49 protein-coding genes (2 of these 49 cut by a window edge) are annotated in these 57,671 nt (G+C 50.2%); 35 read left to right on the plus strand and 14 right to left on the minus strand.

Annotated features, from left to right (window positions below; all coding sequences use genetic code 11):
- The 3 genes in view from thrA to thrC are tightly spaced (at most 3 nt apart) and all read left to right on the plus strand, a layout consistent with a single transcriptional unit that may run on beyond the window.
- Nucleotides 1-2,185, plus strand: partial view of a bifunctional aspartate kinase/homoserine dehydrogenase I gene (gene thrA / locus ACLJPE_RS13905; protein WP_039514732.1) — the 3' portion only. 278 nt of this gene lie to the left of the window's left edge; the window shows 2,185 of its 2,463 coding nt (coding positions 279-2,463); its start codon lies off the left edge, out of view; it ends in the stop codon at nt 2,183-2,185.
- Nucleotide 2,186: 1 nt separating this feature from the next.
- Nucleotides 2,187-3,116, plus strand: a complete 930-nt coding sequence (thrB, locus tag ACLJPE_RS13910) for a homoserine kinase (protein ID WP_000241685.1) — start codon at nt 2,187-2,189, stop codon at nt 3,114-3,116.
- A 3-nt stretch (nt 3,117-3,119) separates the two neighbouring features.
- Nucleotides 3,120-4,406, plus strand: coding sequence for a threonine synthase (gene thrC, locus ACLJPE_RS13915; protein WP_039514730.1), 1,287 nt, complete (start codon nt 3,120-3,122; stop codon nt 4,404-4,406).
- Nucleotides 4,407-4,499: 93 nt separating this feature from the next.
- Here the strand turns inward: thrC and yaaA are convergent, their stop codons facing one another.
- Nucleotides 4,500-5,273 carry a peroxide stress protein YaaA gene (gene yaaA, locus ACLJPE_RS13920; RefSeq protein WP_000906174.1) on the minus strand — a complete coding sequence of 258 codons (774 nt, stop codon included), beginning with the start codon at nt 5,271-5,273 and terminating at the stop codon, nt 4,500-4,502.
- Nucleotides 5,274-5,351: 78 nt separating this feature from the next.
- Nucleotides 5,352-6,782, minus strand: coding sequence for an alanine/glycine:cation symporter family protein (locus ACLJPE_RS13925; protein WP_001642372.1), 1,431 nt, complete (start codon nt 6,780-6,782; stop codon nt 5,352-5,354).
- Nucleotides 6,783-7,050: 268 nt separating this feature from the next.
- On the opposite strand from ACLJPE_RS13925, the gene tal reads away from it, so the two are divergent.
- Both tal and mog read left to right on the plus strand, forming a co-directional pair.
- The gene (tal, locus tag ACLJPE_RS13930; protein WP_000130179.1) at nt 7,051-8,004 is read left to right on the plus strand and encodes a transaldolase; all 954 of its coding nucleotides are present in this window, start codon (nt 7,051-7,053) and stop codon (nt 8,002-8,004) included.
- Nucleotides 8,005-8,114: 110 nt separating this feature from the next.
- Entirely contained in the window at nt 8,115-8,705 is a 591-nt protein-coding gene (gene mog / locus ACLJPE_RS13935; RefSeq protein WP_000380373.1) for a molybdopterin adenylyltransferase, read from the plus strand.
- A 55-nt stretch (nt 8,706-8,760) separates the two neighbouring features.
- On the opposite strand, the gene satP is transcribed toward mog, so the two are convergent.
- From satP to ACLJPE_RS13950, 3 genes are all read right to left on the minus strand, one after another.
- Complete coding sequence (gene satP / locus ACLJPE_RS13940; protein WP_000528525.1) at nt 8,761-9,327, minus strand: acetate uptake transporter; 567 nt, start codon at nt 9,325-9,327, stop codon at nt 8,761-8,763.
- 149 nt (nt 9,328-9,476) lie between these two features.
- Nucleotides 9,477-10,190 (minus strand): acidic protein MsyB, encoded by a 714-nt coding sequence (gene msyB / locus ACLJPE_RS13945; RefSeq protein ID WP_023137528.1) that lies wholly within the window; start codon nt 10,188-10,190, stop codon nt 9,477-9,479.
- Nucleotides 10,191-10,225: 35 nt separating this feature from the next.
- Nucleotides 10,226-10,630: a DUF2541 family protein gene (locus ACLJPE_RS13950; RefSeq protein WP_001258082.1), complete on the minus strand. Its 405-nt coding sequence runs from the start codon at nt 10,628-10,630 to the stop codon at nt 10,226-10,228.
- Nucleotides 10,631-10,978: 348 nt separating this feature from the next.
- On the opposite strand from ACLJPE_RS13950, the gene dnaK reads away from it, so the two are divergent.
- The 4 genes from dnaK to ACLJPE_RS13970 all read left to right on the plus strand — a co-directional run bounded on the left by dnaK (nt 10,979) and on the right by ACLJPE_RS13970 (nt 15,819).
- The gene (gene dnaK / locus ACLJPE_RS13955; RefSeq protein ID WP_000516126.1) at nt 10,979-12,895 is read left to right on the plus strand and encodes a molecular chaperone DnaK; all 1,917 of its coding nucleotides are present in this window, start codon (nt 10,979-10,981) and stop codon (nt 12,893-12,895) included.
- 85 nt (nt 12,896-12,980) lie between these two features.
- Nucleotides 12,981-14,120, plus strand: coding sequence for a molecular chaperone DnaJ (dnaJ, locus tag ACLJPE_RS13960; RefSeq protein ID WP_001119009.1), 1,140 nt, complete (start codon nt 12,981-12,983; stop codon nt 14,118-14,120).
- Nucleotides 14,121-14,400: 280 nt separating this feature from the next.
- Nucleotides 14,401-15,348 (plus strand): LysR family transcriptional regulator, encoded by a 948-nt coding sequence (locus ACLJPE_RS13965; RefSeq protein ID WP_039514726.1) that lies wholly within the window; start codon nt 14,401-14,403, stop codon nt 15,346-15,348.
- 126 nt (nt 15,349-15,474) lie between these two features.
- A complete protein-coding gene (locus tag ACLJPE_RS13970) occupies nt 15,475-15,819 on the plus strand; it encodes a phage holin family protein (RefSeq protein ID WP_000026889.1) in 345 nt (114 codons plus the stop codon).
- Nucleotides 15,820-15,879: 60 nt separating this feature from the next.
- Here ACLJPE_RS13970 and ACLJPE_RS13975 read toward each other — a convergent pair whose 3' ends face one another.
- On the minus strand, nt 15,880-16,413 hold the full coding sequence (locus ACLJPE_RS13975) for a glycoside hydrolase family 108 protein (protein WP_001068135.1): 534 nt from the start codon (nt 16,411-16,413) through the stop codon (nt 15,880-15,882).
- A 16-nt stretch (nt 16,414-16,429) separates the two neighbouring features.
- Nucleotides 16,430-16,873 carry a transcriptional regulator gene (locus ACLJPE_RS13980; protein WP_000860681.1) on the minus strand — a complete coding sequence of 148 codons (444 nt, stop codon included), beginning with the start codon at nt 16,871-16,873 and terminating at the stop codon, nt 16,430-16,432.
- A gap of 380 nt (nt 16,874-17,253) precedes the next feature.
- On the opposite strand from ACLJPE_RS13980, the gene ACLJPE_RS13985 reads away from it, so the two are divergent.
- The 12 genes from ACLJPE_RS13985 to ACLJPE_RS14040 all read left to right on the plus strand — a co-directional run bounded on the left by ACLJPE_RS13985 (nt 17,254) and on the right by ACLJPE_RS14040 (nt 31,831).
- Nucleotides 17,254-19,353 carry a glycosyl hydrolase family 18 protein gene (locus ACLJPE_RS13985; protein WP_000235807.1) on the plus strand — a complete coding sequence of 700 codons (2,100 nt, stop codon included), beginning with the start codon at nt 17,254-17,256 and terminating at the stop codon, nt 19,351-19,353.
- A 92-nt stretch (nt 19,354-19,445) separates the two neighbouring features.
- Entirely contained in the window at nt 19,446-22,442 is a 2,997-nt protein-coding gene (locus ACLJPE_RS13990) for a hypothetical protein (RefSeq protein WP_039514722.1), read from the plus strand.
- Between the two features lie 288 nt (nt 22,443-22,730).
- Nucleotides 22,731-23,426: a winged helix-turn-helix transcriptional regulator gene (locus ACLJPE_RS13995; protein WP_000980522.1), complete on the plus strand. Its 696-nt coding sequence runs from the start codon at nt 22,731-22,733 to the stop codon at nt 23,424-23,426.
- 428 nt (nt 23,427-23,854) lie between these two features.
- The gene (locus ACLJPE_RS14000) at nt 23,855-24,397 is read left to right on the plus strand and encodes a fimbrial protein BcfA (protein WP_000743356.1); all 543 of its coding nucleotides are present in this window, start codon (nt 23,855-23,857) and stop codon (nt 24,395-24,397) included.
- A gap of 100 nt (nt 24,398-24,497) precedes the next feature.
- The gene (gene bcfB / locus ACLJPE_RS14005) at nt 24,498-25,184 is read left to right on the plus strand and encodes a fimbrial biogenesis chaperone BcfB (protein ID WP_039514719.1); all 687 of its coding nucleotides are present in this window, start codon (nt 24,498-24,500) and stop codon (nt 25,182-25,184) included.
- Between the two features lie 4 nt (nt 25,185-25,188).
- The gene (gene bcfC, locus ACLJPE_RS14010) at nt 25,189-27,810 is read left to right on the plus strand and encodes a fimbrial usher BcfC (RefSeq protein WP_039514743.1); all 2,622 of its coding nucleotides are present in this window, start codon (nt 25,189-25,191) and stop codon (nt 27,808-27,810) included.
- Nucleotides 27,811-28,818 carry a fimbrial protein BcfD gene (locus ACLJPE_RS14015; protein WP_000701256.1) on the plus strand — a complete coding sequence of 336 codons (1,008 nt, stop codon included), beginning with the start codon at nt 27,811-27,813 and terminating at the stop codon, nt 28,816-28,818.
- A complete protein-coding gene (locus tag ACLJPE_RS14020) occupies nt 28,819-29,364 on the plus strand; it encodes a fimbrial protein BcfE (protein WP_001082038.1) in 546 nt (181 codons plus the stop codon).
- Nucleotides 29,365-29,379: 15 nt separating this feature from the next.
- Entirely contained in the window at nt 29,380-29,898 is a 519-nt protein-coding gene (locus tag ACLJPE_RS14025; protein ID WP_001243228.1) for a fimbrial protein BcfF, read from the plus strand.
- Nucleotides 29,864-30,595 carry a fimbrial chaperone BcfG gene (gene bcfG, locus ACLJPE_RS14030; RefSeq protein ID WP_001135025.1) on the plus strand — a complete coding sequence of 244 codons (732 nt, stop codon included), beginning with the start codon at nt 29,864-29,866 and terminating at the stop codon, nt 30,593-30,595. Before ACLJPE_RS14025 ends, bcfG begins: the two co-directional genes overlap by 35 nt.
- A gap of 64 nt (nt 30,596-30,659) precedes the next feature.
- Nucleotides 30,660-31,505, plus strand: a complete 846-nt coding sequence (locus ACLJPE_RS14035; RefSeq protein WP_000291393.1) for a DsbA family protein — start codon at nt 30,660-30,662, stop codon at nt 31,503-31,505.
- 38 nt (nt 31,506-31,543) lie between these two features.
- On the plus strand, nt 31,544-31,831 hold the full coding sequence (locus tag ACLJPE_RS14040; RefSeq protein WP_000839834.1) for a hypothetical protein: 288 nt from the start codon (nt 31,544-31,546) through the stop codon (nt 31,829-31,831).
- 99 nt (nt 31,832-31,930) lie between these two features.
- Here ACLJPE_RS14040 and ACLJPE_RS14045 read toward each other — a convergent pair whose 3' ends face one another.
- Nucleotides 31,931-32,380, minus strand: coding sequence for a transcriptional regulator (locus tag ACLJPE_RS14045; protein ID WP_001601508.1), 450 nt, complete (start codon nt 32,378-32,380; stop codon nt 31,931-31,933).
- A 369-nt stretch (nt 32,381-32,749) separates the two neighbouring features.
- On the opposite strand from ACLJPE_RS14045, the gene ACLJPE_RS14050 reads away from it, so the two are divergent.
- Nucleotides 32,750-33,754, plus strand: coding sequence for a LysR family transcriptional regulator (locus ACLJPE_RS14050; protein WP_039514715.1), 1,005 nt, complete (start codon nt 32,750-32,752; stop codon nt 33,752-33,754).
- A 7-nt stretch (nt 33,755-33,761) separates the two neighbouring features.
- On the opposite strand, the gene ACLJPE_RS14055 is transcribed toward ACLJPE_RS14050, so the two are convergent.
- Complete coding sequence (locus tag ACLJPE_RS14055; RefSeq protein WP_000158343.1) at nt 33,762-34,199, minus strand: transcriptional regulator; 438 nt, start codon at nt 34,197-34,199, stop codon at nt 33,762-33,764.
- 522 nt (nt 34,200-34,721) lie between these two features.
- On the opposite strand from ACLJPE_RS14055, the gene ACLJPE_RS14060 reads away from it, so the two are divergent.
- Complete coding sequence (locus ACLJPE_RS14060) at nt 34,722-36,440, plus strand: aryl-sulfate sulfotransferase (protein ID WP_001036504.1); 1,719 nt, start codon at nt 34,722-34,724, stop codon at nt 36,438-36,440.
- 45 nt (nt 36,441-36,485) lie between these two features.
- On the opposite strand, the gene ACLJPE_RS14065 is transcribed toward ACLJPE_RS14060, so the two are convergent.
- Complete coding sequence (locus ACLJPE_RS14065) at nt 36,486-38,057, minus strand: bifunctional metallophosphatase/5'-nucleotidase (protein ID WP_000262866.1); 1,572 nt, start codon at nt 38,055-38,057, stop codon at nt 36,486-36,488.
- A gap of 98 nt (nt 38,058-38,155) precedes the next feature.
- Entirely contained in the window at nt 38,156-38,917 is a 762-nt protein-coding gene (locus ACLJPE_RS14070; protein ID WP_000791534.1) for an outer membrane protein OmpK, read from the minus strand.
- A 594-nt stretch (nt 38,918-39,511) separates the two neighbouring features.
- Here ACLJPE_RS14070 and ACLJPE_RS14075 point away from each other — a divergent pair.
- From ACLJPE_RS14075 to nhaR, 6 genes are all read left to right on the plus strand, one after another.
- A complete protein-coding gene (locus ACLJPE_RS14075; protein ID WP_000831886.1) occupies nt 39,512-41,005 on the plus strand; it encodes a sulfatase in 1,494 nt (497 codons plus the stop codon).
- 98 nt (nt 41,006-41,103) lie between these two features.
- Nucleotides 41,104-42,294: an anaerobic sulfatase maturase gene (locus tag ACLJPE_RS14080; RefSeq protein ID WP_001601528.1), complete on the plus strand. Its 1,191-nt coding sequence runs from the start codon at nt 41,104-41,106 to the stop codon at nt 42,292-42,294.
- 18 nt (nt 42,295-42,312) lie between these two features.
- Nucleotides 42,313-43,566 carry a hypothetical protein gene (locus ACLJPE_RS14085; protein WP_001601530.1) on the plus strand — a complete coding sequence of 418 codons (1,254 nt, stop codon included), beginning with the start codon at nt 42,313-42,315 and terminating at the stop codon, nt 43,564-43,566.
- A gap of 126 nt (nt 43,567-43,692) precedes the next feature.
- Nucleotides 43,693-45,408, plus strand: coding sequence for an aryl-sulfate sulfotransferase (locus tag ACLJPE_RS14090; RefSeq protein ID WP_023233078.1), 1,716 nt, complete (start codon nt 43,693-43,695; stop codon nt 45,406-45,408).
- A gap of 162 nt (nt 45,409-45,570) precedes the next feature.
- Complete coding sequence (nhaA, locus tag ACLJPE_RS14095; RefSeq protein WP_023233077.1) at nt 45,571-46,737, plus strand: Na+/H+ antiporter NhaA; 1,167 nt, start codon at nt 45,571-45,573, stop codon at nt 46,735-46,737.
- A 61-nt stretch (nt 46,738-46,798) separates the two neighbouring features.
- Nucleotides 46,799-47,698 (plus strand): transcriptional activator NhaR, encoded by a 900-nt coding sequence (nhaR, locus tag ACLJPE_RS14100; RefSeq protein WP_000062872.1) that lies wholly within the window; start codon nt 46,799-46,801, stop codon nt 47,696-47,698.
- Between the two features lie 54 nt (nt 47,699-47,752).
- Here the strand turns inward: nhaR and ACLJPE_RS14105 are convergent, their stop codons facing one another.
- The 3 genes from ACLJPE_RS14105 to rpsT form a co-directional block, all read right to left on the minus strand.
- The gene (locus ACLJPE_RS14105) at nt 47,753-49,792 is read right to left on the minus strand and encodes a TIM-barrel domain-containing protein (RefSeq protein ID WP_001116450.1); all 2,040 of its coding nucleotides are present in this window, start codon (nt 49,790-49,792) and stop codon (nt 47,753-47,755) included.
- A 39-nt stretch (nt 49,793-49,831) separates the two neighbouring features.
- Nucleotides 49,832-51,205: an MFS transporter gene (locus ACLJPE_RS14110; RefSeq protein WP_023197710.1), complete on the minus strand. Its 1,374-nt coding sequence runs from the start codon at nt 51,203-51,205 to the stop codon at nt 49,832-49,834.
- Between the two features lie 460 nt (nt 51,206-51,665).
- Nucleotides 51,666-51,929 carry a 30S ribosomal protein S20 gene (rpsT, locus tag ACLJPE_RS14115; protein ID WP_001518655.1) on the minus strand — a complete coding sequence of 88 codons (264 nt, stop codon included), beginning with the start codon at nt 51,927-51,929 and terminating at the stop codon, nt 51,666-51,668.
- Nucleotides 51,930-52,034: 105 nt separating this feature from the next.
- Here rpsT and ACLJPE_RS14120 point away from each other — a divergent pair, with 105 nt between their 5' ends.
- The 6 genes from ACLJPE_RS14120 to ispH all read left to right on the plus strand — a co-directional run.
- The gene (locus ACLJPE_RS14120; RefSeq protein WP_001538903.1) at nt 52,035-52,250 is read left to right on the plus strand and encodes a DUF2575 family protein; all 216 of its coding nucleotides are present in this window, start codon (nt 52,035-52,037) and stop codon (nt 52,248-52,250) included.
- A 7-nt stretch (nt 52,251-52,257) separates the two neighbouring features.
- A complete protein-coding gene (gene ribF / locus ACLJPE_RS14125; RefSeq protein WP_000767311.1) occupies nt 52,258-53,196 on the plus strand; it encodes a bifunctional riboflavin kinase/FAD synthetase in 939 nt (312 codons plus the stop codon).
- A 44-nt stretch (nt 53,197-53,240) separates the two neighbouring features.
- Nucleotides 53,241-56,075 (plus strand): isoleucine--tRNA ligase, encoded by a 2,835-nt coding sequence (ileS, locus tag ACLJPE_RS14130; protein WP_001563101.1) that lies wholly within the window; start codon nt 53,241-53,243, stop codon nt 56,073-56,075.
- Nucleotides 56,075-56,575, plus strand: a complete 501-nt coding sequence (lspA, locus tag ACLJPE_RS14135) for a signal peptidase II (RefSeq protein ID WP_000042736.1) — start codon at nt 56,075-56,077, stop codon at nt 56,573-56,575. Before ileS ends, lspA begins: the two co-directional genes overlap by 1 nt.
- Before the next feature lie 154 nt (nt 56,576-56,729).
- Nucleotides 56,730-57,179, plus strand: a complete 450-nt coding sequence (gene fkpB / locus ACLJPE_RS14140; protein ID WP_000047269.1) for an FKBP-type peptidyl-prolyl cis-trans isomerase — start codon at nt 56,730-56,732, stop codon at nt 57,177-57,179.
- A gap of 2 nt (nt 57,180-57,181) precedes the next feature.
- A protein-coding gene (ispH, locus tag ACLJPE_RS14145) for a 4-hydroxy-3-methylbut-2-enyl diphosphate reductase (protein ID WP_001166422.1) crosses the window boundary here: on the plus strand, nt 57,182-57,671 show its 5' portion. The gene runs 461 nt beyond the window's last position; the window shows 490 of its 951 coding nt (coding positions 1-490); the start codon lies at nt 57,182-57,184; its stop codon lies beyond the right edge, outside the window.

Raw genomic sequence — 57,671 nt, forward strand, 5'->3', positions numbered from 1 at the left:
TGTCGAACAAGAATTCGCTCAGATCAAACATGTTTTGCATGGTATCAGCCTGCTGGGTCAGTGCCCGGATAGCATCAACGCCGCGCTGATTTGCCGTGGCGAAAAAATGTCGATCGCGATTATGGCGGGACTCCTGGAGGCGCGTGGACATCGCGTCACGGTGATTGATCCGGTAGAAAAATTGCTGGCGGTGGGCCATTACCTTGAATCTACCGTCGATATCGCGGAATCGACTCGCCGTATCGCCGCCAGCCAGATCCCAGCCGATCACATGATCCTGATGGCGGGCTTTACCGCCGGTAATGAAAAGGGTGAACTGGTGGTGCTGGGCCGTAATGGTTCCGACTATTCCGCCGCCGTGCTGGCCGCCTGTTTACGCGCTGACTGCTGTGAAATCTGGACTGACGTCGATGGCGTGTATACCTGTGACCCACGTCAGGTGCCGGACGCCAGGCTGCTGAAATCGATGTCCTACCAGGAAGCGATGGAACTCTCTTACTTCGGCGCCAAAGTCCTTCACCCTCGCACCATTACGCCTATCGCCCAGTTCCAGATCCCCTGTCTGATTAAAAATACCGGCAATCCGCAGGCGCCAGGAACGCTGATCGGCGCATCCAGCGACGATGATAATCTGCCGGTTAAAGGGATCTCTAACCTTAACAACATGGCGATGTTTAGCGTCTCCGGCCCGGGAATGAAAGGGATGATTGGGATGGCGGCGCGTGTTTTCGCCGCCATGTCTCGCGCCGGGATCTCGGTGGTGCTCATTACCCAGTCCTCCTCTGAGTACAGCATCAGCTTCTGTGTGCCGCAGAGTGACTGCGCGCGTGCCCGACGTGCGATGCAGGATGAGTTCTATCTGGAGCTGAAAGAGGGGCTGCTGGAGCCGCTGGCGGTTACTGAGCGGTTGGCGATTATCTCTGTTGTCGGCGACGGTATGCGCACGCTACGCGGCATTTCAGCGAAATTCTTCGCCGCGCTGGCGCGGGCTAATATCAATATCGTGGCGATCGCTCAGGGATCTTCTGAGCGTTCCATTTCTGTGGTGGTGAATAACGACGATGCCACCACCGGCGTGCGGGTAACGCACCAGATGCTGTTCAATACCGATCAGGTGATTGAAGTGTTTGTCATTGGCGTCGGCGGCGTCGGCGGCGCGCTACTGGAACAGCTTAAACGTCAGCAAACCTGGCTGAAGAACAAGCACATCGATCTACGCGTGTGCGGCGTGGCGAACTCAAAGGCGTTGCTAACCAATGTGCATGGCCTGAATCTGGACAACTGGCAGGCGGAACTGGCGCAAGCGAACGCGCCGTTCAATCTGGGACGCTTAATTCGCCTGGTGAAAGAATATCATCTACTCAATCCGGTGATTGTTGATTGTACCTCCAGTCAGGCGGTGGCCGACCAGTATGCCGACTTCCTGCGTGAAGGATTCCATGTGGTGACGCCAAACAAGAAAGCGAACACCTCGTCGATGGACTACTACCATCAGCTACGTTTCGCCGCCGCGCAATCACGGCGCAAATTCTTGTATGACACCAACGTCGGTGCCGGTTTGCCGGTGATCGAAAACCTGCAAAACCTGCTGAATGCGGGTGATGAACTGCAAAAATTTTCCGGCATTCTTTCCGGGTCGCTCTCTTTTATTTTCGGTAAACTGGAAGAGGGGATGAGTCTCTCACAGGCGACCGCTCTGGCGCGCGAGATGGGCTATACCGAACCCGATCCGCGCGACGATCTTTCCGGTATGGATGTGGCGCGTAAACTGTTGATCCTCGCCCGCGAGACGGGCCGCGAGCTGGAGCTTTCCGATATCGTGATTGAACCGGTGTTGCCGGACGATTTTGACGCCTCCGGCGATGTGACCGCTTTTATGGCGCATCTGCCGCAGCTTGACGATGCGTTTGCCGCCCGTGTGGCAAAAGCTCGTGATGAAGGTAAGGTATTGCGCTATGTGGGCAATATCGAAGAGGATGGCGTGTGCCGCGTGAAGATTGCCGAAGTTGATGGTAACGATCCGCTCTTCAAAGTGAAAAACGGTGAAAACGCACTGGCGTTCTACAGCCACTATTATCAGCCCTTGCCGTTGGTGCTGCGCGGCTACGGCGCAGGCAATGATGTGACGGCGGCGGGCGTGTTTGCCGATCTGTTACGGACCCTCTCATGGAAGTTAGGAGTTTAACATGGTGAAAGTGTATGCCCCGGCTTCCAGCGCGAACATGAGCGTCGGTTTCGACGTGTTGGGCGCGGCCGTCACACCCGTTGACGGCACGTTGCTGGGCGATGTGGTATCCGTTGAAGCAGCGGACCATTTCCGTCTGCATAACCTGGGGCGATTTGCCGATAAACTGCCGCCGGAGCCGCGTGAAAATATTGTTTATCAGTGCTGGGAACGTTTTTGCCAGGCATTGGGGAAAACCATCCCGGTGGCGATGACGCTGGAAAAAAATATGCCGATTGGTTCCGGGTTAGGGTCCAGCGCCTGTTCCGTCGTTGCTGCGCTGGTCGCGATGAATGAGCACTGCGGCAAACCGTTAAACGACACGCGTCTGTTGGCGCTGATGGGCGAGCTGGAAGGCCGTATCTCCGGCAGCATCCATTACGATAACGTCGCGCCGTGCTTTCTTGGCGGTATGCAGCTGATGATTGAAGAAAACGGCATTATTAGTCAGCAGGTGCCGGGCTTTGATGAGTGGCTATGGGTACTGGCTTATCCGGGCATTAAAGTTTCTACCGCAGAAGCACGGGCCATTTTGCCTGCGCAGTATCGCCGTCAGGATTGCATTGCGCATGGACGGCATCTGGCCGGTTTTATTCACGCCTGTTACTCGCGGCAGCCGCAGCTTGCCGCCGCGCTGATGAAAGATGTTATTGCCGAACCATACCGCGCGCGTTTACTGCCGGGCTTTAGCCAGGCGCGGCAGGCGGTATCGGAGATCGGCGCGCTGGCGAGCGGGATTTCAGGATCGGGGCCGACGCTGTTTGCGCTATGCGATAAACCGGAGACGGCGCAGCGCGTCGCGGACTGGCTGAGCAAACATTATCTGCAAAATCAGGAAGGCTTCGTTCATATTTGCCGGCTGGATACGGCGGGCGCACGAGTAGTGGGATAATCAATGAAACTCTATAATCTGAAAGACCATAATGAGCAGGTCAGCTTTGCGCAGGCCGTCACGCAAGGACTGGGCAAACAGCAGGGACTTTTTTTTCCGCACGATCTGCCGGAGTTTAGCCTGACGGAAATTGATGAGATGCTCAACCAGGACTTTGTCAGCCGTAGCGCAAAGATCCTCTCGGCATTTATTGGCGATGAAATACCGCAGCAAATTCTGGAAGAGCGCGTCCGCGCGGCGTTTGCGTTCCCGGCGCCGGTAGCGCAGGTAGAAAGCGATGTCGGTTGCCTGGAGCTATTCCATGGTCCGACGCTGGCCTTTAAAGACTTCGGCGGGCGTTTTATGGCGCAAATGCTGACGCATATCAGCGGCGACAAACCGGTGACGATTCTGACCGCAACGTCAGGTGATACCGGCGCGGCGGTGGCTCACGCGTTCTATGGCCTGGAAAATGTGCGGGTCGTCATTCTCTACCCGCGCGGTAAAATCAGTACGTTGCAGGAAAAACTGTTCTGTACGCTGGGCGGCAACATTGAAACCGTGGCGATCGACGGCGATTTCGACGCTTGCCAGGCGCTGGTGAAACAGGCATTTGATGACGAAGAACTGAAAACGGCGCTGGGGCTGAATTCGGCTAATTCAATTAATATCAGCCGCCTGTTGGCGCAAATTTGCTACTACTTTGAAGCCGTGGCGCAACTGCCGCAGGGGGCGCGTAACCAACTGGTGATCTCCGTCCCCAGCGGCAACTTTGGCGATTTGACGGCAGGGCTGCTGGCGAAGTCGTTAGGCCTACCGGTGAAACGTTTTATCGCCGCCACCAACGTCAACGACACGGTGCCGCGTTTTCTGCATGACGGAAAGTGGGCACCGAAAGCGACGCAGGCGACCCTGTCGAATGCGATGGATGTCAGCCAGCCGAATAACTGGCCGCGCGTGGAGGAGCTATTCCGCCGTAAAATCTGGCGCCTGACTGAGCTGGGCTATGCGGCGGTGGATGACACTACGACACAGCAGACGATGCGCGAGCTGAAAGCGAAAGGTTATATCTCGGAACCTCATGCGGCGGTAGCGTATCGGGCATTACGCGACCAGTTAAACCCTGGCGAGTATGGCTTGTTTCTCGGAACGGCGCATCCGGCGAAGTTTAAAGAAAGCGTGGAGTCCATTCTGGGAGAAACGCTGGCCTTGCCTGAAGCGCTCGCCGAACGCGCCGATCTGCCGCTGCTTTCACATCATCTGCCTGCGGATTTTGCCGCCCTGCGTAAGCTGATGATGACCCGCCAGTAACCATTGCGCCCGGTGGCGCTGTCGCTTACCGGGCCTATGGGGTGGTGTCGATTTGTAGGCCGGATAAGGCGTAACCGCCATCCGGCGATGTCGTTACTGCTCGTAGCGTTTAAAGACCAGCTCGTCTTTTGTGGAGGTTTCTTCATCAAAGAAATACCCTTCACGGTCAAACGCGGTAAGCTGTTCCGGCTTCGTTAAGCGGTTTTCAATAATAAAACGGCTCATCAGTCCGCGCGCTTTTTTGGCGTAGAAGCTTACCACCTTAAACTTGCCGTTTTTCTCATCAAGGAACACGGGCTTAATCAGTTCGGCATTCAGTTTCTTCGGCTTCACCGATTTAAAATATTCCTCGGAGGCCAGATTCACCACCACCCGATCGCCCTGCGCCTCAAGCGCTTCGTTGAGCTTATCGGTAATGATATCGCCCCAGAATTGATAAAGATCTTTGCCGCGCGGATTCTCCAGGCGAATCCCCATCTCCAGACGATAAGGCTGCATTAAATCCAGCGGGCGCAATACGCCATACAAGCCAGAGAGCATACGCAGATGTTGTTGAGCAAAATCAAAATCCGCGTCGTTGAACGTTTCCGCCTGTAGGCCGGTATAAACATCGCCTTTGAACGCCAGAATCGCCTGGCGTGCATTATCCGGCGTAAAATGAGGCTGCCAGTCATGAAAACGCGTGGCGTTGAGATCCGCCAGTTTGTCGCTAATTCCCATCAGCCTGGAAATTTGCGGCGCCGAAAGCTGGCGGGCCTGTTGAATAAGCTGCTGGCTGTGATCCAACAGCTCCGGCTGGGTATAGCGGGTCGTGGCCAGCGGGCTTTGATAATCAAGCGTTTTTGCAGGTGAAATCAGAATCAGCATATCCAGTCCTTGCAGGGAATTTTCTGCGACTTTAGCAAAAAAACGCCGCAGAGTTGACCGATGGTTGCGATTGTCGGCTTAATCGCGCGATGCCGCATCCCAGGTATCTGGCGCCAGTTGTGGTTCGATATCCGGGAAGCGCCGCGGATCGAACTGCGGTCTTACGCCCAGTTTCCGTTGTCGCAGATAATCGCTGGCGAGGGTATACACCACCGGTGAGAGCAACAAAATCGCCGTCAGATTGGTAATGGCCATACAGGCCATGATCATGTCAGCGAGCTGCCATATCAGCGGAAAACTGATAAGCGTACCGGCGATAACCATGCCAAGCGTCGCAAGGCGTAATAGCCAGATGGCCTTTGCGTTATGTAACCGCAGAAAAAACAGATTGTTTTCAGCGTAAATATAGTTGGCGACGATAGAACTGAACGCGAACAGAATGACGATAAGCGCGACAAAACTGGCGCCCCATTCACCGGTCAACGAAACCATTGCATGTTGGAGAAGCTGAATGCCTTCTGTTGACGAGTGGGACGCGTGATTCCCCGCCAGCAGGATAATCATCGCGCTGGCGGTACAGATGATAATGGTGTCACTGAATACGCCAATCATTTGCACAATCCCCTGCGCGACTGGGTGAGGGGGATACGACGTTGCCGCCGCGGCCGCATTAGGCGTTGACCCCATACCCGCTTCATTAGAGAACATCCCACGCTGAAAACCGCTGGTAATAGCCTGAGTGAGCGTATATCCGGCTGCACCTGCCGCGGCTTCCTGCCAGCCAAATGCGCTTTTGACTATCGAGGCGATAACGCCAGGCATTTGCTCAATATGCCAGAGGCAAATGAACACGCTGCCGGCGACCCACAATAACGCGATGAGGGGAATCAGCCATTGCATCAGGCGGGCGACGCCTTTTATGCCGCGAATGATAATTAACAGGGCACAGAACGCCAGAGCAATGCCGGAGATAAGTGGCGGAATGTTGAAGGCGAAATGGAACGCGCGTGAGACGGCATTCGCCTGCACGCTATTAAAAATCAACCCGTAGGCGACGAGCAGAAAGAGGGCGAAAACCACGCCCATCCAGCGCATTCCCAGCCCGCGCGCCATATACCACGCCGGGCCGCCGCGGAACTGGCCTGTCGGGTCACGTTCTTTATAAAGCTGGGCAAGCGAACACTCGGCGAAGGAGGTCGCCATGCCAATGATGGCCGAGACCCACATCCAGAATACCGCGCCGGGACCGCCTGCGGCGATAGCCAGCGCCACGCCGGCCAGATTACCGCTGCCAATCCGCGCCGCGAGGCTGGTACACAGCGCCTGAAACGACGTCAGGCCGCCTGGCTGCGGGCTAAGGCTGCCTTTCAGACTGCGGCCAAATTGGCGAATATAACGAAACTGAATGAATCCGGTACGCCAGGTAAACCAACATCCTGCGCCGAGCAGCAGGTAAATCATTACCGAGCCCCAGAGTATTTCGTTAATAAAACTGAAAAACTCAGGCATTAACGTCCCTCTTGTTGATGCCGGCACGCTTTGATAATCCTGTATAAGCGTGACCCATGATGTAGATGACCTTGTCAGACTAATATTAACGGCAGTTTACCATAAATACGGCGGTATCCTTTAATTGCGCATCAACCGTCGGCAGATACGCAAACAGTGCACAAGGGCAGCCAGGTGCATGTAGGCGGTTGCGCTGTGAGTGCGTCGTGTTATCATCAGGGTAGACCGGTTACATCCCCTAACAAGCTGTTTAAAGAGAAACTCTATCATGACGGACAAATTGACCTCCCTTCGTCAGTTCACCACCGTAGTGGCTGATACCGGAGATATCGCGGCAATGAAGCTGTATCAGCCGCAGGATGCTACAACTAACCCTTCTCTCATTCTTAACGCAGCGCAAATCCCGGAATATCGTAAGCTGATTGACGATGCTGTCGCCTGGGCGAAACAGCAGAGCAGCAACCGCGCGCAGCAGGTTGTTGACGCGACCGATAAGCTGGCGGTGAATATTGGCCTGGAAATTCTGAAGCTGGTGCCGGGGCGTATTTCTACCGAAGTTGACGCGCGTCTGTCTTATGACACTGAAGCGTCTATCGCCAAAGCAAAACGTATCATTAAACTCTACAATGATGCGGGTATCAGCAACGATCGTATCCTGATCAAGCTGGCGTCCACCTGGCAGGGCATTCGCGCAGCCGAACAGCTGGAAAAAGAAGGCATCAACTGTAACCTGACGCTGCTGTTCTCCTTCGCGCAGGCGCGTGCGTGCGCCGAAGCGGGCGTCTACCTGATCTCGCCGTTCGTAGGTCGTATTCTTGACTGGTATAAAGCCAATACCGACAAGAAAGACTATGCGCCAGCTGAAGATCCGGGCGTGGTTTCCGTAACGGAAATCTACGAGTACTACAAACAGCATGGTTACGAAACCGTCGTTATGGGCGCAAGCTTCCGTAACGTAGGCGAAATTCTGGAGCTGGCGGGCTGCGACCGTCTGACTATCGCGCCGGCATTGCTGAAAGAACTGGCGGAAAGCGAAGGGGCGATTGAGCGTAAGCTCTCTTTCTCCGGCGAAGTCAAAGCGCGTCCGGAACGCATTACCGAAGCCGAGTTCCTGTGGCAGCATCACCAGGATCCGATGGCGGTTGACAAACTGGCGGATGGTATCCGTAAGTTTGCGGTAGACCAGGAAAAACTGGAAAAAATGATCGGCGATCTGCTGTAATCATTAACGCGTGGCCCTGATATGGGTCACGCTACCTCTTCTGAAACCTGTCTGTCCTTCCCTTCGCAGTGTATCATTCTGTTTAACGAGACTGTTTTAACGGAATAATTATGGATACCTTACGTATTGGCTTAGTTTCTATCTCCGACCGCGCTTCAAGCGGCGTTTACCAGGATAAAGGCATTCCTGCGCTTGAGGAGTGGCTCGCTTCTGCACTGACCACGCCTTTCGAGGTCCAACGGCGCTTAATTCCTGATGAACAGGAAATTATCGAGCAAACGTTGTGTGAACTGGTCGATGAGATGAGCTGTCATCTGGTGCTGACCACTGGCGGTACCGGTCCGGCACGTCGCGACGTCACGCCGGACGCGACCCTTGCCATCGCTGACCGTGAAATGCCAGGTTTTGGCGAGCAGATGCGCCAGATCAGCCTGCGCTTTGTGCCGACCGCCATTCTTTCCCGCCAGGTGGGCGTTATCCGTAAACAGGCGTTAATTCTTAATCTGCCTGGACAGCCAAAATCGATCAAAGAAACGCTGGAAGGCGTAAAAGCGGACGATGGCAGCGTTAGCGTGCCGGGCATTTTTGCGAGCGTGCCGTATTGCATACAGCTGCTTGACGGGCCGTATGTCGAAACCGCGCCGGAAGTGGTTGCCGCTTTCCGTCCGAAGAGCGCCAGACGTGAGAATATGTCATCCTGACCGGAAGATACTGATAGTAGGGTTATTCCTCCCGGTGCGGGAGGAATAAAGAGATTTAGTGCGCTTCGCCGATTGGCAGAATAGTGCGGCCAAATTGCTCGTTTAGCACTTCACCCATCGCCAGATAAATAGCGCTGGCACCGCAAACCAGACCAACCCAGCCTGCGATATGGATAATGGCTTCGTTACCGGTGATATTGCCGACCGCCAGCAGAGCGAACAGTACGGTCAGGCTCAGGAAAACAAATTGCAGCGCGCGGGCGGCTTTCAGCGTACCAAAGAACATAAACAGCGTGAACACGCCCCACAGACCTAAATAAGCGCCGAGTAGCTGAGCGTCAGGCGCATCCGTCAGGCCCATTTTCGGCATCAGCAGGATAGCGACCAGCGTCAGCCAGAACGAACCGTAAGAGGTAAAGGCCGTTAAACCAAAGGTATTGCCTTTTTTGTACTCCAGCAGACCGGCAAAAATTTGCGCGATACCGCCGTAGAAAATCCCCATCGCCAGAATAATACCGTCCAGGGCGAAAAAACCGGCATTGTGCAGGTTAAGCAGAATGGTGGTCATGCCGAAGCCCATCAGGCCCAGCGGTGCCGGATTAGCCAACTTAGTGTTGCCCATAATTCCTCAAAATCATCATAATTGAATGGTGAAATAGTTTCCCAGAATAACGAGTTCCGTATTCGGGGCGCGGCATAATAATCAGGGGGAAGAGGACTGTCTATGATCTAATAAGGGGGAAAAGAAAATATTTCCCCCTGTGAGGGCATTCACGCCTGAACGGCTGCCATCATTCGTCGCAGGCAGGCTATTTGCAACACCGCCGGAATAGTCACGCGATACGCGCTGCCGCTCATCGCTTTGACGCCGTTTAACGCCGCGCCGACCGGGCCGCCAAGACCTGCGCCGCGCAGCAATCCGTGGCCCAGGATGCTCATTGCGGCATGGGTACGCAAAATGCGGGTAAGCTGGGTGGAAAGCAGGTGGGAGACCCCTTTTGCCAGACTGCGATCTTTCATGAGCAGCGGCAGCAGTTCTTCCAGTTCAGAAACTTTGGCGTCTACGGCTTGCAGAAATTCCTGCTTATGCGCCGCGTCCATCTTCTGCCAGGTATGACGTAAAAAATGCTCCAGCAGTTGCTGTTCTATTTCAAACGTCGATATGCTTTTATCTGCTTTGAGTTTTAGCCGCTTTGCGACATCCAGCAGAATCGCGCGGTACTGTTTTCCGTGTCCGCGCAATTTGTTGGCGATACTGTCGCCGCCGTAATGCTGAAACTCGCCGGCAATGAGCTGCCAGTTACGGCGGTGTTGCTCCGGGTGACCTTCCATCGCTTTGAACAGCTCGTTATGACTAAGGACGCTCGACAAGCGAGCTTTGCCCTTTTCGTTATGCGTCAGCAAACGGGCGAAATCGGCGAGTTGTTCTTCGCTACAATGCTGAAGAAAGTCTAAATCCTCGTCGTGTAAATAAGTGACGTTCATTTTCAGTCTGGCTTTTGGAATAGAAATAACAGCGATTAATCGTCGCCAATGACTTTAAGTCTCGCCATATCGGAAGAATTTACCGTATGGCCTGAGAAGGTAATCTTTGATACGCAGCGTTTGTTGTCGTTATCGCTATTAATATTGATCCAGCCTGTCGTCTGGCCCTCTTTGATTGAGGAAGGGACGTTCAGGTTTTGGCTGGCGCTACGCGCAGTTTTAAAATAGACGGATGCGCCGCTAAGTTCGATGTCGCCGTGATCCGCCGTGAGTTGAATGCGCTTCACGATGCGGCAGACGGGAATTTTCAGCGCGAGATCGTTCGTTTCATTTCTGGGCATGGCAATAACACCCAGTATTTTATGGTCGTTCGCGTGCGCGACGCTACTTAACGCCAGGCCGAAAAGCAGGCCGGCGGAAATCGTTAACACAGATCGCATGGAATTTCTCTTTGACGGGTTCAATAAGCAATTACCGTCTATCATACTCTGCTCATGGCAACGATTCAGTTTTGTAATCTTTTCTTTTTATTACAATTTTTCCGTGAATGGTATTCGTTGTTTAATTTATTTCATGAATATTTATCTGTCTGGTTTTCCATCGCGCCCTCTCGTCACTAAAAAATTTTTTCATCTCCCCCTTGATGACGTGGGTTACGACCCCATCTTGTAGTCAACCGCAGTGGTGAGTCTGAAAAAAAACGATTCAGGGTAGTTGAAACCGCACGTTTCGCCCTTATTACAGATTCACAACCACATGATGACCGAATTTTTAGTGGAGACGTTTAGATGGGTAAAATTATTGGTATCGACCTGGGTACTACCAACTCTTGTGTAGCGATTATGGATGGAACGCAGGCACGCGTGCTGGAGAACGCCGAGGGCGATCGCACTACGCCTTCTATCATTGCTTATACCCAGGATGGTGAAACTCTGGTTGGTCAGCCGGCTAAACGTCAGGCAGTGACAAACCCGCAAAACACCCTGTTTGCGATTAAACGCCTGATTGGCCGCCGCTTCCAGGACGAAGAAGTTCAACGTGACGTTTCTATCATGCCGTACAAAATCATCGGCGCCGACAACGGCGACGCATGGCTTGATGTGAAAGGTCAGAAAATGGCGCCGCCGCAGATTTCTGCCGAAGTGCTGAAGAAAATGAAGAAAACGGCTGAAGATTATCTGGGCGAACCGGTAACTGAAGCGGTTATCACCGTACCGGCTTACTTTAACGATGCTCAGCGTCAGGCTACCAAAGACGCCGGCCGTATCGCAGGTCTGGAAGTCAAACGTATCATCAACGAACCGACTGCCGCAGCGCTGGCTTACGGTCTGGATAAAGAAGTCGGCAACCGTACTATCGCGGTTTACGACCTCGGTGGTGGTACTTTCGATATCTCTATTATCGAAATCGACGAAGTTGATGGCGAAAAAACCTTTGAAGTTCTGGCAACCAACGGTGATACCCACCTGGGTGGTGAAGACTTCGATACCCGCCTGATCAACTACCTCGTTGACGAGTTTAAGAAAGATCAGGGCATTGACCTGCGTAACGATCCGCTGGCAATGCAGCGCCTGAAAGAAGCCGCAGAAAAAGCCAAAATCGAGCTGTCTTCTGCGCAGCAGACCGACGTGAACCTGCCGTACATTACCGCAGATGCCACCGGTCCGAAACACATGAACATCAAAGTGACTCGTGCGAAACTGGAAAGCCTGGTTGAAGATCTGGTGAACCGTTCTATCGAGCCGCTGAAAGTCGCACTGCAGGACGCTGGCCTGTCCGTGTCTGATATCAACGACGTGATCCTCGTCGGCGGTCAGACCCGTATGCCAATGGTGCAGAAAAAAGTGGCTGAGTTCTTTGGTAAAGAGCCGCGTAAAGACGTTAACCCGGACGAAGCTGTGGCTATCGGCGCAGCGGTTCAGGGCGGCGTTCTGACCGGCGACGTGAAAGACGTACTGCTGCTGGACGTTACCCCGCTGTCTCTGGGTATCGAAACGATGGGTGGCGTGATGACTCCGCTTATCACCAAAAACACCACCATCCCGACCAAGCACAGCCAGGTGTTCTCTACTGCGGAAGACAACCAGTCTGCGGTAACCATCCATGTGCTGCAGGGTGAGCGTAAACGTGCGTCTGATAACAAATCTCTGGGTCAGTTCAACCTGGATGGTATCAACCCGGCGCCGCGCGGTATGCCGCAGATCGAAGTTACCTTCGATATCGATGCTGACGGTATCCTGCACGTTTCCGCGAAAGACAAAAATAGCGGTAAAGAGCAGAAGATCACCATCAAGGCATCTTCTGGTCTGAACGAGGAAGAAATTCAGAAAATGGTTCGCGATGCAGAAGCGAACGCTGAATCCGACCGTAAGTTCGAAGAGCTGGTTCAGACCCGTAACCAGGGCGACCATCTGCTGCACAGCACCCGTAAGCAGGTTGAAGAAGCAGGCGATAAACTGCCGGCTGATGACAAAACCGCTATCGAGTCTGCCCTGAGCGCGCTGGAAACTGCCCTGAAAGGCGAAGATAAAGCCGCTATCGAAGCGAAAATGCAGGAACTGGCGCAGGTTTCCCAGAAACTGATGGAAATCGCTCAGCAGCAACATGCGCAGCAGCAGGCTGGCTCCGCTGACGCTTCTGCAAACAACGCGAAAGATGACGACGTTGTCGACGCTGAGTTTGAAGAAGTAAAAGATAAAAAATAATCGCCCTTTGAACGGGTAATTACTGGCACGGGCGAAGAGGTTTCCTCTCCGCCCGTGTATGCATGTTAAGGGCAGATAAAAAGAGATGGCGAAAAGAGATTACTACGAGATTTTAGGCGTTTCCAAAACAGCGGAAGAGCGTGAAATCAAAAAGGCGTATAAGCGCCTGGCCATGAAATATCATCCGGACCGCAATCAGGGTGATAAAGAGGCCGAAGCTAAATTTAAAGAGATTAAAGAAGCCTATGAAGTGCTGACCGATGCGCAAAAACGCGCAGCCTACGATCAGTATGGTCACGCCGCGTTTGAACAAGGCGGTATGGGCGGCGGATTTGGCGGCGGCTTTAATGGCGGCGCTGATTTCAGTGATATCTTTGGTGACGTTTTTGGCGATATCTTTGGCGGCGGGCGTGGTCGCCAACGTGCGGCGCGTGGGGCTGATTTGCGTTATAACATGGATCTCACCCTGGAAGAAGCGGTGCGTGGCGTGACCAAAGAGATCCGTATTCCGACGCTGGAGGAGTGCGACGTTTGCCACGGCAGCGGCGCGAAAGCTGGCACGCAACCGCAAACCTGTCCGACCTGTCATGGTTCTGGTCAGGTACAGATGCGCCAGGGATTCTTTGCTGTACAGCAGACCTGCCCACACTGTCAGGGACGCGGTACGCTGATCAAAGATCCGTGCCATAAATGCCACGGTCATGGGCGTGTTGAAAAGAGTAAAACTCTGTCCGTTAAAATCCCGGCGGGCGTGGATACCGGCGATCGTATTCGTCTGGCAGGCGAGGGCGAAGCGGGCGAGCATGGCGCACCGGCAGGCGACTTGTACGTTCAGGTCCAGGTGAAACAACACCCTATTTTCGAGCGTGAAGGCAATAATCTTTATTGCGAAGTGCCGATCAACTTTGCGATGGCGGCGCTGGGCGGTGAAATTGAAGTGCCGACGTTAGATGGTCGCGTGATGCTGAAAGTACCGAGCGAAACACAAACGGGCAAGTTGTTCCGTATGCGCGGCAAAGGCGTGAAGTCCGTACGCGGTGGCGCGCAGGGCGATTTGCTCTGCCGTGTGGTGGTTGAAACGCCGGTCGGTCTGAGTGAAAAACAGAAGCAATTGCTAAAAGATCTTCAGGAAAGTTTTGGCGGCCCGACGGGAGAGAAAAACAGCCCGCGTTCAAAAAGCTTCTTTGACGGCGTGAAAAAATTCTTTGACGATTTGACTCGCTAATCTTTTTCCCGTTGTATTTTTCTTCAGCCCGGGTGTTTATCCGGGCTTTTTTCTGCCTGTACGCGCCCAGGCTTCTGTTAAACGCATCGTATCCTCTCATTTGTTGATATTTTGTTTTTACTGATAAACAAATTGATGTTAATCAGCAGTTTTGTATACGCTTATTCTTTAAAAAAACGTGATGTGATGACATTAACAATTGCTTTTTTAGATGCTGTGAATTGATTTATCTTGAGTATTATCTATATTGCTTTTTTTAGTTTCCGGAGGCAGACAGCGAATGGGATCGAAAGGTGCCAACAAGAGCTTTGATTATAATTTAATCAAAATTCTTGACGCTGTTATTTTGTCAGGAAATGCGGCTATGGCGGCAAAAAAGCTAGGCATTACACCGGCTGCCGTCTCTATGGCGTTAAAGCGCCTGCAGAGTTATTACCCGGAAGAACTGTTTAGCAGAGGGAAAGGCGGGCTCATCCCCACAGCTAAGGCTGTCGACATTTACCAAAATTTCAGTCAGGTGATGAAACTGGTGGATGACACATTTCTCTGTAATAGCAAAAAAGATGAAGCGTTCCAGATAACGTTATTAGGCAGTGATATTGTTGAAAGCTATTATCTTTCTCAGCTCTATAACAGCGATATTTTTGACCGTATTTTGATAAATCATTTCTCTGTCAGAAATATGAATCGGGAGCGTATCAGCGAACTTCTGTTTACTGCGCAAGGCGATCTGTTGATTGGTGCCGAACCTTTGCTGGAGTCCGGCATAGAGAATCAAATTATTGATAGTTTTAAATCATTTGTTTGTATCTGTAGCAGTAAACACATGCTGAGTACCCTCTCACAGCTATCGCTACATCATTTTTATTCTTCGCGTCATGCGTTATATCAGCCGGGGATGGGGGCTTCAGTGATATATCATGATAGCGAGTTATTTAAGGATGAGCTTTACTATACTGGCAGGCGTATTGTCGGCTATCGCAGTGATTCGCTTAACGGTTTGATGAGCATGATCGAACGAACCTCATTGATTGCATTGATGCCTTTGAAATTAGCGCTTTTTTATAAAAACCATCGTAAATATGACATTAAATTTATTCAGCCTCCGCCCGAACTGGCTTTGAAGTCAGTTCAGGTCTATGCATCCTGGAATAAAAATAGTAGAAATATATCGACGATTAATGAGATGGTAAGTATGTTACAAACGCTTTCCTCCTTCCGTCGCTAATACACCTCATTTTTACGCTTTGATTTAATATGGTTTTAAATGATGTGCTTTGATTTTCACCCGTCTGACAGGGCGCTTACACTCCTTGTGTTAATTATTCATTTATAATGATTTCGGAGTGTTAAAATGTCTATTCCCAACCATGTGTCGACAACGGAAGTTGTGCTATTGGAGCTAGAGATCTTACTCACTATTATTTCGATTGGCGCGTGGGGAGGCTTTGTCAGCTATCTTTTACGCAAAGATAAGACAGAATATAATAGTTCTCATGAAAGTATAAAATATTGCTTAACGCAGATCGTGATTTCCTGCTTCACCAGTTTCTTGTTAAGCGCGATTGCGATCGAAAAAGAATGCAGTTTCAACATTGTTCTGTTGGCGGCAGGCTTAGGCGGTGTTTTCGCGAGTCCGATCTTAAAAATTCTTGGGCGGCGGATTAAAAAAATTATCGAAGGAAATAATTCAGATTAATTATCATTCACGGTATCAGGCTCATCCGTGAGCCTTTTACGCGTCTTTTTTCAGCCTGGTCTAGGTCACTCTATTCTTGATCCAGCCATAAATAAATTGTTCGTTATTGTGGTTTTTCTCAGCAACGTTTAAGTAGTACGTGCCCTGACTGCAATTGAGAGCTTTCACCAAAACGGCTTCCCCTTCCTGGCCTCGCCAGGCCAAATAATGTTCGAGAGCGGCAAGCGTCCGCGGACCAATATTGCCATCCACATGAACATCCGGGTAGCGTTTACCTTGGTGATTAAAGACGTTCAACCAGCGTTGCAGCCACGCGCTGGGGTGGTAAGCGCCTATGTTGACTGCCGCATCGCACAGCTCGAAGGAGACTGGCCACGATAGCGTCGAGATGACATCAAAGCCTGGTTTTATCCAGTAATCCTCTTCGAGAATCGCGTAGGCTTCAGCGCGGGTCAGATCCCGCATATCGCCAGCATAGCCATGCGCTCGCGCCGTGGCTTCGGTAATGCCCCAATGGGTGGCGCCGCCTTTATCTTTAGGGTTAAATACGTAACCGCCTTCAAGCGCAATAATTCCATCTATAATTGGATTCATCTTCCCTTTCCTTCGCTTAGTGAATATGCAGATACATGAGAGAACCTAACGTTACTGAAAATACGGTCGTCAGGGCAGCGATGGTTTGCCGTACAATCTGTTTTTTTCTTCCCTTTGTTTCGCTATCCGTCGCGATAATGGCGATATCACTATTAACTTTGAGGCCTTGTCTTGGAATGGTAATAAAAAGATCGTTAATACCAAGCGCTTTAAGGTCACGTCTGATTAAATAGAGAATCTGCGTTAGATTTGCATCATTAACATAGTGGCTTCGACTTCCCCATAACGCGGTGGTTATTTTTTGTCGCTCGATAATCTCCAGATGAGCATTCTCGATGATGAAACTGAGACATTTGGCTCTCATCGCAGTCATTTTAATAACCTGTGAATTTGAGACCGTCCTCAGTTCATATTTACCTTCATTGTAAATGCAGTTGCTATTAATGATATAAGTTTTCATAACGTCTTCCTTTAGAAATGTACATCCTGGTTGTCTGTGGTGACTATATTGTATGAGAAATGTCTTAATCCAATAAATGTCACTGGTTTTATTGTATTGTCATTGTCTATAGCGAGTGTAATCACATTATTTCATTGTAATTAAATGATATTTAATTACATGATAAATGATATTTACTATATTCTCACCATAACGGACTAAGCGGGCGCTGAGAGGTGTTGTTTTCTCTTCGACAGACGGTGTTGTTAACCTCATTTTTATGATTTTTATATCATCTAAAAAGATGATGTTTTGTGATTAGCTATTTTTTATGCCTGTAACGATTATGGACCCCGCAGAACGAGCTGCGACAATTTTGAAACGTAAAAGGAAATTTGAAAATGGCTACAAGCAAACTGATTCAAGGCGATACAATTACTGAAACTACTCATGCAGCGAATGGTTTTGACCCTGCAACAAGCGATGATAAAATAAGCTATACTTCCGCTCGTGTTGCGAAACCGGTATACAATAAATATAAAAATTCCACGACTAAACCGAAGGTATTCGGTTATTACACCGACTGGTCACAGTATGACAGCCGTCTGCAAGGCAATATGTCCCAACCGGGCCGTGGTTATGATTTAACCAACGTTTCACCGACGGCTTATGACAAACTGATTTTCGGCTTTGTTGGCATCACCGGTTTCAGAAAAATTGATAAAGAAAACCGCGATGTCGTAGCAGAAGCGGCAGCACAGTGCGGCAAAGTGAAATATGAGCCGACTTTCCTCGATCCGTGGGGTGATTTCCAGTCTTATATCAACCTGGGTTTTGAAACCAGCGGCTGGGATGTTGATCCGAAAACCGTGACCCAGGCTAACGCCAAAGGTATGCTGGGCGCACTGCGTGATATGCAGGCAAAAGCGAAAGCCGCAGGTCACACGCTGGCGCTCTCCATGAGTATCGGCGGCTGGAGCATGAGTAACGGGTTCCACGAAACCGCCGCTTCTGACTCTTCTCGTAAAATCTTCGCCAAAGGCGTGGTGAAACTGTTCAAACAGTTCCCGATGTTCAGCGAAGTGGATATTGACTGGGAATACCCGAACGATGAAGGGGCGGGCAACCCGTTTGGTCCGGAAGATGGCGCTAACTACGCGCTGCTGATTGCCGAACTGCGCAAACAGCTGGATTCCGCTGGTCTGAGCAATGTGAAGATCTCTATCGCTGCTTCCGCGGTGACCACGATTTTTGATCACGCTAAAGTAAAAGATCTGCTGGCTGCCGGCCTGTATGGCATCAACCTGATGACCTATGATTTCTTCGGTACGCCGTGGGCGGAAACGCTGGGCCACCATACCAACCGCAAAGCGCTGGAAGAGGGCGGCTGGGCTGTCGAAACCATCGTTGATCACCTGCTGGCGGAAGGTTTCTCCGCTGACCGTATCAACATCGGTTATGCTGGCTATACCCGTAACGCTCGTCAGGCAGAAATTGAATCCCTGTCGCCGCTGAAAGGTTCTTATAACCCGGGAACAGGTGACACTACAGGTTCTTTCGAATCCGGCACCAGCGAATGGTATGACGTCATTTATAGCTACCTGGATCTGGAAAACCAGAAAGGTCGTAACGGTTTCAACGTTTACACCGACCAGGTCGCTGACGCTGACTACCTGTATAGCCCGGAATCCAAACTGTTTTTATCCCTGGATACGCCGCGTACTGTCAAAGCAAAAGGCGAATATGCAGCGAAACTGGGCCTGGGCGGCGTGTTTACCTGGACTATCGATCAGGACAACGGCGTGCTGGTTAACGCCGTGCGTGAAGGTCTGGGTTATGAAATCGAATCTGAAGTTATCGATATGGAACCGTTCTACTTCGAAGGTATCAATGTAGAAAATGGTGAAGAACAGGGCGATAGCGACGACGCGCAGAAAGTCAACCACGCGCCGAAAGCGGCGATTGAACTGCTGGTCGTAGGCGGATCTACGGTACAGCTGTCTGGCGCAGGTTCTTCTGATGAAGATAGTGATGAGTTGTCCTTTAGCTGGGGCGTGCCTTCTCAAATCGCTGTGGCAGACAAAACGGCAGAAATCATTGAGGTTGTGGTACCGGAAGTTAGCGAAAAAACAGCCTTTCAGTTCACCCTGTTTGTACGCGACTGCTACAACGAACCGTCCTCTCAACAGCGCTTTGTTCTGACGGCTGTGCCTGCGCTATCTCAGGTTCAACCGGAACCGGAAGAGGAAGAAGAGATTATCGTTCCTGTACCGGACGAGGAAGAAGATACCACGCCAGCTGAGGATGATACGCCAGCAGATGACAAAACGTCACCTTACGCACAGTGGGATGCTTTGACCGTTTATGGCGCAAACTGGGGTTCTTTCGAAATCGTTAGCTGGAAAGGCCATAACTATCAGGTGAAATGGTGGTCTATGGGCAACCAGCCTGACCTGAACTGCGGTGTCGGCGGTGCATGGACCGATCTTGGCGCTTACTAATACACGGCATTAAGCACGATGTATTGGGCTTCATGATTCAAGCCCCGGTTTACCGGGGCTTTTCTCCACCAGGGACAGAGGAAGAGTAGACCATGACCATTTCCATCCATGCCAGCGCATTTGACGTCAACAGCTGGTATCAAAAAATCACCTTAACCTTTATTAATGAGAGCGGTAATGCGGTCGATATGAACCATGCCGCAATATCGTTCACGGCCTCCGGGCACATCGATCCATGGGGAAATAGCGGCGGTACGCTCAAAGGGAACCTGCCGCTTACGTTGAACGATAGTTCGTATGGCACGCTGGAAACTAACAACATCATCATTAATAACAGCGATGCATTACTTCTTCAGCCGGGCGAACGCGGGACGCTCTCTTTCAGCCTCGCGGCGACACAGGTGCCGGTAAAAATGTCCACCATCACCTTGATGCTGGCGTCATCGTCATCCGAAGACACAGAGTCTGAAACCTTATCCGATGAGGAGACGCCAGCGATACCCGCCGCAGATGAACACCCCGCCGAACCCGATGCGCCGGAAAAGGATAACAACCTTCAGGAACGCGGCCTTACGCTTAACGTTAGCGAGTTGAATACCGCGAGTTGGTATCAACGCGTCACCTTTACGCTGACCAACCTCTACGCCCAGGCGGTAGATCTCAATCAGCTTCAACTGAATTTTACGGCCAGCGCGCACCCCGACCCCTACAGTCCGTTTCAGGGAACAATGCTGGGGAATCAGGCCGTGACGCTGGCCAGCGATGGGGGATGGCCCATCGAGAAGAATACCATCACCATTAATCATGACGGCGCGCTGATGCTGGCGGCGGGAGATACCGCCGAATTACAGTGCTATCTGGCCGCCACGCAGATGCCAGTTGCCATCAGCGATTTGAGCGCGACGTTGGCCCATGACCCTGCCCGTCAGGGAAAAATTTGCGTTCATTTTCCTGCCATGACGCAGACCGTGGCGCTTAAACCGGCGATTGAGCTGCTGTTTCCTGCCGGCGAAACCCGGCGCTTTGTCGGTGAGTGGGGAGAGGTGCTGACAATAGGCGATCTTAGCGCAGGAACGTATCGGCTTACCGTACCGGTACTGGCGAATGATGAGATGCAAATCGCGCCAGTCGAGTCCTCTTTTACCGTTACGCTGCAAACCGGCGATGCCGCCGCGCAGGTCCAGGTATCCTGTCTGCCGATTGTCCGTTATGCCAGCGCGCGTCTGATGATTGACGCCCCTGCGCTTGGTAATGCGAAATTGACCGTTGAGATCGCCGATGCTACGCAAGCGGATGAGCGTACCGTCACGCTTATCGCCAACCAACCGCAGTTAATCACCCGGCTACTGGCGGGGCATCATTATACGGTCAATCTGCAGCCTGCGATGATTAATAACCGCTTTATATCGGCACCCATACAGCTTACGGGTTTTATCCCTGCCGCGGCGCAGGTTGCCGAGGTTGCTGTCGCTTACCAGCAGGCAGCGATCGACACGGCGAGTTTCGTGACGGTGGATGCCACTCTACTGGGCCTGCCTGATAGCGTCGCGCCGCAGCGTTATCTGTTCAGCAGCGGTAAATATCAATACTCATTAATGCTGGAGAGCGGCAGCGATCGGCAGACGTTGGCATTACGCTTTGCGCCCGGGCTGTATGATGTTCAGACGGACGATATTTTCATCGACAGCGTGCCGTGGCGTTGTGAACAGGCCGGGCCGCTACGGTTATTGCAAAAGGTCAACCATGTGGCGCTGGAGTTTCTGCCCGGCGTGACGCTACAGGTAAAAGGTTGGCCTGATTACCTTGCTCATGGCGGCGTGACGGTTAACGCGCCAGAGACGGTTTCTCTTTATCGCGATATACCGTTTAGCGCGTTGTTTAAATACGATGGTTTTGACGGCGGCGGCGATCCGGTTCCGGCCGCGGAGGTTGACGTGAACGGGGATGGTTTTCTGGATTACGCGACGTTACCGATCCATAAAACCGTTGCGCTGGTGCGCCAGATAGAAAAAGAAGCCGGGCGTAGCGTCATGCCGGTAATGGTCATTTATACCGCGAATGCCAGCGGCGGTAGCGCCCTGGCGGATTTACAGGATGCGCAAAAGCTACGTAACCATTTTGGTAACTTTATTACCCAGTGTCTGGCGGCGCAGTCATACAAAGATGAGACGCATCCTGTCCCGGCTACCTTTGTGCTTAACCCGGATTTTCTGGGGGCGCTACAGCAAGGACCGTATGGCTATACCGTAGTACGGCAAAAAAACAGTGTGCCGGTGAATGCCCAACTGGCGGCGGCGATACAAGCATTACCGGCGATGGCTGGCTTTATCGCGCCTTCGTTGCCGACGTTTAGCGACGATCTCTACGGCTATATTCAGGCGGTGAACTATCTTGTTCGTCAGTTTGCCCCGGACGTGGCTTTTGGCTGGCAGACGAATGTCTGGGCGACAGGAACGGCGGACTGGGTGCTGCGCGATACAGCTGATCCGGTAGCTGAAGGGCTGGCGATCGCCGAATTTATTCATGAACTGGGCGTTTATAGCGGAGAATATGCGCCGGACTTTATTGCGTTTGATAAATTTGAGCGTGACTGTTTCAGTCCTGATGCGCTTGCCCACTATGGCTGGAATGCGACATGCTGGCTTAATTACCTGGCGATGGTCAAACAGGTGACGAAAGCGCTGCTGACGCCCGCCATGCTGTGGCAAATCCCAGGCGGCCATATGCCTACAGTAGAAGAGGGCGTCAGTAAAATCAGCGCTGCGCACTTTGCATCCGGCGGAACCTTTTTTATGGGTGACGCCCGCATTGGCAGCGATCCTGACACGCTCTCTTTGCAGCTACTCAATACGGCCTTAAATAGCGCGACTTACGGCGTCCCGACCGTCGGCGACTTTTTACGTAAAGATAAAGGGTATGACTGGAGCCAGATGCAGGCGCTGAACCTACCGGACTTTAACGTCTTTTCGATCTTATGGGGCGGTGGTTCTACTATCAGTATTACGACAATCCATTCTAACGGTGAAGACGGCGGCTGGCTAGCGGATAAAATGGTAGAGTATTATGCTGCTCCACGCTATTTCAGATAATATCACTGCTTATTTGCATTAATCTGGACTATTAGTTTGAGATTCGAAGGCGCGCTCTTTCGAATCTCTTTTCTTGCGCCCCCTGACCTCCCATTCTTTATGCGTAATTCGTTATTAATTTTCTGTAATCATTTTGTATTAAGAATTGTCTTAATCTTAAAAATATTGCGTATTAGTGCCTTGTGAATACAGAAATACTGCATAGCGATGTTATTTATTATTAATTTAAGTACTTTTTGAGAGGTTATACTGTGGCGCTACATTGAGTAGATAACCGTTAATGAAAAAATGATGAACGACGCTTTTGCTAAAGATAATAATGAGAATTCATTACACTCTTTTCTTTTTTCTCAGCAGGCTAAACCTCACGCGGCGATTGATGCCTTATTTTCGGCATTGTTGCCATTTGGTCAACCGTTTACGCTGGGTATCGGCGATGAGTTTTATTTACAGGCAAATGATGAACACTACATTGTATTACTGGAGTCTGGCGTTGTTTCTTTCTGTCATAATGACAAACGACTCCATATATCTTCATCGTTTGCGCCATCGGTCGTGGGTATGGTTGACAGCTATGGCGCTACCTATAATGTCCCCGCGCGACCGGAACACTTTTTGCTCGCAGAAACGGTTTGTACCGGTAGATTTGTTCGCCTGCCGGATTTTATAAAAATCGCCGATGAATGCGATTTATGGCACGACGTGGCCCGTTGTCTGGCTTACCGTCTGATGGTGATGAGCGCGCGCGATCGTGAATTAGTCGGCGTCGATTCTTATCTGAAAGTTCGGGCGCTGCTGACTGAAATCTGGGCTTATCCACAGGCCTACCGGGAAAGCATTATCGTGTTGAATTTTATTCAACGACGTACCGGGATATCGCGCAGTCGGACCATGAAGATTCTGTCTGAACTAAAAAAAGGCGGGTATATCCATATTGATAATGGGCGGCTGACGGCGCTCGGAAAACTGCCAGTGGCGTATTAATGTACTATATGCAACGATATATTTACATATCTCGACTGAATTTGCCTGTTATCGTTAATAGAATGTTTTATTGAAGGTTGTTATGAAGGCTATTTTTAAAAGTCAATATGGCTAAAGGAGATAGGCCGAACGACTGGTGTAAAGTTAATATAAAACAATAAGTTATGCTTAGTCCTATAAAACCAAATGTCGATGATTGCAACTTGCCGTTGGCTTGCTAATAATTAATAACATCGTTATCTCATTATAACGTAAAGATTAACTCACGACGTTGAGTGGCTGTTTTATTGCTTCTGACATTTATATCAGAACAAGAAGACACTTTTTTTCGCATAAGAAAAAGTCGTGATATTGCTGTGAAGAAATATCAGCAGCCGTTGCGTTAAAAAATCTGATTACCCTCATTTTTATATTTAAAAGGAGCTTGAATGAAAAAGCCTGTACTAGCATTAATGGTCTCTGCGATTGCCTTTGGCGGAATGTTGTCCACCGCGCAAGCGGATACTACAACCGTCACTGGCGGTACGGTAAATTTTGTCGGACAGGTCGTTGACGCCGCCTGTTCTGTTTCCGCTGACTCTGTCGATCAGACCGTGACATTAGGCCAGGTTCGCGCCAGTAAATTAACCGAGGCCGGTATGGTGGCGAATCAAAAAGAAGATTTCACCATTAAACTGGAAGACTGCGATACTCAGACCAGCCAGAATGCGGCGGTGATTTTTAATGGCCAGCAGGACGCAAACCAGCCGGGTTCACTGGCGAATACCGCTGGGGCAGGTTCGGCGACGAATGTGGCATTACAACTTTATGGACCAGATGGCCAGGCGCTGAATATCGGTGAATCGTCCAGTACTGTTACCTTGAACGATGGCGAAAACGTTATTCCGCTTAGCGTGGATTATATCGCTACCGGTACGGCGACTGCCGGTAATGTTAGTGCGACGGCGACATTTAGCATGGTTTATTCCTGATTCCTTATCGGGATTTTTTTCTCGTCTGTTGGGAGGCGAGAAAGGGGCGTTACGCGCGTCACTGCGCGTAACAAACCGACGGCATCAGGATATTACGCAGATGAAAAAAAACGTACCGATTTTCCTTCGATTATTGCTACTGCTGTCGGCGGCCGGCCTGTCGTTTGCCGCGCAGGCGGGAGGCATTGCGCTGGGCGCGACCAGAGTGATTTATCCGCTGGGAAGTAAGCAAACCTCCTTGCCGATTATTAATTCTTCTGCCAGCAATGTTTTTTTAATTCAGTCATGGGTCGCCAATGCCGATGGTTCACGCTCGACGGATTTTATCATCACGCCGCCTCTCTTTGTGATCCAGCCTAAAAAAGAAAATATATTACGTATTATGTATGTCGGGCCGTCATTACCGACCGATCGCGAAAGCGTATTTTATTTAAACAGTAAAGCGATACCCTCTGTCGATAAAAATAAGCTGACCGGCAACTCCCTGCAAATTGCGACGCAAAGCGTGATTAAGCTATTTATTCGCCCGAAAAATCTGGCGGAGGCGCCAGCTCATGCCCCGTCGACGCTTCGCTGCCGTAACGAACGCGGCCAGCTAACGATTACTAACCCTTCGCCGTACTACGTTTCGATGGTTGAACTGTACAGCGCGGGGAAAAAGCTGCCGAATACTATGGTACCGCCGAAAGGCGCGATCACTCTCCCGGCGACGCCCGGCCAGGTATCTTTGCGCACGGTAAACGATTTTGGCGCAACGACGCCAGCACGCGTTTGTCCAGCTTCATGATGTTATGCGTAATCAGCTTTTCATGACGCGATATTACTCCAGCGTAGCTAAACCCGTATTAACCCCGCTGGCGTTGGCTATCGCACTGGCGCCTGCGCCGGGGTGGGCGGAAAACTATTTCAACCCGGCATTTCTGTCTGACGACCCGTCTGCGGTGGCCGACTTATCGACCTTTTCCCGTAATGCCCAGGCGGCGGGAATGTATCGCGTTGACGTTTACCTGAACAATACGTTTCTCGCGACCAGAGACATAGCCTTCCAGGCGGTGAAAACGACGGGAAAAAGCGCGCCCACCGATGACAGCGGATTACGCGCCTGCCTGACGCCTGAAATGCTTAAAAATATGGGGGTAAACACCGGGGCGTTTCCACTGTTGGCGAAGGCGGCGGCGGGAAGTTGCCCGGATCTCGCCAGTGCGATACCGGCCGCCCGGCCCCGCTTTGATTTTGCGCAGCAACGTCTCGACATTAGCATCCCGCAGGCGGCGATGGTTGCCAGCGCCAGAGGCTATATCCCACCGCAATACTGGGATGAAGGTATTAACGCGTTGCTATTGAATTACACCTTTACCGGCGCGAATAGTCAGGATCGGAGCCCAGGCGGCAGTGCGGAGAACAGCTATTTTCTTGGATTGAATAGCGGCCTTAATCTGGGGGCCTGGCGGTTACGCGACTACTCCACATGGAACGCGAATAGCGGCGATCAGAATAGCGACAGCGACTGGCAGCACATCAGTACTTATCTGGAACGTGATGTGGTCTTTTTGCAGGGAGAACTGACGGCAGGCGATAGTTATACCCCCTCCGCATTATTCGACAGCCTTCCTTTTCGCGGTCTACAACTGGCGTCTGACGACAATATGTTGCCAGACAGCATGAAAGGCTTCGCGCCGACCATTCACGGCATTGCCAGAAGCAACGCGCAAGTGACCATTCGGCAAAACGGCTACATCATCAATCAGCGCTATGTGCCGCCCGGGGCATTTACTATTAATGATCTCTATCCCACCGCCGCCAGCGGCGATTTGACTGTGGAAGTCAAAGAGTCTGACGGTTCTATTAATCGCTATAACGTGCCCTATTCCGCCGTGCCGATTCTACAACGAGAAGGGCGGCTGAAGTATGCGGCGACGGTGGCGGAGTATCGCAGCGATAGTAGTCAAAAAGAGAAGGTGAAATTCAGTCAGGCGACCTTGATATGGGGGTTACCGCATGGTTTTACGCTGTATGGCGGAACACAACTTTCCAGTCATTATCACGCGCTGGCGATCGGCAGCGGCGCAAATCTGGGCGACTGGGGCGCGGTGTCGCTGGATGTCACCCAGGCTACCAGTACGCTGGCGGATAATAACACCTACCAGGGGCAATCGCTGCGTTTCCTGTATGCCAAATCGCTTGCACAGTCAGGAACCAATTTACAGCTTATGGGCTATCGCTATTCAACCTCGGGCTTTTATACGCTGGATGATACCACGTGGAAACGGATGAGCGGCTATGACGATGACAGTCGGACTGACAGCGATAAAAGCAGGCCGGAATGGGCGGATTATTACAATCTTTATTATACCAGGAGGGGGAAAGTACAACTCGATATCAATCAACAGCTAGGCGGGTTGGGATCGCTTTTTATTACCGGCAGTCAGCAAAGTTACTGGCACACTGATGAAAAGGATTCTTTGTTGCAGGTGGGATACAGCGATACGCTGGCGGGTATTGCATGGAGTGTTTCTTATAACAATAACAAATCCGCAGGCGATGCGGAGCGCGATCAAATTTTCGCGCTGAATATCTCGGTGCCGCTAAGTCAATGGCTACAACACGACGATGAGGTCACGCGCCATCACAATGTTTACGCTACCTTTAGCACCAGTACGGATAAACAGCATAACGTTACGCAGAATGCGGGCCTTAGCGGCACACTGCTGGACGAAAACAATCTTAGTTACAACATACAACAAGGTTATCAGAATCACGGTATTGGCGAAAGCGGCTCCGCCAGCCTGGAATACGATGGGGCGAAAGGCAACGCCAACATTGGCTATAACGTTAGCGATAACGGCGATTACCAGCAGGTGAATTATGGCCTGAGCGGCGGCCTGGTGGCGCACGCGCATGGGGTGACGCTAAGCCAGCCGCTGGGCAATACCAATATTTTGATTGCCGCGCCGGGCGCAGCCAACGTCGGCGTTGTCGACCAGCCGGGTATTCATACGGACGCGCGTGGCTATGCGGTGGTGCCGTATGCGACGACATATCGCCAAAACCGTATGGCGCTGGACGTTAACGCGATGGCTGATGATGTCGATATTGATGACGCGGTGACTCGCGTTGTGCCGACCGAGGGCGCGCTGGTTCTGGCCCGCTTTAAAGCGCGAGTCGGCGCGCGTGCCCTGGTAACGCTGAATCATAACGGTAAGCCTGTCCCCTTTGGCGCAACGGTGACGGTGAATGAGCGTCATGCGGAGGCGATTGTTGACGAGGCCGGGGAGGTCTATCTTTCCGGGTTGTCAGCGCAAGGCGTTCTGCACGTTCGCTGGGGGAACCTGCCGGATCAACAGTGCGTCGCGTCCTATCATCTCTCTTCCTCCCGTCAGATTCTGAGCCGACAACATGCGGAGTGTCATTAAATGAAAATACCTCTTTTATTTGCTCTGCTGGTGGGAAGTGTCGTATCGCAGTACGCATTCGCAGACGTGTGTAAAAACGTTAACGGTGTACCTTCCAGTATTAATTACGATTTAACGACCACTCTGACGGCAGAACAAAACCAGGTGGGAAAGACGGTTCAACTGGAAAAAAGCCAGGAAGTTAATGTACAGGCGGTGTGTCCCGCCGGCGCGGCGACCAATAGCCAGACTTATCGCTCCTATGTGTCGCCATATCCGATCGTAGAAACGAGCGGTAACTGGAAATATTTAAAGCTGGACCCGGACTATCTTGAAGGCGGAATGCGAATTGAGGATTCTTCGGCGGGCGATATCTATCCGCCAATGAACAATGTCCTGATGGGATATGATGAAAATGTGAAAGCGGGTCAACCGTTTTACGTTCGTGACTCAAATCTGGAGTTTCAGCTCAAAATTGTTAAACCGTTCGTCGGCACGGTGAATATTAGTCCTAAGACTATGTTCAATGTTTATGTCATGACCGCCGCAGGCGATCCGCTGACAGATGTCGTGTACAGCATTCTTTATAGTGGAACGGTGACCGTACCGCAAAGCTGCGAAATCAACGCCGGACAAACGATTCTGGTGAATTTCGGCGCATTGTACAGTGGCAATTTCAACCATGCAGGCCAAAAGCCGGAGGGGGTACGAGCGAAAAAATTCAGCGTACCGGTAAAGTGCAGCGGTCTGGATTCGCAGGTCAATTTAACGATGCGTCTTATCGCTACGCCGGATAGCCACGTTCCCCAGGCTATCGCTTCGGATAATGCGGATGTCGGCGTAGTGGTCGAAACCGATGAAGGAAACGCGCTTATCCCCAATGATGCACAGAGCGTCGCTCCTTTTATCACCGATAGCGCCGGACGCGCTAACATCACATTGCAAGCCTACCCGGTGAGTACAACAGGCGAAACGCCAGCGGAAGGGGCGTTTACCGCGCTGGCCAGCCTGCGAGTGGACTTTGACTAAATGAACAGATCACACTGCGCTCTTTTTGCCATGGGACTGATGCTGTGTCCACAAATCAATGCCAGCGCTGACGACCTCGCTTACAACCTCGAATTTACCGGCACTATTGTGGCGCAAACCTGCGACATAGATATTTCCAGTCTCAGTCAAAGTATTGATTTAGGGCAGTTTGCGGTCGGCGATTTTCCTTCGACGGGAACAACGACAAAATTTAAGCCCTTTAATATCAACCTCAAAAATTGTTCCCGAGGAATTGCCGGGGCGAAGATCTGGTTTACCGGCGAACCCGATCCGGACAATCCCGCGCTACTGGCGATAACCGATACCGGGATGGGAAGCGGAAACATGTTAGCAAGCGGGGTTGGGGTGGAAATTCTGAATGATGATCAGGATACCATCAGTATCAATAATGCCGACTCAGTGGTCTATCCGTTGAAAGCCGGACGCAACACGCTGTCTTTTTATATTCGCTATAAATCGACCCGGCCTACGGTCACGTCCGGGAACGCGACGGCGGTCATGTATTTCGATATGCAGTATGAATGAGGAGCCATCGTAATTATGCGTAACGATATCCTGTACGGCATCGGGATGCTGCTGGCGGCATCCGGCGTCCAGGCGCATGATGGCCGGGTCTATGTCTCCGGAACCATCACGGACAATACGTGTTCGCTCTCTCCAGACTCGGAAAATATTAACGTGGCGATGGGCGCGGTTTCTCAACGGCAGTTTTATCGCGCAGGCGACGGTTCCGCATGGCAACCTTTTGCTATCGATTTACAAAACTGCGGCAGCACTGCCAGCGGCGTAACGGTCAGTTTTAGCGGTGCGGGGGACAGCCGTAATACGGATTTATTGGCGCTTACCGCAGGGGAAAGCGACGCTTCAGGCATTGGGATTGCGCTTTATGATCAAAATAAAACCTTAATCCCACTGGGGCAGGAGAGTGATGTAGTGACGCTCAGTCCGGGCCAGGCGTCGGCGCATCTGCAATTTTACGCGCGTTATCTTGCCGATGGCGGCACGGTAACGCCCGGGGATGCCAATGCCTCCGCAACCTTCATTCTTGCCTATGAATAAGTTCTTTTTACGCTGCGCAATATATTGGTGCTTGCTTCCCATATCATGGGCGCAGGCTGGCGTGGTGATTGGCGGTACTCGCTTTATCTATCATGCGGACGCCCCGGCATTAAGCGTACCGGTAAGTAACCATTCAGAAGCGTCCTGGTTAATTGATACGCATATTTTACCTGGCGGCCGCTGGCCCGGAACCAAAAACGAAGGGAATATCACGCCCTTCGTGGTCACGCCGCCATTATTTATGCTTTCAGCGCGCCAGGAAAACACGCTGCGGGTGGTTTATACCGGCGAACCGCTACCCGCCGACAGGGAAAGTCTGTTTACCTTGAGTATCGCCGCTATTCCCTCCGGTAAACCGGAAGCGAACCGTGTACAAATGGCGTTTCGTTCGGCTTTAAAATTGCTCTATCGCCCTGAGGGACTCGCCGGCAATCCGCAGCAGGCCTACCGGCATCTGAGCTGGTCGCTTACCCCTGATGGCGCGACGGTACGCAATCCGACACCCTATTACGTTACGCTCTTTTTATTACGCGCTAACAAGCGCGCCCAGGACAACGCCGGGGTCGTGGCTCCCTTTGCAACGCGTCAAACGGACTGGTGCCGGCACACGGTTCGCTGCACTGTGCGCTGGCAAAGTATTAATGACTATGGGCGGGTAATGCCAGCGCAAACCGTGGATCTGACGCGTATTCATTAACCTATTTTTCAGGCGTCTCCCGATAGCGGGAGGCTTTCCGATCTTATCGAACGAGACTTTTATTATGTATTATCACGCGTTAAAACTTTCCCGACTGGCGATGTTGACGTTGGCAGGCGTTGCCGTATCCGCCTCGGCAATCGCCGCCGATTCTGCCCCGACGTCGCAAATTGGTCCGACGGCGGAAGCCTACATCGTCAGTCATCCGGATAAAGTGGGAGAGGTGGTGGCAACGTATTTGGCCGAACATCCGGAATTTTTGGTCGCCGCCAGCGAGACATTGCATCAGCGTCAGCAGATTGCGCAACAACAGGCATATGTTCAACTGGCATTACAGTATCGTGCTGAGTTGCTCAGTAGCAGCAGTCCTTCCGTTGGGCCCAACGAGGCAAAAGCGGCGGTGGTGATGTTCTTTGATTACCAGTGCTCGTGGTGTAGCAAAATGGCGCCTGTGGTCGAAAACCTGATTAAGGCGAACCCGGATACCCGGTTTATTTTTAAAGAGTTTCCTATTTTTTCCTCCCGCTGGCCGGTATCCGGACTGGCGGCCAGAGTCGGCGAACAGGTATGGCTTACCCAGGGCGGGGCGAAATATCTCGACTGGCATAATGCGCTTTATGCCACAGGGAAGGTGGAAGGCGCGTTAACGGAACACGATGTCTATACCCTGGCGCAACATTATCTAACGCCGACGCAGTTGGCCGCCGTAAAAGAAGCGCAAAGCAGCGGTGCAGTACATGATGCGCTCCTCACTAACCAGGCACTGGCGCAGCATATGGATTTTAGCGGCACGCCTGCTTTTGTCGTCATGCCTCAGACGCAAAACGGTGATGTAAAACGGGTGACCGTGATCCCGGGAAGCACGACTCAGGATATGTTGCAAATGGCAATTCAGAAAGCGAAGGGGTGATATTCGCTCAGAGGAGAACGCACAGGAGTGAAAGTAAAATGAAGTCTATGCGTTGCGTCATACCGGTGATTTTACTTTCCTTTATCGTTCATGAAGGGACAGCGAAACCGACCGCTCAGATTCATTTTATGGGATCGGTTGTTGAGGCAGGTTGCTGGAATGACGTGGGAACCTTAGAAATTCAATGCCATAATAAACAGGGAGTTGAACGTTATATTATTGTCGAGAATATTATCACGCCGATATCGTCTCCTCATGCAACGGTAAAACGAGATTATTTGGATGAAGATAAGCAATTAACAGTGCTACGCATTGTCTATGACTGAACCGCGTAGCAGACCGCAGATGGTGTCCCGTCAGTGTCGTGTGAGGATATTATGAAAAATGTTCTCACCTTCCCGGGACACGGTCTACAGACTTTATCTTCAGATAAACGGCGCTAAAAAGAAAAGTACGATCAATAAAAAAAGAGTGGGAATACCAATAGATATAATTTTATTACATCGGTGAGTATGATGTTGAATAGCTTGTGGCGGTATGTCAGCAGCGTCAATGATAAATCTTTCATCGATTTTTATTCCCTGCCTGGGGAGCGTAACGAACAGTTCGAAAAGCCCGATTTGTTGTAAATCTCGTCGCAGCAGATAAAGAAGTTGCGTCAAATTAGCATCGCTAACAAATTGACTTCGCTCTCCCCAAACTGCGTGTGAAATCATTTCTCGCGTAATCAACTTCCTGTAGGCGTTTTCAATAAGATAGCTTAAGCAGCGCGCACGCATTAAAGTCATCTTTAGCACTTTTTTATCATGTAATGATATTATTTCTCTTAACGACTCATTATAAATAAATTCGTTATTAATAGAGTATTGTCTCATGAATTCACTCCATTTTGATATTCATAAGGTAAGTTTCACACTGTCAGTGTGTTCACTGGCGGTAAAGTACTTCTTGCATCAGCACGGATAAGCGTAGAGAATCTCAAAGAAATAAGAGAATCATTTGTGATTAAACAGGATAACATTATGCTTTTTTACTTTTTTATAAAGTGTGCCAGATGTTTTTGATGTTTTTTATAAAATAGTATCATGTGTTTTTATTTCATACAGGCTGAAATGATATCAATAAAACTATAATTTAATAACAAACAGGTAGAGGAAATGATTTACTTATTGAAATAAGTGTGGTGCAAGGTTAATCTGCGCTTTAAATGATGGTGCCAGATTATACCAGCCAGGATAACCTATATGCGGCCAATAAAAAATGCTAAAAAAATTGACTACAATCTGATCAAAGTATTCGATACGGTTATTACTGAAGGAAATGCAACCAGGGCGGCGAGGAAACTGGATGTCACGCCTGCGGCGATCTCTCAGGCTCTTCTTCGCTTACAAAATCTTTATGGCGAAGAGTTATTTATCAGAACCCGCAAAGGATTAGTCCCGTCCAGCAAAGGTAAATCGCTCCACCAGGTATTTCGCCAGGCAATTGAATCTATAGAAAACACACTTTGCGATAAAACAGATGCTCAGGAGAGTAATGAACTCATTGTTCTGGGGAGTGATATCACTGAAAATTACTATTTTCCGGCGTTGCTGGATATGATGTTGGTGAATCGATATATTATTAAACACTATGCGATTAAAAAAACAGGGGAATACTCGCCAGCCTCCATGCTGACGCATAGTTATGCGGATGTCATCATGGGAATTCTGGATATTAAGAGTGAGATGATCGAAAGTTATCTTATTGATAATTTATCTGATTTTGTTTGTGTTTGTGGTGAAAAAAGTCCATTGGTTGGGCTTGAAAAAATTTCTTTATATAATTTTTATGCTGCCAGACATGCTGTCTATCATTCAGATATGTTCTCTTCTTTCACCGCTGATAGCATTGATTTATTCAAGAGCAGTACGCCTTATGCGGGGCGCAGGGAAATAGGTTATTATAGTGATTCACTATTTGGAGTTATCGGTGTTGTTGAGAAAAGCGATATGGTTGCGATTTTGCCAGGAAAGATTGCTACTTATTTTAGAGATGTACGGCGTTATAATATAAAAATACTACGTATGCCTGATGAAATAATTTTTCGTACGTTACCCGTTTATGCTTATCTGGCTACAAACAGCATCCATTATAAAAATGCCAAAAAACTGATATCAACATTTCAGTCGACCTTTCTTTTTAGCCAGGAAAAGCAGCCTGACGCTTTGGTTGAAGGAAGCACATCCTTATGCGATTTGTCGGTTTAATATCAAATTATTGTATTAAATAAATAACCGTTATGACCATGGTCAGTAAAGCGAAAAGTAATGCCATATATTTATACCCTTCTTTTTTTAAAGAAGAGGGATGGTTTTTATTTTCATTGCTGATAATAATGTTAGCATCAACTTTAATACCAGTTCGGGGCACCGTGGAAAAAAACTGGCTCAGGCCAAAGCCTTTAAGGTCGCGCCGCAGTAGATATAAAATCTGGGTCAGATTGGCGTCGCTGATAAATTGACTTCTTTCCCCCCAAAGTTCATTAGTGAGCTGTTTTTTATAAATAATCTCTTGTTGTGCGTGATTCAGCATATATTCCAGACACTTTATACGCATTGCGGCAATTTTTATCATCTTTCCCGTTTTTATGTTTTTTAGCTCATTGGTCTTATCATTGTAAGTGTGCGTGCTGTTAATTAAATAAATAGTCATGATGTTATTTTATGGGTTTAATGGGGGTGGCGATAATAATATGCATATTAAATTTAGGGATCAACTGGCGTGACTGTAATAGCGCCTTTTTTCCAGAGAAAATCGTATCATGTCACAAAAATGATGGTTTTTTAGAAAAGCTAAAGTTTTATTTTTAGTTACTCTAAAAATAAAATGATAGTAGTGTTAATTTTTATCAGTAGATTGATGTGCTTTGATTGATTTATTGTTGGTATAAAATAATTTGAATTACGGCGTAAGGCCTATGCCAACCATTAAAAAGGTATAGGCTATTGGTCGCAAAGCATTAATGCTACATAATTGTTATGCTTTTATAGTAGCGCCAGGGAAATAAAATCTCCGGATGATAAAGAATAGTGTTAGTCTGGGTGTTATTTTATGGATGTTTTATTTTAAATTATTAAACCGATTTCTCTTGTTGACGTAGGGTTATTTGCTAAGCAACGGGCTGGCATGTTGTGGCCGCTCGTTGTCTATATCTGAATTAATAAGGAGAAACGTATGAATAAGAAAAGTTCGTCAATGGTTAACTTGCCCGCACCGCGTGAGCCGATTAACCAGAAAATCGATACCAATAACGCATTGGTGTTAAACCATAACGCCATATATGAACAACGATTAGCGGAGATCACGCAATCTAATACCTGTGACAAGGCCATTGTCACCGTAAATCCCTACGGGACCGCCCCGTTGAGTCTCTATCTGGGGATTTGGATTGATGAAGCTGCCGCGCTTGAGATCAATGTTGTTGATAGCGAAGCGACGACAGAGGCAGTGCGTTATCAATATGATGTACATCCGGGCGCTAACCTTATTCCTGTGTGTGGGATGGTATCCGCGGTGAATAATCAGATTACCCTACGCCTTGCCTCGCAAATTGTCGGGCAATATACAGTAATGACAGACGCATTACCGCCCACGGATTCGGCTAACGTGAGCCTCGGTTTCCCTATTATTAGCGTCTCCTGTCCTGCGCAGCAGGCCTCGCTGATGGAGGAAGGGCTTTATTTCTCCACTTATTTTGATCGGTATAATCTGGCTTTTGATCATAACGGGATTGTCCGGTGGTATGTAAGTCAGGAAATCCCTTCTTATAATTTTGTCAGAATGGATAACGGCCATTTCCTGGCGACGTCACAGGGAATAAACCATTGTCTGAATATGTATGAATTTGACATTATGGGACGGGTTTATACGGTTTATCTTCTCGACAATGAGTTCCATCACTCCATTCTTCCCATTGAGAACAATCTGGCGATTGCGCCTTCAGAATATAGCAATGGACGGCCAGATGGTTACTCAACCGGGAAAGATGGCGTTTCTATTATTAACTTATCTACCGGACTTGAAGTCGCCTATTACGATATGCTGTATGTGATGGATTATTCCAGATCGCCGCGTCCTTCCGGAAGCGCGCCAGGTCAGGACGTATCAATGGATGACTGGCTGCATATCAACCAAAGCTATATTAATGAACCCAACAATTTGCTGATCTGTTCCGGTCGACATCAGAGCGCGATTTTTGGCGTAAATGTGGATTCCGGCGAACTGCGCTTTATTATGGCGAACCATGAGGATTGGTCTGACGAATTCAGGCAATACTTATTAACCCCTGTCGATGATGATGGCGTCCCGCTGTATGATCTTACCTCGCCGGGAGGGATTGATGCGGCAGATAAGAATTTCTGGACCTGGGGGCAGCATAACATTGTTGAAATTCCAAATGATGAGCCTGGTATCCTGGAGTTTATGGTCTTTGATAATGGTAACTATCGTTCACGCGAAGATGCGAAAAGTCTGTTGCCTCTCGATAACTTCAGCCGGGTGGTGCAGTTTAAAATAAACCTAAACACGATGACCGTAACGCGTCCGTATGAATATGGTAAAACGGAAGTCGGGAACCGGGGCTATAGCAGTTTTGTGAGCGCTAAGCATTTATTGACTAATGGTCACCTGGTTATTCACTTCGGCGCGACGACGGTTGATGAGTTTGAACATACCATTACCGCGCAACCAGGTTCCAGCGATCTTGTCGATCCGGATGAAGGGCAACAGGCGTTAGGCCGACTGGTATTACAAGAAATCAATAAAGAGACGAAAGAGGTTTTATTCGAAGCGATGGTGACGTCGGGCTATTTCAAGAACGAAGAGACGAATGGCACGAATTATCGTTATGATATTTCTGCATTTCGGGTATACAAAATGCCGCTGTTTGCATAACTAAGTATGTTATGCGGCCGGTTATCGACCGCATAACATTATGGCTTATTTGCTAATATCATCCACGCGCATGGTGTGGTCAGGTTGAATATTGTTAACCTGCTTCATATAGTTAACCAACGCTGGTGCGGTTTGTATCCCTATATATTTGATATTTTTACCTTTAGTGAAGGTAAATCCGCCACCACCTTTACCGATAAAGGAATCCAGCGCGACGGTATAGAGTTTATTGTCTTCTACCGGTTTGCCTTTGATATCAAATTCAACAATACGCTGGCCCAGCGGTTTGGTGCTGTCATATTTAAACTGGACGGTTTTCGATACGTGCAGCATACCGTTTTTCAGATCGGCAGCGTGTGACATGATGGATTTCAGGTCCTTACCGCTGATTTCCATGCTCATGACATCGTTGGTGAACGGATACATACTCAGCACATCACCATAGGTGATATTACCTTTAGGCAATTCGGTACGGATGCCGCCAGCATTATAGAAGGATGCGTCGGCGCCAGGAACGGTAGCCATCAGGGCATCGGTGATTAAGTTGCCGGTTGGCGCGGATTCACCGTAAGAACGGGTTAGCACTTCCGGAGAGTGCGCGACCACCTCATCGGTAATTTTCTTAACCTTGTTATCCCATTCGTCAATTTTGGCCTGCGTGACCGGATCTGGCTTATAAGTATCCGCATACATGGTGATCAACTTACCATTGTAGCTGTCCACTTTTTTGGTTTCCGGGTTCCAGTCAAGCACCAGTTTACCTAATTCGATGGTGTACGCATCCGTGGAAACGACAAGGGTATCGCCCACTTTAATCGGTTCTGGCGTACCTTTATGCGCATGGCCGGTAATCAGGACGTTAAGTCCATAGCCTTCCAGCGATTTCGCCATATCAACGTCGGTTTTCAGCGCGCGTGCGACATCAGCCTCGCCCGCGCTGGACTGCATACCCGGCACGCCTTCGTGGGCCAGCAGCACGGTCAGGTCAACTTTCCCTTTTAACTCTTCCAGCTGTTTTTTCACATAAGGAATCGGATCGCGGCAGTCAACGCCTTCACGCACGCCTGCGGCAATCGCTTCATAGAATGCGGAAACGCCGTGCATACCGATGACGCCGATCTTGAATCCATCTTTTTCCACGATGGTATACGGTTCTTTAATTAATGGCGTATCTGTGCCGCTGTAAAAAACATTATCCAACAATACCGGGAATTGCAATTTGCTGAGTTGTTTAACCAGATTCTCATGGCCATGGTCAAATTCATGGTTACCGACAGAGACGGCGTCGTAAGGCATGGTATTTAAAATATCAATAATAGCCTCGCCTTTGGTCAGCGTACTGATAAAAGGTCCGGTGAAATAGTCGCCAGCATCAAAGAAAAAGACATCTTTCTCTTTCGCTTTTGCATCTTTGACAATTTTCGAGATGGGAGCAAAGCCTCCTACCGGACGTGTCTTGGATACATAGGGGATAATTTCCGGGGTCACATGGGCATGTAAATCGTTTGTATAATAAATTGTGATGTCACGCGCATCGGCTGAAAAGGAAATGGCTGAAGACAAACCAATGCACAGCGACAGTAGGGATATCGAAAACTTTTTGTTCATATAAACCATCCATTTACGCTACATTAAAGAAAAACAATGTCTGTAGTCGTATCATTCACGACTACAAACCGGGGAAATTAAGTAATATTCATCAAGTTTATTAATTATTAAAACTCGAAGCCGATCAGGTAATTCATACGGTCGCCGTAGCCGTCATACCCCAATTTATTATTGAAGTAACGGTAAGAGACGGAGGCGGTCCATCGCGGCATAAATTTCCATGTAAACGTTACCGCGCCGTTCAGGCCGGTCGTCCCACCCTGTTGTTCGGCGTAGGCGTCATTACGATCCATTTCAACTTCGTTCCAGTTTGAAATGACGAACTTTTCATTAAACATATCGAAGTTATAAGCCGCGACCCAACCGAGAACATAACCGTTAAAGCCTGTCGCCTGTCCATACTTTTTAGAGGTATAATCGTTCGATAAGTTATGAACAGCGAAATAGGGCTTAATAAAGCCTGATGGGCTGGTTAAACCCAGATAACCTACCCCGTACATCATGTTTAATTCATCACCGAATTTATTCTCCATCGACATATAGAGTTTCATCATTGCGGTAAAGTTAGAGCCTTCTACCACCCTATAATGTCCCAGAAATTGGGTAACATGGTTACGGCCTTCTACCGGATGGTTGAGCACGTTCATTTCATAAAATGATGCAAATTCGCCCCTGTCAAACACGGCGCCGAAATCGGCTACCGCTTTCCACACTTCGCCGCGATCGACATTGACAAAGCCTTTATTCCAGTCGCCATATCCGAAGCTAAGTTTACCGTATACGCGTTTCAATTCCGCTGCCTGGCCATTAAAGCAAGAGAAAAGAACACATGCGGCGAGTAGACTATTAATATATTTCTTATTTTTCATGCTCAACTCCATGAGGTAAAAACACAGTGAAATGTTGTGTAAAGAAGCGAATTCTAAGGAGTGTCTTTTTATACGTAGGTGATAGATGTCTCAAAAATATCAGCGACATATAATCGTCAAATATTCGTGTCAGATAATGTTGTTTATTACGCAATAACTATTTGATTTATAGTTTATGTCTCTGTTGTAAAAGTCACACCGGATAGCATGAAATTAATGAAACTTCGAATGGGAATAATCTCTCGTAAAGACAACTTACTGCCAGTAAATGAGGGTGTTACCGTTGAAACAGCAACATATATTGACATCACAATAGCGGTTCTGACATATGGGCCATATTTGAGATCTGCATCACTCGTTCGCGATTTCTTTTTTTATAGACTGCTTCAGGCGTGTTTTCTTTAGCACGAAATATATTTATGGTATTAATATTATAATGAGTGTGAATAATTTTCTACGATAAAATGATGTTAATGGAAGAAATATAAGACAAATCGAATATATATAGTGCAATTAATTCAGGCTGTATCCCGCAGCCGGGTCTATCGGCAAATATATCGTAATCAGACCGTGCGATAACTCAAAGGAGTTGAAATGAAAAGAACAGTCGTTGCCAGTATGATAGGGTTGGCGCTATGCGCTGGAAGCGTATTATCAACCGCGCAAGCGGCAACCGCAAAGCGTCCTAACTTAGTCATTATTCTGGCGGATGATTTAGGGTATGGCGATCTCGCCACCTACGGGCACCGCATCGTTAAAACACCTAACATAGACAAATTGGCGCAGGAGGGGGTGAAGTTTACCGACTATTATGCGCCAGCGCCTCTGTGTTCTCCTTCCCGCGCGGGCCTGTTAACCGGCCGTATGCCGTTCCGTACCGGAATCCGTTCCTGGATACCGGAAGGCAAAGATGTTGCGCTGGGGCGTAATGAACTGACTATCGCCAACCTGCTAAAACAGCAGGGCTACGATACGGCGATGATGGGGAAATTACACCTGAATGCGGGCGGCGATCGCACCGATCAGCCGCAGGCGAAAGACATGGGCTTTGACTATACGTTGGTTAATCCGGCGGGATTTGTCACCGATGCTACGCTGGACAACGCCAAGGAGCGCCCGCGCTATGGCGTGGTGCATCCTACGGGGTGGATTCGTAATGGCCAACATATTGGCCGCGCAGATAAGATGAGCGGCGAGTTTGTGAGCTCTGAAGTGGTGAACTGGCTGGATAATAAGAAAGACGATAATCCGTTCTTCTTATATGTCGCCTTTACCGAAGTCCATAGCCCGCTGGCGTCGCCGAAAAAATACCTTGATATGTATTCGCAGTACATGACCGACTACCAGAAGCAGCATCCGGATCTGTTCTACGGCGACTGGGCAGACAAACCGTGGCGCGGCACCGGCGAATATTACGCCAATATCAGCTACATGGATGAGCAGGTCGGTAAAGTGCTGGATAAAATTAAGGCGATGGGCGAGGAAGATAACACCATCGTCATCTTTACCAGCGACAACGGCCCTGTCACGCGTGAAGCGCGTAAGGTATACGAGCTGAACCTGGCCGGGGAAACCGACGGTCTGCGCGGGCGTAAAGACAACCTGTGGGAAGGCGGCATTCGCGTACCGGCAATCATCAAATACGGCAAGCACATTCCACAGGGGATGGTAACGGACACGCCGGTATATGGTCTTGACTGGCTGCCGACGCTGGCCAACATGATGGACTTTAAACTTCCGACCGATCGTACCTACGACGGTCAGTCTTTAGTTCCGCTCCTGAAGGACAAGACTTTAAAACGCCAGAAACCGCTGATCTTCGGTATCGATATGCCGTTCCAGGACGATCCGACGGATGAGTGGGCGATCCGCGACGGCGACTGGAAGATGATCATCGATCGCCAGAATAAACCTAAATATCTCTATAACCTGAAAACCGATCGTTTCGAGACGCTCAATCAAATTGGTAAACAGCCGCAGATTGAGAAACAGCTTTACGGTAAGTTCCTGAAGTATAAAAAGGATATTGATAACGATTCGCTGATGAAAGCCCGTGGCGATAAGCCGACGCCTGTCACCTGGGGCTAATGGAATAATTATAAAAAATTAAGTATGCCACTTAGGGCGATGCCCACCTGATCCGGTCACTCTGTGCCGGATCAGGTTCTTTTATTTCAGGGAAGGTAATGATGTTTGGGAAAAGTTGTCAGGTCATGGTTAAACCAACCGGATCGGTGTGTAACCTTGACTGCAAATACTGTTTTTATCTGGAGAAAGAAAAGCTCTATCCGGATCGAAAAAACCATTACAAAATGTCGGAAGAGACCCTCGACCTCTTCATCAGGCAGCAGATTGCCGCACAGGATATTGATGAGGTCATTTTTGCGTGGCAGGGCGGGGAACCCACATTAATGGGCATCCCGTTTTATCGTAAAGCCGTTGAATTTCAGCAGCGCTATTGTGGCGGCAAAACCATCGTCAATACCTTCCAGACTAACGGCATCCTGATCAACGACGACTGGGCGACCTTCTTCCGGGAGCATGATTTTCTGGTTGGCGTCTCTATTGATGGCGATGCCGCGTTACACGATGAATGGCGAGTGACGCGCTCCGGAAAGCCGACGCATGAAAAAGTAGAAAATGCGGTGCGTTGTCTGGCGCAGCACGACGTGGAATTTAATACCCTCACGGTGGTTAACCGTACCAATATGCACCATCCTGTTCAGGTCTATCGCTACCTGAAAAGCATTGGTAGTCGCTATATGCAATTTATCCCTTTAGTTGAACGCTGTGGGGAAAATGGGCTGGCGCAGCCGCAGGATAAACACATCGCGATGACGCCGTGGTCGGTCGATAGCCTGCAATTTGGTCAGTTTCTGAATGCGGTATTTGATATCTGGATCCGTGAGGATATCGGCGATATCGGCATCCAGCTATTTGAACAGACGCTGGCGGCCTGGTGCGGCCTGCCGCCGCAGGTTTGCGTTTTTGCTCCCACCTGCGGCAGCGCGTTTGCGATGGAAATGAACGGCGATGTTTATAACTGCGATCACTTCGTATATCCGCAATTTAAACTGGGGAATATCCACCAGAAGACGCTGCGTCAAATGAATCAGGGCGAACAAAATCGCCAGTTCGGCAGCGATAAACAGCGTTCAATGGCGCAGGAGTGCCATCGCTGTCAATGGAAGTTCGCCTGCTATGGCGGCTGTCCGAAACATCGTTTTTTACCCTCTGCGTCAGGCGCAACCAATCATAACTATCTGTGTGCAGGTTATCAGGCTTTTTTCTCGCATACCGCGACGGCGATGAGTGCCATGCGAACCCTGTATGAAAAAGGCATCTCACCTGCAGAAATAAAGTCAATATTTGTTTGAAGGTAGTATTCGCAGGGAGTGAATATGTTTTCTCACATTAATGTCGATGCTTGCAAAACGCCCGGCTGCAAAAATCTGGGGATTCTGGAGAGTCCAGACTATCTACCGCAAGGGAAAAATGTTCTCTGTCGAGCGTGCGGTTTTTTGTTCCCCATTATCTCAGCCAGATCGCTTAATCTTTTTCGCCAGGCGGCGAATCAATCCTGGAAAGGTCTGGTGAAGTCCTGTCCGCATTGTGGCGGGACGTCGCTGAAAAAATATGGTTTTTCCACTAAAGGTGAGCGGCGTATGTATTGCCGCCAGTGTAATAAAACGTTCATCTCCTATACCGCTATCAGAAGCGACGCCAGACAAGAGAACCTTGCCACGTTGATTGGCGAAGGAGCGTCGCTAGTTGAAATACGCGCGGCGCTGGCGATAGACAGCACGGGTTTTAGCCGCGAATTACAAAAACTGTCCCGTCGCGCTAATCAAGCGGAACGCGATTTTGTGTTTCCCGCGTTTGACATCGCTATGAGCACGCGGGCGTTTCGCGTGAAATTTAACGGCGGCGACAGCAGCTTATACGTGTTGGTGACGGCGGAAGAAGAGAGCGGTAAGGTCGTCGCGATCTCAACGAATTACTCTGCACAACCGGTGGAAGCGGATTATCAATATCATTCTGATTACGAAGAACGACTCCCGTCCGGCACGCTGGCGCATCTGGTGCAGCGAAAAGAGGCGATGACCATGCGCCGTAATGTATTATTTGATGTGGATTACGGCCCCGCCATTTTATATAAAAACGATCCGGGGATGTTAGTAAAACCCGTATTACCTGCTTATCGACATTTTGAGTTGGTTCAGGCGTTGACGGATGAGCGCTCCCTGAATGTCCAGCATTATCTCGATCACGAATGCTTCATTCTGGGCGGCTGTATGATGGCGAATTTTAGCTATCTTCGTCAGGGTCGCTGCCATATTTCGTTTGTGCGTGAAAGAGGCGTTACGCCGCCCAAACGCGATCTCCCTCCGCGGTTGTTTTTGAGCGGCGGAATTCGCAACAACGTCTGGCGTACATTTTCCACACGGGATTATGCGATGGCGGTATGCAATCTCACAGGAAATAAAAAGGTGAGTTTGTTACGCCATGCGACGTTAAATAGCGCGACGGCGTTTATTCGCTATGTTCACAACCATCCCTTCCTGCCGCATCTTAACCGGATGTCTCCTGGCAATGTTGTTGCCGTACTGGATTACCTAAAATTTGAATATAACGCTTCACGTAACTGAATTGCTAAAATAAAAAGTGTGATGAGGTGTTGTTGCGGTATTTTATTCGGACGGCTTAAAAATCCAGAGTATTAATTTTCGTGGTCCCCATGAGGGGCGATGAGATTAATACACTGGAGATTTATCATGAATACGTTAACTGCAACGTCTGTTGTCCTTCCTGCGCCGCGTCCGGCGATTAATCAGGGTATCGATATCAATAATGAAATGGTGCTTAACCATACTGCTATTTATGAAAATTGCCTTACGCAGGTCACGCAAGAGAATACGGTAGAAAATGCGCTGATGTTGTTAGACCCTTACGGCACGGCGCCTTTAAGCGCTTATGCCGGGGTCTGGAGTCTGGAATCAGCTGAGATCATAGTCACGGTCCAGGATGCGGCAAAAACGGCGATGCCGGTAGAACATCTTTATACCCTTACGCCAGGCGCAAATCTGTTGCCGGTTCTGGGGCTGGTAGCGGATACTGAAAACCGTATTGTCTTTTCTCAGGCAGATACGCCGCTTGCCGTCTATACGCTCATCACACAGCCATTACCGCCGGTAGATTCCGCGGAGGTCGTATTAGGTTTTCCGATTATCAACGTGACGCAACCTGCTACCGATGCGGACAAGATGGCGCCAGGGTTTTATTTTATTACGCATTTCGATCGCTATAATTACGCATTAGATCAGAATGGTCTGGTGCGCTGGTACGTTACTCAGGATTATCCGTCTTATAATTTTGTTCGAATTGATAATGGCCATTTCCTCACCACTTCAGAAGCGAAAAATACCTATCTGGATATGTATGAGTTCGACATGATGGGGCGTCTTCACACATTCTATAATCTCGATAATCAATTTCACCATTCTATCTGGCCGTGGGACAGCAATACCATTGTTGCGCCCTCTGAATATACCTCGGGTCGGCCCGACGATTTGAAAACCAATGAAGACGGCGTATCGGTTGTCGATCTGACTACCGGGCTGGAGACCGCTTACTACGATATGGCGAAGGTGCTGGATACGACGCGGGTTTCCCGTCCTTCAGGTACGGCGCCGGGAGAAGACCCGACGGTTAAAGACTGGCTGCATATAAACCAGAGCTACGTGAATGAGACGAATCAGTTGTTAATTGCGTCCGGGCGTCATCAGAGCGCGGTGTTTGGCGTCGATCTGCAAACGCAAGCGTTACGCTTTATTTTGTCAACGCATGAAGACTGGGACGACGCTTATCAGCCTTATCTTTTAACCCCGGTCGACAGCGAAGGTGTGGCGCTTTACGACTTTAGCAAACAGGAGGATATCGACGCGGCCGACCGTGACTTTTGGACGTGGGGCCAGCATAACGTAGTTGAAATCGCCAATAATACGCCGGATATAGTGGAGTTTATGGTATTTGATAACGGTAATTACCGTTCGCGTGATGACAGCAAAAGCCTGTTACCGCCGGATAACTACAGCCGCATTGTCCATTTCGTGGTGAATATGAATGAGATGACCGTTATGCGGCCATTTGAATACGGCAAGGAGCTGGGCGCGCGTGGCTACAGTAGCTGCGTTAGTGCGAAAGCGATCCAGCAGAATGGCAATATTGTGGTGCATTTTGCCGACTGCACGTTTGATGAAAATGGCCGCGCCATCTCTTGCCAGCCTGGCGAGAGCGATATTATCGATCCGCAGGCGGGCAGCGAGGCGATGGGGCTGCTAATTTTCCAGGAGATTGCGCCTACGGAGAAAACCGTGCTTTTTGAAGCGACTATGACGTCAGGTTACTACAAAAACGCGGAAACGAACGGGGAAGGCTATCGCTACGATATTACCAGTTTCCGGGTGTATAAAATGGATCTGTACGCGTAGCGGTCTATCATCAATGACTGACTGCACTAAAAAAGTCCGGCGTAAGTCGGACTTCATTTCGTAAAAAACGAGCTATTCATCATATATAATCTAATTTTAACGATGAGTCAGGCGAGGTAAGATAGTAGATTCGAAGAATTCACCTGATTGAGAGAATAAAAAGTGAAACATCTGCACCGATTTTTTAGCAGCGATGCCTCTGGGGGCATCATTCTCATCATCGCCGCTGCGCTGGCTATGCTGATGGCCAATATGGGCGCGACCAGTGGATGGTATCATGATTTTCTGGAGACGCCGGTTCAGCTACGGGTTGGGGCGCTTGAAATCAACAAAAACATGCTGCTGTGGATCAACGATGCGCTGATGGCTGTGTTTTTCCTGTTGATTGGTCTGGAAGTTAAGCGCGAACTAATGCAAGGCTCGTTAGCCAGTCTGCGCCAGGCCGCTTTTCCGGTGATTGCCGCCATCGGCGGGATGATTGTACCAGCATTGCTCTATCTGGCCTTTAACTACTCCGATCCGGTCACTCGTGAGGGCTGGGCTATTCCTGCCGCGACGGATATCGCCTTTGCGCTGGGCGTGTTGGCGCTGTTGGGCAGCCGGGTTCCGCTGGCGCTGAAAATTTTCCTGATGGCGCTGGCGATCATCGATGATCTCGGCGCCATCGTTATTATCGCACTGTTTTATACCAGCGATCTTTCTATCGTCTCGCTGGGCGTGGCGGCGTTCGCGATTGCCGTGCTGGCGCTGCTGAACCTGTGCGGCGTCAGACGGACTGGGGTATATATTCTGGTCGGGGCAGTGCTGTGGACGGCGGTACTGAAGTCCGGCGTTCACGCGACGCTGGCAGGCGTCATTGTCGGCTTCTTTATTCCGCTGAAAGAAAAACACGGTCGCTCGCCGGCGAAGCGTCTGGAGCATGTTCTGCACCCGTGGGTCGCGTACCTGATCCTGCCGCTCTTCGCTTTTGCGAATGCCGGCGTTTCTCTTCAGGACGTCACGATTGACGGTCTGACCTCCATGCTGCCGCTGGGAATTATTGCCGGTCTGCTGATTGGTAAGCCGCTGGGGATTAGTCTGTTTTGCTGGCTGGCGCTGCGTTTCAAGCTGGCGCATCTGCCGCAGGGGACCACTTATCAGCAAATCATGGCGGTCGGCATTTTGTGTGGCATTGGTTTTACGATGTCCATCTTTATCGCCAGCCTGGCATTTGGCAATGTCGATCCGGAACTTATTAACTGGGCGAAATTGGGCATTTTGATTGGTTCATTGCTCTCCGCAGTGGTGGGGTATAGCTGGTTGCGCGCGCGTTTGAACGCGCCGGCATAACCAGTACGAAGGAAAGGGGGAGCGATGTATCGCTCCCTTGCGACATTGAACAGGGAGAGGAATGAGCATGTCTCATATTAACTACAACCATCTTTATTACTTCTGGCATGTCTATAAAGAAGGTTCTGTCGTGGGTGCCGCAGAGGCGCTTTTTCTGACGCCGCAAACCATTACTGGTCAAATTAAAGCCCTGGAAGAGCGTTTACAGGGGAAGCTATTTAAACGTAAGGGACGCGGTCTTGAGCCCAGCGAACTGGGCGAGCTGGTTTTTCGCTATGCGGATAAAATGTTTACGCTAAGCCAGGAGATGCTGGATATCGTCAATTACCGCAAAGAATCAAACCTGTTGTTTGATGTCGGCGTCGCCGATGCTTTATCCAAGCGTCTGGTCAGCAGCGTTCTGGATGCGGCGGTGGTGGTGGACGAACCCATACATCTGCGTTGCTTTGAGTCGACGCACGAAATGTTGCTCGAACAGCTCAGCCAGCACAAGCTGGATATGATTATCTCCGACTGCCCGATAGATTCCACGCAGCAGGAGGGGCTATTCTCAGTCAAAATCGGCGAATGCAGCGTCAGTTTCTGGTGTACGAATCCGCTTCCTGAAAAAGCGTTCCCTGCCTGCCTGGAAGAGCGACGGTTGCTGGTGCCGGGACGTCGCTCAATGCTGGGGCGTAAGTTGTTGAACTGGTTTAATTCGCAGGGGTTGCAGGTTGAGATCCTCGGTGAATTTGATGACGCGGCCTTAATGAAGGCGTTTGGCGCGACGCACGATGCGATTTTTGTGGCGCCGAGCCTTTATTCACTGGATTTTTATGCCGATGAGTCGGTAATAGAGATTGGGCGCGTGGAGAATGTCATGGAAGAATATCATGCGATTTTTGCCGAGAGAATGATCCAGCATCCGGCGGTGCAGCGTATTTGCAATGCGGACTACTCGGCATTGTTTAAACTACAGTAGACATACCTACCGTAATACTTCCGGCTGCGGAACTAGCCCGCAGCCGGAATCATTCTACAAGTTCAGCAGGCTACGGTACTGCCCACCTTCGCGGATAAACACCGGAATTCTGTTCAGTGGCGTAGCGTAATGCAGCGTCTGCCCTCCTGAATAGCTTTCACCGGTCGCAAGATCCGTCCATGTTTCCCCTTCTGGTAGCCAGACATCACGCTCGCGCATACCTTCATGCATGACGGGGGCGATCAGCAGGTCAGGACCAAAACAATACTGGTCGGTGATTGCCCAACTTGTTTCCTGTTCGGGGAATTCAAAGAACAGGGGGCGCATCACTGGCGAATTGTGCTTATGGGTTTCCTCCATCAGCGCTTTGATATAGGGCTTGAGTTTTTCTCGCAACGCCAGGCAACCTGTCAGTACGTCGCATACTTCCTCACCGTAGCTCCAGACCTCGTTCGGCGCACCTGTAGGGCACTGGGCGATACCATCCCGGTACGGTTGTGCAGGTAAAATCTGCGGATCGCGGTTGCCGTGCAGACGCATCACCGGGCTAAAGACGCCCCACTGAAACCAGCGAATCAGCAATTCATGGAATTTCGGGTCGTGAATATTACCGCCATGGAAACCGCCGATATCCGTCGTCCACCACGGTATCCCCGCGATTCCCATATTGAGTCCGGCGGCAAACTGGTTGCGCAGCGATCTAAACGAGGAGTGAATATCACCTGACCAGACCAGTGCGCCGTACTTCTGACTGCCGGCCCAGGCGCAGCGTAGCAGGTTGATAACCTGGTCTTCGCCATCGGCTTTCATGCCGTCAAAAAAGGTTTTAGCGTACATACGTGGGTAGATATTGCCCACTTCCAGTACCGGCCCGGCATGGTAGCGATAGTTGTCGTAGTCGTAAACGCTGAACTCAGGTTCGGCTTCATCTAACCAGAATAACTTCACGCCTTTATCGTAATAGTTGCGTTTGGCTTTGCCCCAGACGTAGTCGCGCGCGCCCGGATGAGTCGCATCAAAGTAAGTGGTATTGCCGAGGAAATCCATATTGATCGGCAAGCCACGTTCCGTTTGTACCAGCCAGCCGTTTTCGCGCATCTCCCGATAGCTTTCGGTACGGTTATCTACCGTCGGCCAGACGGAGACCATCAGCTCAATTCCCAGCGATTTCAGCTCGGCAATCATGGCATCAGGATCGGGCCAGTCGCGCGCATCGAACATCCAGTCACCCTGATTCGGCCAGTGAAAGAAGTCGATAACGATCACTGAGATAGGCAGATTGCGACGCTTATATTCGCGGGCGACCTCCAGCAGCTCTTCCTGCGTGCGATAACGGAGTTTGCACTGCCAGAAGCCCATGGCGTAGTCCGGCATCATCGGCGGTGTGCCGGTAGCCAGCGCGTAAGCCCGGCTAATTTCTGCCGGGGTATCGCCAGCCGTGATCCAGTAGTCCAGCTGTTCGCTGACCTGCGCTTCCCATTCGGTAACGTTTTGGGCAAAGGTTACGCGTCCGACTGCCGGATTGTTCCATAAAAATCCGTAGCCCAGACTGGAGAGCATAAACGGTACTGAGGCCTGGGAGTTACGTTGCGCCAGCTCAAGCACGCATCCTTTGAGATCCAGGTTGGCCTGTTGATACTGCCCCATACCATAAATTTTTTCCCCTTCGGTGGCTTCGAAGCGGGCTTTCAGTGAATATTTCCCACCCTGAATCGGGCGGAACTCGCGTCCCTCAAGGTTGAGTGCGCTGACGTACTGGCCGTGAGATGATTCATCCTCGCCAATTTCGCCCCGCAGGCGCCAGAACTCCTGCAACAGGGGTTTGTGTGGATGGCGGTAAAAGGTAACTTGTCCTTTTTGATTGACGATAGCGATAATTTTGCCGTTGGTCAGCGTTGCCTGGTGGTGCTCATAATCAATGTGGCACTGACTTTCTGCGACTGGCTCAGTCAATGCCCAGTCTTCATTTCTCATTACCGGCAGATGACGGCCGCTGCGTACGCGCAGGCTGTTCTCGCCCCAGGGTTCAATCCATAAATAGCGATCGTTTTGCTGCCAGACCAGACGACGCGGGTCTTGTTGCATAAATGGCATGGTGGTGCCTCCCATATTCGAGGGTGAAGGTAAAGAACGTTATGAGTTGATGGTTTCCAGATCGTGGCGAATCTTCTCTTCCATCGCTTCGTATTTGCGAAAGAAAAGTAGTGGGATCGCTGCGAGCGCGAAGAGTAGGGCGGGTGCCCAGATAAAGGCCCAGATAATTCCCTCCAGACCCGCAGCACTCTGGACATGGTTGGGGACATAGCCAAAACTGTTCATGATCCAGGCGGCGAAAGCGGTGCCGAGGCCACTACCCATCTTGATGCAGAAGGTGCTGCCGAAGGCGATAAGAATGCCGGTAGCCTTAATACCGGTCTTCCAGGCACCGAAATCGACGGCGAACCCCAGCATGGCAAACGGCATTGAGCAGGCGATACCGCTGCCGATATTGCCGAGTATCCAGGCGGCGATGAGGAAAGTAATGTTGTCCGCTGCCAGCCACATCATGACGCCGCCAAACGTGGCGACCAGCAGACCGCCTACCCATATCCAGGTTTTAGCCAGGTATTTGCTAAAGAAGGGGATAGCGATGATAAACAGGATCTGAATCGTCGCCAGGCTGTTAATCAGCGGTACCAGATCTTTACGGTCGAGGTTGTAGGTCAGATAATAGACAATGGTCGTGTTGCGCTGCTGTAGGGCAATCCAGAAGATCAGATTAGCCAGCACCATCAGGATCCACGGCCAGTTACCTTTCATCGCCGCGAAACTTTTTTTCATCGGCAACTTAGGTTCATGCTGTATTTTATCCGTATCCATTTCACGAATGTTTTTAAACGCAAAGAGCGTTAGCGCGCAGGATATAATGGCAAATGTAATTGCCGTATAAATAAAACCAGCGTGATCATCACCGTTACCTAAAAAAGCGACTAACGGCAAGGCGGTCGCGTTCATTAATAAAACCCCAATTTGCCCACCGGTCATTCGCCAGGAATTTAAAACCAGTCTTTCCTTGGGAGATAAGGTCATCAGGGGTAATATTGCACTGAGTGGTGTATTAAGTCCGGTAAATAGAATGCTGGCAATCATATAAGATATTGCTGCATAGATGGCTTTTCCTGTCATACTGATATCAGGAGACCAAAATGACAGCGCGCTGAATACCGCAAAAGGCAGCGGTAACCATAAAAACCAGGGACGACATTTACCGTAGCGTGAACGCGTTTTATCGATGATGATCCCCCATATGGGGGCGTCTATGCCATCGATAATACGCGCCAGCAGCAGGATAACGCCTGCTACGGCAAGGCTAATGCCCGCAACGTCTGTGTAGAAATATAAAATGTACGTTGAACCGAAGCAGTACAGCAGATTACCCGCCACATCCAAAGAGCCATAGCTAATACGCTGTAGTAAAGACAATGATGCTGACCCGGAAGGCTGGGTATCCTCAATGACAGAACTCATAATGATAACTCCGATATTGGTACGATACGCCCAGAAAAACAACCTCTACTTTCTAAGCAAGTTTTGAATATTATTTTTATGTCGTTTTTGAATTTAACCTCAGATTAAAATGAGTAAGTAAGGTGTACATGAAAAGTAGTTAACCCGACGGCATCAATCAATTATCAAATCTTACATCAGGATTGCGTTTATTAGTTTTTGAATGAGCGATGTTTCTATTTGCTAAGGTGGTCACAGTTTTTTTAATAATGAAATAAAAAAAGGAAAACAGTGAAAGAAAATAACTTTCAAGTATTACGTGACGTGGCTAAGGGAGGAGTAGCTGAAAAAAGAGGCTGGTTAGTAAGAGCGTTAACGAGTGAGATCGGCGCCAGCGGTTGACGAGAAAAACGGCAGATAGCAGGCATAAAAAAACCCGCTTTACGCGGGTTTTTTTACAAAGCTGATAACAAGCAGGCGATTAAGCCAGTTTGTTGATCTGTGCAGTCAGGTTAGCTTTATGACGTGCAGCTTTGTTTTTGTGGATCAGACCTTTAGCAGCCTGACGGTCCACGATCGGTTGCATTTCGTTAAATGCTTTCAGTGCAGCAGCTTTGTCGCCAGCTTCGATAGCTGCGTATACTTTCTTGATGAAAGTACGCATCATAGAGCGACGGCTTGCGTTGTGCTTACGAGCCTTTTCAGACTGAACGGCGCGCTTCTTAGCTGATTTGATATTAGCCAAGGTCCAACTCCCAAATGTGTTCTATATGGACAATTCAAAGGCCGAGGAATATGCCCTTTTAGCCTTCTTTTGTCAATGGATTTGTGCAAATAAGCGCCGTTTAAATTGCAGCACTCGTTGCGTAGTGATGGCGCAGGATTCTACCAGCTTGCGTGCTGTGAATACAGCCTTTCCATGAGAAAAATTGCATTAAGCGGCGGGTTTTGGGGCGGAGTTTGCCGCATGGCGATGAAAAGCATCTTCTTTATGTTTCCTCAGGGCAATAGTCGGTTAACCTTGACCGCTGTACAAGGTATACTCTTGCGATTTTCACTGTTTTGAGTCAGACATGAAGCTGATACGCGGCATACATAATCTCAGTCAGGCCCCGCATGGGTGTGTGCTGACCATTGGTAATTTCGACGGCGTACATCGAGGGCATCGCGCTCTACTGCAGGGTTTGCAGGAAGAAGGACGCAGACGCGGTCTGCCGGTGGTGGTCATGATTTTCGAACCGCAGCCGCTGGAGCTGTTCGCGACGGATAAAGCGCCCGCTCGCCTGACGCGCCTGCGTGAAAAACTGCATTACCTTGCGCAGTGCGGCGTGGACTATGTGCTGTGCGTGAAATTCGATCGCCGCTTTGCCGCTTTGACGGCGCAAACGTTTATCAGCGAACTGCTGGTGGAGCGACTTGGCGTGCAATTTCTTGCCGTCGGCGATGATTTCCGCTTTGGTGCTAGCCGCGCGGGCGATTTCTTGTTATTACAGAAGGCGGGGGCGGAGTATGGTTTTGCGGTTTCCAGCACCCAAACCTTTTGTGAAGGCGGCGTGCGTATCAGTAGTACCGCAGTGAGACAGGCGCTGGCGGAAGATAACCTGGCGCTTGCCGAAAGCCTGCTGGGACATCCCTTTACTATTTCCGGGCGTGTCGTTCATGGCGACGAGCTGGGACGTACCATTGGCTTCCCGACGGCGAACTTACCGCTGCGCCGTCAGGTCTCCCCGGTAAAAGGGGTCTATGCGGTGGAAGTCACCGGGCTTGGCGATAAGCCGTTACCCGGCGTAGCGAACATTGGCACTCGTCCAACGGTGGCTGGCGTGCGTCAACAACTGGAAGTGCACCTGCTGGACGTTGTAATGGACCTCTACGGTCGCCATATAGATGTAATACTGCGTAAAAAGATACGTAATGAGCAGCGATTTGCGTCGCTTGATGAGCTAAAAGCGCAAATCGCACGCGATGAGTTAACGGCCCGCAAGTTTTTTGGGCTAGCCGGGCAGGTGTAATCCTGACGGTGTTTATCAAACCGAAATACGGAACCGAGAATCTGATGAGTGACTATAAATCGACCCTGAATTTGCCGGAAACAGGGTTCCCGATGCGCGGCGACCTCGCCAAGCGTGAACCGGGAATGCTGGCGCGTTGGACCGATGATGATCTGTACGGCATCATTCGTGCGGCCAAAAAAGGCAAAAAAACCTTCATTCTGCATGATGGCCCTCCATATGCGAATGGCAGCATTCATATTGGTCACTCAGTTAACAAGATTCTGAAAGACATTATCGTGAAGTCCAAAGGACTGTCGGGATTTGACTCGCCTTACGTGCCGGGCTGGGACTGTCACGGTCTGCCTATCGAGCTGAAAGTCGAGCAGGAGTTCGGTAAGCCGGGCGAGAAATTCACTGCCGCTGAATTCCGCGCCAAGTGCCGCGAATATGCCGCTACGCAGGTTGACGGCCAGCGTAAAGACTTCATTCGTCTGGGCGTGTTGGGCGACTGGTCGCATCCGTACCTGACCATGGACTTCAAAACCGAAGCTAACATCATCCGCGCGCTGGGCAGAATTATCAAAAACGGTCATCTGCACAAAGGCGCTAAGCCGGTGCACTGGTGCGTTGACTGCCGTTCCGCGCTGGCGGAAGCGGAAGTTGAATATTACGACAAAACGTCGCCGTCTATCGACGTGGCGTTCCGCGCCGTCGATCAGGATGCGGTGAAAGCGAAGTTTGGTTTGCCGGGCGTGAGCGGCCCGATCTCGTTGGTCATCTGGACCACCACGCCGTGGACTCTGCCGGCTAACCGCGCCATCTCCCTGGCGCCGGACTTTGATTATGCGCTGGTGCAGATTGACGGACAGGCGGTGATTCTGGCGAAAGATCTGGTTGAAAGCGTCATGCAGCGTATTGGCGCGGCTGAATACACCATTCTCGGTACCGTAAAAGGCGCGGAGCTGGAACTGCTGCGCTTTACCCATCCGTTTATGGGCTTTGACGTGCCGGCGATCCTCGGCGATCACGTCACCCTGGACGCAGGTACCGGCGCGGTACATACCGCCCCTGGTCACGGCCCGGATGACTACGTGATCGGTCAAAAGTATGGCCTGGAAACGGCTAACCCGGTTGGGCCGGACGGCGCTTACCTGCCAGGCACATATCCAACGCTTGACGGTGTTAACGTCTTCAAAGCGAACGATATCGTTATTGAACTGCTGAAAGAAAAAGGCGCGCTACTGCATGTCGAAAAAATGCAGCACAGCTATCCGTGCTGTTGGCGTCACAAAACGCCGATCATTTTCCGCGCGACCCCGCAGTGGTTCGTCAGCATGGATAAAGAAGGGCTTCGTCAACAGTCCCTGAAAGAGATCAAAGGCGTTCAGTGGATCCCGGACTGGGGTCAGGCGCGTATTGAATCAATGGTCGCTAACCGTCCTGACTGGTGTATCTCACGTCAGCGTACCTGGGGCGTACCGATGTCGCTGTTCGTGCATAAAGAAACGCAGGAGCTGCTGCCGATTGAGCGTACTCTGGCGGCGATGGAAGAGGTGGCGAAACGCGTCGAAGTTGACGGTATCCAGGCATGGTGGGATCTCGACCCGAAAGAGATCCTCGGCGAAGATGCTGATCAATACGAGAAAGTTCCGGATACGTTGGACGTTTGGTTTGATTCCGGTTCCACCAGTTACTCCGTGGTTGACGCACGTCCGGAATTCGCCGGTCACGCTGCCGATATGTATCTGGAAGGCTCTGACCAGCATCGCGGCTGGTTTATGTCCTCCCTGATGATTAGCGTGGCGATGAAAGGCAAAGCGCCATACCGCCAGGTACTGACTCACGGCTTCACCGTCGATGGTCAGGGGCGCAAAATGTCCAAGTCCATCGGTAACACCGTATCGCCGCAGGATGTGATGAATAAACTGGGCGCGGATATCCTGCGTCTGTGGGTGGCGTCTACTGACTATACCGGCGAAATGGCGGTCTCTGACGAGATCCTCAAACGCGCCGCCGACAGCTATCGTCGTATCCGTAATACCGCGCGCTTCCTGCTGGCGAACCTCAATGGCTTCAATCCGGCCACCGATATGGTCAAACCGGAAGAGATGGTGGTGCTGGACAGGTGGGCGGTGGGCTGCGCGAAAACGGCGCAGCAAGAGATTCTGAAGGCATACGAAGCTTACGACTTCCATGAAGTGGTACAGCGCCTGATGCGCTTCTGCTCCGTTGAAATGGGCTCGTTCTACCTCGACATCATCAAAGACCGCCAGTACACCGCGAAGGCTGATAGCGTCGCGCGTCGTAGCTGCCAGACTGCGCTGTATCATATCGCAGAAGCTCTGGTTCGCTGGATGGCGCCGATCATGTCCTTCACGGCTGATGAAATCTGGGGCTACCTGCCGGGCGAGCGTGAAAAATATGTCTTCACCGGCGAATGGTACGACGGGTTGTTTGGCCTGGAAGAGAATGAAGAATTTAATGACGCATTCTGGGACGATGTCCGCTATATCAAGGACCAGGTCAACAAAGAGCTGGAAAATCAGAAAGCCAATGGCATCAAATCGAACCTGGAAGCAAAAGTGACGCTGAAATATGCTGACGATGCTAACGGTACGATCAAGAAGCTGAAACTGTTGGGTGAAGAGGTCAGATTTATCTTCATTACTTCCCAGTTCGTGATTTCTGAGCAAGCGGGGGGTATTGATGATGAAAATATTCAGTACAATGCTGGTAATACGACAGTTCAGGCAGTGGTAACGCGTGCCGAGGGTGATAAGTGTCCGCGCTGCTGGCACTACACTACTGATGTCGGCAAGGTGGCGGAACATGCAGATATCTGCGGACGCTGTGTCAGCAACATCGCCGGTAATGGCGAACAACGTAAATTTGCCTGATGAGTAAACCACTCTGTTCAACAGGACTACGCTGGCTATGGCTGGTAGTAGTCGTGCTGATTATCGATTTGGGCAGCAAATACCTGATCCTCCAGAATTTCGCTCTGGGGGATACGGTAGGGCTGTTCCCGTCGCTTAATCTGCATTATGCGCGTAACTACGGCGCGGCTTTTAGCTTCCTGGCGGATAGCGGCGGCTGGCAGCGCTGGTTCTTTGCCGGGATTGCGATAGGGATCTGCGTAATTCTTTTGGTGATGATGTATCGCTCGAAAGCGACGCAGAAGCTGAATAACATCGCTTATGCGTTAATCATCGGCGGCGCGCTGGGGAATTTGTTCGATCGTCTGTGGCACGGCTTTGTTGTCGATATGATCGATTTTTACGTCGGCGACTGGCATTTCGCGACGTTCAACCTTGCCGATAGCGCGATCTGTATCGGCGCGGCGCTGATTGTACTGGAAGGCTTTTTGCCGAAGCCGACAGCGAAAGAACAGGCATAAGCGTAAATACCGGGTGGCGCTTATCCGGTTTTGTAGGCCTGATAAGCGCAGCGCCATCAGGCAAACGTGGTGCCGGATGGCGGTGAAAACGCCTTATCCGGCCTACGGTTTTATCGTTCTTTGTGCCTCCGGGCAAAACACGTGAGCAATTTGCATGTCTAAATCCGTACAGAGCAACAGCGCGATCCTCGTTCACTTCACCCTGAAACTGGATGATGGCTCAACGGCGGAATCTACCCGCAATAACGGCAAGCCAGCCCTGTTCCGTCTTGGCGATACCTCGCTTTCCGAAGGTCTGGAGCAGCAGCTTCTGGGGTTGAAAGAAGGGGAAAAGAAAGCGTTTTCGCTGGAGCCTGACGCCGCGTTTGGCGTCCCCAGTCCGGACTTGATCCAGTATTTCTCGCGCCGTGAGTTTATGGCGGCGGGCGAACCGGAAGTCGGGGCGATTATGCTTTTTACCGCAATGGATGGCAGCGAAATGCCTGGCGTGATTCGCGAAATCAACGGCGACTCGATTACCGTTGATTTTAACCATCCGCTGGCCGGGCATACCGTTCACTTTGATATTGAAGTGCTGGAAATCGATCCGGCGCTGGAGGCATAAACATGCAGATCCTGTTGGCCAACCCACGCGGTTTTTGCGCCGGGGTAGACCGCGCTATCAGCATTGTTGAAAATGCGCTCGCCATTTACGGCGCGCCAATTTACGTTCGGCACGAAGTCGTGCATAACCGCTATGTAGTGGACAGCCTGCGCAAGCGCGGGGCGATCTTTATAGAACAAATTAGCGAAGTGCCGGATGGCGCCATTCTGATCTTCTCCGCTCATGGGGTTTCCCAGGCGGTGCGTAACGAGGCGAAAAGCCGCGATCTTACCGTTTTTGACGCCACCTGCCCGCTGGTGACGAAAGTCCATATGGAAGTGGCGCGCGCCAGCCGTCGCGGTGAAGAGTCTATTCTCATCGGCCACGCCGGGCACCCGGAAGTGGAAGGCACCATGGGCCAGTACAGCAACCCGGAAGGGGGGATGTACCTGGTTGAGTCGCCAGAGGACGTCTGGACGCTGAATGTCAAAAATGAAGGCAAGCTCTCCTTCA

Source organism: Salmonella sp. SAL04196, from assembly GCF_046550835.1.
Lineage (GTDB): Bacteria > Pseudomonadota > Gammaproteobacteria > Enterobacterales > Enterobacteriaceae > Salmonella > Salmonella enterica.

Bases quoted from the DNA above. Each gene is read 5' to 3' on its own strand.
- ACLJPE_RS13970 (WP_000026889.1), top strand. From the start codon at position 15,475: ATGTCTATTCCCAACCATGTGTCGACAACGGAAGTTGTGCTATTGGAG.
- ACLJPE_RS14070 (WP_000791534.1), bottom strand. From the start codon at position 38,917: ATGAAAAATAAGAAATATATTAATAGTCTACTCGCCGCATGTGTTCTT.
- dnaJ (WP_001119009.1), top strand. From the start codon at position 12,981: ATGGCGAAAAGAGATTACTACGAGATTTTAGGCGTTTCCAAAACAGCG.
- ACLJPE_RS14080 (WP_001601528.1), top strand. From the start codon at position 41,104: ATGATGTTTGGGAAAAGTTGTCAGGTCATGGTTAAACCAACCGGATCG.
- ribF (WP_000767311.1), top strand. From the start codon at position 52,258: ATGAAGCTGATACGCGGCATACATAATCTCAGTCAGGCCCCGCATGGG.
- thrB (WP_000241685.1), top strand. From the start codon at position 2,187: ATGGTGAAAGTGTATGCCCCGGCTTCCAGCGCGAACATGAGCGTCGGT.
- tal (WP_000130179.1), top strand. From the start codon at position 7,051: ATGACGGACAAATTGACCTCCCTTCGTCAGTTCACCACCGTAGTGGCT.
- ACLJPE_RS14105 (WP_001116450.1), bottom strand. From the start codon at position 49,792: ATGCCATTTATGCAACAAGACCCGCGTCGTCTGGTCTGGCAGCAAAAC.
- msyB (WP_023137528.1), bottom strand. From the start codon at position 10,190: ATGAACGTCACTTATTTACACGACGAGGATTTAGACTTTCTTCAGCAT.
- ACLJPE_RS14035 (WP_000291393.1), top strand. From the start codon at position 30,660: ATGTATTATCACGCGTTAAAACTTTCCCGACTGGCGATGTTGACGTTG.
- ACLJPE_RS14040 (WP_000839834.1), top strand. From the start codon at position 31,544: ATGAAGTCTATGCGTTGCGTCATACCGGTGATTTTACTTTCCTTTATC.
- ACLJPE_RS13965 (WP_039514726.1), top strand. From the start codon at position 14,401: ATGGGATCGAAAGGTGCCAACAAGAGCTTTGATTATAATTTAATCAAA.
- ACLJPE_RS14045 (WP_001601508.1), bottom strand. From the start codon at position 32,380: ATGAGACAATACTCTATTAATAACGAATTTATTTATAATGAGTCGTTA.
- ACLJPE_RS14075 (WP_000831886.1), top strand. From the start codon at position 39,512: ATGAAAAGAACAGTCGTTGCCAGTATGATAGGGTTGGCGCTATGCGCT.
- thrC (WP_039514730.1), top strand. From the start codon at position 3,120: ATGAAACTCTATAATCTGAAAGACCATAATGAGCAGGTCAGCTTTGCG.
- ACLJPE_RS13950 (WP_001258082.1), bottom strand. From the start codon at position 10,630: ATGCGATCTGTGTTAACGATTTCCGCCGGCCTGCTTTTCGGCCTGGCG.
- ACLJPE_RS13985 (WP_000235807.1), top strand. From the start codon at position 17,254: ATGGCTACAAGCAAACTGATTCAAGGCGATACAATTACTGAAACTACT.
- ACLJPE_RS13925 (WP_001642372.1), bottom strand. From the start codon at position 6,782: ATGCCTGAGTTTTTCAGTTTTATTAACGAAATACTCTGGGGCTCGGTA.
- mog (WP_000380373.1), top strand. From the start codon at position 8,115: ATGGATACCTTACGTATTGGCTTAGTTTCTATCTCCGACCGCGCTTCA.
- ACLJPE_RS14025 (WP_001243228.1), top strand. From the start codon at position 29,380: ATGCGTAACGATATCCTGTACGGCATCGGGATGCTGCTGGCGGCATCC.
- fkpB (WP_000047269.1), top strand. From the start codon at position 56,730: ATGTCTAAATCCGTACAGAGCAACAGCGCGATCCTCGTTCACTTCACC.
- lspA (WP_000042736.1), top strand. From the start codon at position 56,075: ATGAGTAAACCACTCTGTTCAACAGGACTACGCTGGCTATGGCTGGTA.
- dnaK (WP_000516126.1), top strand. From the start codon at position 10,979: ATGGGTAAAATTATTGGTATCGACCTGGGTACTACCAACTCTTGTGTA.
- ileS (WP_001563101.1), top strand. From the start codon at position 53,241: ATGAGTGACTATAAATCGACCCTGAATTTGCCGGAAACAGGGTTCCCG.
- ACLJPE_RS13980 (WP_000860681.1), bottom strand. From the start codon at position 16,873: ATGAAAACTTATATCATTAATAGCAACTGCATTTACAATGAAGGTAAA.
- ACLJPE_RS14020 (WP_001082038.1), top strand. From the start codon at position 28,819: ATGAACAGATCACACTGCGCTCTTTTTGCCATGGGACTGATGCTGTGT.
- nhaR (WP_000062872.1), top strand. From the start codon at position 46,799: ATGAGCATGTCTCATATTAACTACAACCATCTTTATTACTTCTGGCAT.
- bcfB (WP_039514719.1), top strand. From the start codon at position 24,498: ATGAAAAAAAACGTACCGATTTTCCTTCGATTATTGCTACTGCTGTCG.
- ACLJPE_RS14015 (WP_000701256.1), top strand. From the start codon at position 27,811: ATGAAAATACCTCTTTTATTTGCTCTGCTGGTGGGAAGTGTCGTATCG.
- bcfC (WP_039514743.1), top strand. From the start codon at position 25,189: ATGCGTAATCAGCTTTTCATGACGCGATATTACTCCAGCGTAGCTAAA.
- ACLJPE_RS14055 (WP_000158343.1), bottom strand. From the start codon at position 34,199: ATGACTATTTATTTAATTAACAGCACGCACACTTACAATGATAAGACC.
- yaaA (WP_000906174.1), bottom strand. From the start codon at position 5,273: ATGCTGATTCTGATTTCACCTGCAAAAACGCTTGATTATCAAAGCCCG.
- ACLJPE_RS14060 (WP_001036504.1), top strand. From the start codon at position 34,722: ATGAATAAGAAAAGTTCGTCAATGGTTAACTTGCCCGCACCGCGTGAG.
- satP (WP_000528525.1), bottom strand. From the start codon at position 9,327: ATGGGCAACACTAAGTTGGCTAATCCGGCACCGCTGGGCCTGATGGGC.
- ACLJPE_RS14000 (WP_000743356.1), top strand. From the start codon at position 23,855: ATGAAAAAGCCTGTACTAGCATTAATGGTCTCTGCGATTGCCTTTGGC.
- ACLJPE_RS13990 (WP_039514722.1), top strand. From the start codon at position 19,446: ATGACCATTTCCATCCATGCCAGCGCATTTGACGTCAACAGCTGGTAT.
- ACLJPE_RS14065 (WP_000262866.1), bottom strand. From the start codon at position 38,057: ATGGTTTATATGAACAAAAAGTTTTCGATATCCCTACTGTCGCTGTGC.
- ACLJPE_RS13975 (WP_001068135.1), bottom strand. From the start codon at position 16,413: ATGAATCCAATTATAGATGGAATTATTGCGCTTGAAGGCGGTTACGTA.
- ACLJPE_RS14050 (WP_039514715.1), top strand. From the start codon at position 32,750: ATGCGGCCAATAAAAAATGCTAAAAAAATTGACTACAATCTGATCAAA.
- bcfG (WP_001135025.1), top strand. From the start codon at position 29,864: ATGCCTCCGCAACCTTCATTCTTGCCTATGAATAAGTTCTTTTTACGC.
- ACLJPE_RS14090 (WP_023233078.1), top strand. From the start codon at position 43,693: ATGAATACGTTAACTGCAACGTCTGTTGTCCTTCCTGCGCCGCGTCCG.
- ACLJPE_RS13995 (WP_000980522.1), top strand. From the start codon at position 22,731: ATGATGAACGACGCTTTTGCTAAAGATAATAATGAGAATTCATTACAC.
- ACLJPE_RS14110 (WP_023197710.1), bottom strand. From the start codon at position 51,205: ATGAGTTCTGTCATTGAGGATACCCAGCCTTCCGGGTCAGCATCATTG.